This window comes from Streptomyces sp. KR80 (assembly GCF_052245555.1).
Lineage (GTDB): Bacteria > Actinomycetota > Actinomycetes > Streptomycetales > Streptomycetaceae > Streptomyces.
Map to the genome: position 1 here is coordinate 1 of NZ_JBQQCD010000007.1, position 54795 is coordinate 54795.

Sequence of the window (54795 nt, forward strand, 5' to 3'; positions counted from 1 at the left end):
CGAAGGGGCATGGGCGCCGCAGCATCACTTTCGCCGCAGGTCAGCGGCCTGTTAATCGTCCATCGCCAGGGGTCTGTAAATCTGTCGGCTTACGCCTACGCAGGTTCGAACCCTGCACCCGCCACACCGAGGGAACAGCCCCTGACCTACTGCTTGGTCGGGGGCATTTCTCGTTCCTGACGGCGCCCAGGGGCGCCTCGCTCGCACGTGCCGTGGGTGGCACTCATCGGCACGTTCCGGGAGGCCGCCAGGCCGGCGACGGCCCTGACCGGCGGGGGCCTCACAAGTGGTGTTGGCCGGTCCTGGTGATGTGGGTGATCTCGCCTGTGCCGCCCAACTTCGGGGGCTCGATGACGATGTAGTCCAGACGCTCCAGTGAGCGCACGGCCTCTGTCACGTCCGCCTCGGGCAGGCCCGTGGCCCGTACGAGATCGGCCGTGTGGGGAAAGACGGGCGGCTTGGTGTCCAGGAAGTCGGAGATCGCGCGGAGGACCGTACGTTCGTCCCGGGTGATGGGGGCTTCCTTGGGCTCCATGGCTAGACCTGTTCCTCGGGCCAGTCGGCGGGCCCGCCGCCGCGCCATTCGATCAGGTCCGGGTCATCGGCCCGGACGACGTTCTCGTCCAGCCCGGCCACGCGCAGGAACTCGATCACATCCCGCAGCGAGTGCGCCTCGCCGACCGATTGCCCGCGGATCGTCACGCGGCGCGCGCCTTCGAGCTGGGGGCACGCCCCCTGGCTTCGCCGGGGGGACCCCCACCCAGCGGTAGTCCCCCTGGGCCTAACGGCCCGGGAGGTGCCCCCTGGGGGAGGGTGCACGACCACGGGCGGGTCCTGTCCGTCCATGTCCCTAGCCTGGGGCCCGCTCCCGCCGGACGCATCCCGGCTGGAGCGGGCCCGGGCTCAGTGCTTGGCTGCCGCCCGGACCGCTTCCTCCACCGGGACCGTGCCGCCGATCAGCTCCAGCGTGCGCCCGATCGTGGCGGGCTCCTGCAGCAGAGCGGCGATCACGGCCGCGACGTCCTCGCGCGGCACCGGGCCTCTCCCGGTGCGCTCGGCGAGCTGAACCAGGCCCGTGCCGGGTTCGTCCGTCAGCACGCCCGGCCGCAGAATCGTCCAGTCCAGGCCTTCCCGCGACCGTACGTCCTGGTCGGCCGCGCCCTTGGCCCGCAGATAGGCCGCGAAGACCGGATCGGTGTCCGGCGGCGGCTCGCTGTCGGCGCCCATCGTGGAGACCACGATGTAGCGCCGCACACCGGTTCGCTCCGCGGCATCCGCGAAGAGCACGGCGGCGGCCCGGTCCACTGTGTCCTTGCGCGCGGCGCCGCTCCCCGGCCCCGCGCCCGCCGCGAAGACCGCCGCGTCCGCGCCCTGCAGATGGGCCGCCACCTCTTCCACCGAGGCCTGCTCCAGATCGCACAGAACGGGTTCGGCGTCCACCTCACGCAGGTCGGCCGCCTGCTCATGACGGCGAATCAGTCCCGCGACCTCATGCCCGCGCCCGGCGAGCAACCGCTCGAGCCGCAGCGCGATCTGACCGTGACCACCAGCGATGACAATGCGCATGTCTCCGACCGTACGCCGTACGGCCGGGGCGCACCCCGGGAACCACGCCGCACCCCCCGGAACCACGCCTCGTTACGAACCCTCGTCACGAACCGCCCTGCGCCTGCCGGGGAAGATCCAGCGCCGCCACCACCGCCGAGTCGCAGTACTCCCGCACCGCGCTCGTCCGCGCCACCACGCGCCCCTGGTGCACCACGATCCGGCTGTACGCGAGGGACAGCACCCCGGCAAGTCCCTCGCCCCGCACCGCGAGCAGCTCCGCGGGAAAGCCGGCCTCCACCCGTACCTCCGGCAGCCCCATCGCGGCCCGGGCCTGCCCGCTCACCGCCTCGTACGCCACCGACGGTCGATCCCCGCCCAGGGCGGCCAGCAGATACGCCGCCTCCAGCGGATCACCGCGCCCCACCGGATTCGCCGTGTCCCGCAGCGCCCCGCTCCCGGCGGCGACCCGTACCCCCGCTGCCCGCAACAGCCGCACCGGAGCCGTGCCGGGCCCCTGGCTCTCCTCCATCGCACCGCAGTCCCCCTGCGGTAGGCAGACGACCGTGATTCCAGCGGCCGCCAGCTGGTCGGCCGCCCGCCCCGCCACGTCCTGCGGCAGCCGAGCGAGGCCCGCACAGGGTCCGAGGACGACCCCCGGCCGGAGCCTGCCGGCCATGGCCGCGAGCCTGGCGAGCCGCGCCGGGTCGTCACCCTCCGTGTGCAGATCGACGGCGCAGCCGTGCTCGGCGGCGACATCCAGGACCGTCTCGGCGTACCCCGTCGGATCCGGGTCGAGGTCCGGGCAGCCGCCGATGACCGTCGCGCCCATCTTCACCGCGTCCCGCAGCATCGCGAGCCCGTCCGCGCCGGCTGCCCCCGTGAGGATCCGGGGCACCGCGACCGCCGTGAGCTCGGTCAGCCCGCGCAGTGCGCGCCGCGCCTGCAGTACGGCCTCCAGCGCGCTGAGCCCCGGCACGTCTCCGATCCGGACATGGGTGCGCAGCGCGGTCGCCCCGTGGCCGAGCTGCAGCAGCGCGGCCTCGGTGGTACGTCGCTGAACATCCTCGGGTTCGTGCAGGACCGGGCCGCAGGTGTCGGCGGTCAGCGCAGTGTCGCTGTGCGCGTGCGGCTCGGCGGGCGCCGGCAGCAGCAGATAGCCGCTGAGGTCGACGCGCGCGCGTGGCTCGGCGGCAGCCGGGCCGCCCCGGGCGAGGCTCCCGGCCGTACCGACGGCCTCGATGCGCCCGGCACACAGCCGAACGTCCACGGTGCGTCCGTCCGCGAGCCGCGCACCGCACAGGACCAGGGCGCCGGGGTCCGGGACCGCACCGCTACGCCTGGGGGGTTGCTGCGGGTGGCTTTCGGGCATCGCGCTCCTGCAGGGTTTCGGGTCACCGCCGGGCGGTCGCGCCGCCAAGATCACACAGTGCGGAACGAGCCTATGGCGAGGCGGGGACGGCTTCGAGGAGGAGGCGAATAGTCGTACCGGTGTGGTGGGCAACGGGCGGACAAGGGGGGACCGATACGGATTTCACCTTCGGAGGCCGAGCGTGTAATGTCTTCATCGCTCGCCCCAATAGCTCAGTCGGCAGAGCGTCTCCATGGTAAGGAGAAGGTCTACGGTTCGATTCCGTATTGGGGCTCTGATGTGCGAGTGTCCCGTCCGCGGGCGGGGTACGCACACATCGAAGCGGTGTAGCTCAGTCGGTAGAGCAAGCGGCTCATAATCGCTGTGTCACCGGTTCAAGTCCGGTCACCGCTACTGCAAGTAGCCGATTGTGGGGTCGGTCCTTCGATCGGCTACTCTTTCCTGCGTTCATCCACCCATCCCTCGGGCTGGTGCCCTGGGGAGGCCCCACGGTCAAGGAGCACTCACGTGGCTGCCACCGACGTCCGCCCGAAGATCACGCTGGCCTGCGTGGAGTGCAAGGAGCGGAACTACATCACCAAGAAGAACCGGCGCAACGACCCGGACCGTCTTGAGATGAAGAAGCACTGCCCGCGCTGCAACGCGCACACCGCGCACCGCGAGACGCGATAGATCAGGCTGATACGCGAGGCCGCCCCCCACAGCGGGGGCGGCCTCGCGTTGTTCGCCGCCCTCCCCCAGCTAACGCTGGGTGGGGGTACCCCCGGCGTTTGCTGGGGGAGTGCCCCCACCGACCACCACCCCGCATCGAGGCCCTTTGGGCCGCTGCATGTTCCAGGAGAGCAGCCATGGCGCTCGACCCGTCCTTCGTCGGGCGGTCCTACCCGCCCACCCCGCCGTACGAGGTCGGCCGGGAGAAGATCCGCGAGTTCGCAGAGTCGATCGGTGATACCAACCCGGTCTACACCGATCCGGACGCGGCCAGAGGCTACGGTCACCCCGATGTGATCGCGCCGCCCACGTTCGCCTTCGCGATCACCTTCAAGGCCGCCGGCCAGGTCATCGAGGACCCCGCGCTCGGGCTGGACTACAGCCGAGTCGTCCACGGCGACCAGCGGTTCGTCTATTCACGCCCGGTCCATGCCGGCGACCGGCTGTCGGTCACCTCGACCATCGAGTCGATCAAATCAATGGCCGGGAACGATGTGCTGTCCGTCCGGGGCGACGTCCACGACGACAAGGGTGAACACGTGGTCACCGCGCACACGATGCTGGTGGCGCGCCCCGCCGAGGCGGACGCGTCCCCGACGGAGACAAGGGGAGGCTGATCCCGGTGGCAGCGAAGATTTCCTACGACGACGTCGAGGTCGGCACGCACCTGCCGGCCCGGACGTTCCCGGTGACCCGCGCCACCCTCGTTCGCTACGCGGGGGCGTCCGGCGACTTCAACCCCATTCACTGGAACGAGAAGTTCGCCAAGGAGGTCGGTCTCCCCGACGTCATCGCGCACGGCATGTTCACGATGGCCGAGGCGATCCGCGTGGTCACCGACTGGGTCGGCGACCCCGGAGCGGTCGTCGAGTACGGGGTGCGCTTCACCAAGCCGGTCGTGGTCCCCGACGACGAGCGGGGAGCGACCATCGAGGTGAGCGGCAAGATCGCCGCCAAGCTGGACGACCGTACGGTCCGGGTCGACCTCACGGCCGTCAGCGCGGGCCAGAAGGTCCTGGGCATGTCCCGCGCGCTGGTCCGCCTCGCCTGACCGTCACCCGGCTCCAGCGCAGCCCCACCGGCACCCCGCGGAGCGACCGACGCGTCGGACGCCCGTACCCTTGCTCCGTGCAGGAACTCCTCGACGCCCCCCTCGCCCCGCTGACCACCTTCCGCCTGGGCGGCCCCGCGACCCGCCTCGTCACCGCCACCACGGACGACGAGGTGATCGCCGCCGTGCGCGAAGCCGACGCGGCCGACGTCCCGCTTCTGATCATCAGCGGCGGCAGCAACCTCGTCATCGGGGACAAGGGCTTCGACGGCACCGCCCTGCGCATCGCCACCACCGGCTTCGAGCTGGGGTCTGCCACGCAGCGCGCCGAGGGACGGACCCACCTCGAGCTCGCCGCGGGCGAGAACTGGTCAGACGCCGTGGCGCGCACCGTCGAGGCGGGACTCGCGGGCGTCGAATGCCTCGCCGGAATCCCTGGCTCCGCGGGTGCGACCCCCATCCAGAACGTGGGGGCGTACGGCCAGGAAGTCGCCTCGACCGTCACCGAGGTGATCGCCTACGACCGCCGGGTCGGCGAGACCGTCACCATCCCGGGTGCCGACTGCGGCTTCTCCTACCGCCACAGCCGTTTCAAAGCCGACCCCACGCGCTTCGTCGTCCTGCGCGTCCGCTTCGTCCTCGAGGACGCCGGCGGCCTCTCGAGCCCCGTCAAGTACGCCGAGCTGGCCCGCACACTCGGCGTCACGCCGGGCGACCGGGTCCCCGCCGCCGCCGCCCGTGACGCGGTGCTGCGGCTCCGCGCCGGGAAGGGGATGGTCCTGGATCCGGAGGACCACGACACCTGGTCCGCGGGCTCCTTCTTCACCAACCCGATCCTGAACGCGGCCGAGCACGAGGCCTTCCTCGCCCGCGTCGCCGACCGCCTGGGCGCCGATGTGACGCCGCCCGCCTATCCCGCGGGCGACGGTCTGACGAAGACCTCCGCCGCCTGGCTGATCGACAAGGCCGGCTTCACCAAGGGCTACGGCACGGGTCCGGCCCGTATCTCCACCAAGCACACCCTGGCGCTCACCAACCGGGGGACCGCCACCACCGAGGACCTCCTCGCCCTCGCCCGCGAGGTCCGCGACGGCGTGCACGAGGCCTTCGGCGTCACCCTCGTCAACGAGCCGGTGACCGTCGGCGTCAGCCTCTGAGCGGCTGCCGTTCCGGCCGCCGGCCGAGCGCCGATCAGCCGGCCAGCCAGGCGTCGATCCCACCGAGCAGTCGCTCCCGTACGTCCGCGGGCGCCCGGGAGGCACGGACCGACTGACGTGCCAGCTCCGCCAGTTCGGGATCGGCGAAGGCGTGCGCATCCCGGGCGATCTCGTACTGGGCGACCAGGCGGGAGCCGAAGAGCAGCGGGTCGTCCGCACCCAGCGCCATCGGCACCCCGGCCTCGAACAGGGTCCGCAGTGGCACGTCCTCGGGCTTCTCGTAGACCCCCAGCGCCACGTTCGAGGTCGGGCACACCTCGCAGGTCACCCCGCGGTCGGCGAGCATGCGCAGCAGCCGCGGGTCCTCCGCGGCCCGCACCCCGTGGCCGATCCGGCCCGCCGCCAGGTCGTCCAGACAGTCCCGCACACTGCTCGGCCCGGCCAGCTCCCCGCCGTGTGGCGCCGCCAGCAGACCGGCCTCCCGGGCGATCGCGAAGGCCCGGTCGAAGTCGCGGGCGAGGCCGCGCCGCTCGTCGTTCGAGAGCCCGAATCCCACCACGCCCCGGTCCGCGTACCGCACCGCCAGCCGCGCCAACGTCCGCGCGTCCAGCGGATGCTTCGTCCGGTTCGCGGCGACCAGCACGCGCATCCCGAGGCCGGTGTCCCGGGATGCGCTCTCCACCGCGTCGAGGATGATCTCCAGGGCCGGGATCAGCCCGCCGAGACGTGGCGCGTACGAGGTGGGGTCGACCTGGATCTCCAGCCATCCGGATCCGTCCCGCACATCCTCCTCGGCCGCCTCGCGGACCAGCCGCTGGATGTCCTCCGGGGTCCGCAGGCAGGACCGGGCGATGTCGTACAGCCGCTGGAAGCGGAACCAGCCGCGCTCGTCGGTCGCCCGTAGTCTCGGGGGCTCGCCGCCGCTCAGCGCCTCGGGCAGATGGACGCCGTACTTGTCGGCGAGCTCGAGCAGGGTCGTGGCCCGCATGGAACCGGTGAAGTGCAGATGCAGATGGGCCTTCGGCAGCAACCGGACGTCACGAACGCTTTCCATCCCAAGATCTTGCCGTATGCGCCTGCTGCCCCGATAGGCACTTTCCACGATCGGAGGCGTGCCGGAACACGCAAGCGGGCGCCCGGAAACACCGGGCACCCGCTTACGTACAGCAACCATCAATTGAGGAACCCCTACGGCGACCAACCAGCTCCGCGAAAGCGGCGGCGGTTCAGCCGCAAAGTCAGTCCCGCGCCTCGCCGAGCAGCTTCTGGAGCCGCGACACGCCCTCGACCAGGTCCTCGTCGCCCAGCGCGTACGACAGCCGCAGGTAGCCGGGCGTACCGAAGGCCTCGCCGGGCACGACCGCGACCTCGGCGGCCTCCAGGATGACCTCGGCCAGCTCCACACTCGTCTGCGCCCGCTTGCCCCGGATCTCCTTGCCGAGCAGCGCCTTCACGGACGGGTACGCATAGAACGCGCCCTCCGGCTCCGGGCACTCCACGCCGTCGATCTCATTGAGCATCCGTACGATCGTTCGCCGCCGCCGGTCGAACGCCTCGCGCATCTTCGCGACCGCCTCCAGGTCGCCGGAGACGGCGGCGAGCGCGGCGACCTGGGCCACGTTGGAGACATTGGAGGTGGCGTGCGACTGGAGGTTGGTCGCGGCCTTGACCACGTCCTTCGGACCGATGACCCACCCGACGCGCCAGCCGGTCATCGCGTATGTCTTGGCGACGCCGTTGACGACGATGCACTTGTCGCGCAGCTCCGGCACCACGACCGGCAGCGAGGAGAACTCGGCGTCGCCGTAGACCAGGTGTTCGTAGATCTCGTCGGTCAGCACCCACAGGCCGTGCTCGGCGGCCCACCGGCCGATCTCCTCGACCTGGGCGCGCGAGTAGACCGCGCCCGTCGGGTTCGACGGCGACACGAAGAGCAGCACCTTGGTGCGGTCCGTACGGGCCGCCTCCAGCTGTTCGACGGACACCCGGTAGCCGGTCGTCTCGTCGGCGACGACCTCGACGGGGACGCCGCCGGCCAGCCGGATCGACTCCGGGTAGGTGGTCCAGTACGGGGCCGGGACGATGACCTCGTCGCCCGGGTCGAGGATCGCGGCGAAGGCCTCGTAGATCGCCTGCTTGCCGCCGTTGGTCACCAGGACCTGGGCGGGCTCGACCTCGTAGCCGGAGTCGCGCCGGGTCTTCTCGGCGATGGCGGCCTTCAGCTCGGGGAGGCCGCCGGCGGGCGTGTAGCGGTGGTACTTCGGGTTGCGGCAGGCCTCCGCGGCCGCCTCGACGATGTAGTCGGGCGTCGGGAAGTCAGGCTCGCCGGCGCCGAAGCCGATCACGGGCCGGCCGGCCGCCTTAAGCGCCTTGGCCTTGGCGTCCACGGCGAGAGTCGCGGACTCGGAGATCGCGCCGATACGGGCCGATACCCGTCGGTCGGTCGGGGACGTTGCGGGTGGAGTAGCAGCGGTCATGACTGCATCGTCCCAGACCCGGCAGGCGCGGGGCACACAGGTATCGCGGGGTGGGCGAACGCGCCCCGGGCGGCCGCGAAAAGGGGAACCGCAGGTACGTGTTCGACGCCCGGCCGCAGAGCACGTACACTCATGCGTCGTTGGCCCTGACCGGTCGCTCCGCCCTGCGCACTCCGTGCACCCGGGCGGATGCGGTACGTTGGGGGAAACAAAGGGTCGTAGCTCAATTGGTAGAGCACTGGTCTCCAAAACCAGCGGTTGGGGGTTCAAGTCCCTCCGGCCCTGCTCCACACATTCTTCGACGGAATGTGTGCGCAAAGTACGTACAGACATGCACCGCCGTGCGGCTCCACCGGGCGCGGCACGGCCACGACCCGGGATTCAGGTGAGGACGAGTGACGGCAGCCCCTGGCTCCACCGCAACGCCTGAAAGCGGTCGTCCCGACGACGATGACGAGCGCGAGGCGAGGAAGCGCCGTCGCGGCGGCAAGCGCGGCAAGAAGGGCCCGCTGGGCCGACTGGCGCTGTTCTACCGGCAGATCGTGGCCGAGCTGCGGAAGGTCGTCTGGCCGACGCGCAGCCAGTTGTCGACGTACACCACTGTGGTGATTGTCTTCGTTGTGATCATGATCGGTCTTGTGACCGTGATTGACTGGGGATTCACCGAGGCCGTCAAGTACGTCTTCGGCTGATCCCGCGGAGGGCGTCCGCGAGGGTCCCTCCGCCAGTTCCACCCCTTGAAGTCAGGAAGAAGCAGCCACCGTGTCTGACGACCCGAACCTGAACGATGCCACTGAACCCGTCGAGGGCGACGAGGCCGCGGCCGACATCGTCGAGGCGGCCGACGAGGTTGACCAGGCCGAGGCTGCGGACGCCGCCGCGGGCGAGCCGGCAGAGGAAGCCGCCATGCACGTGGAGGACGAGGCCACGGCGGTCACCGAGGTCGCCGAGGACGTGGCTCCCGAGGCGCAGGAACCCGCTGTCGACCCGGTCGAGGCGCTGCGCGCGGAGCTGCGCACCCTCCCCGGTGAGTGGTACGTGATCCACACCTACGCGGGTTACGAGAAGCGCGTGAAGGCCAACCTGGAGCAGCGCGCCGTTTCGCTCAATGTCGAGGACTTCATCTACCAGGCCGAGGTGCCCGAGGAAGAGATCGTCCAGATCAAGAACGGCGAGCGGAAGAACGTACGCCAGAACAAGCTGCCCGGCTATGTGCTGGTGCGCATGGATCTGACGAACGAGTCGTGGGGCGTCGTCCGGAACACCCCGGGTGTCACCGGCTTCGTGGGCAACGCCTACGACCCGTATCCGCTGACGCTCGACGAGATCGTCAAGATGCTCGCCCCGGAGGCCGAGGAGGCCGCCGCGAAGAAGGCCGCGGAGGAGGCCGGTGTTCCGACACCGAGCCGCAAGGTCGAGGTCCAGGTGCTGGACTTCGAGGTCGGCGACTCGGTCACGGTGACCGACGGCCCGTTCGCGACCCTCCAGGCGACGATCAACGAGATCAACGCCGACTCGAAGAAGGTCAAGGGCCTGGTCGAGATCTTCGGCCGCGAGACGCCGGTCGAGTTGAGCTTCGACCAGATCCAGAAGAACTGACGGGTTCTTCGCCCACCATCTCCGACCAGGTCGGACCAGTTCCCCGGGTCCTGCGGGACGTCAGGGGCCGGTCTGACCTGCTCGGTTTTCGGCCGCACAGCCATACCCGTTATCGTTGTGCGGTATGCCTCCATCCGGATGATCCGGATCGGAGGCGAATCACCTCTCACTAGGACCCGGAGAGAGCATGCCTCCCAAGAAGAAGAAGGTCACGGGGCTGATCAAGCTCCAGATCCAGGCCGGTGCGGCCAACCCGGCTCCGCCGGTCGGCCCGGCGCTGGGTCAGCACGGCGTCAACATCATGGAGTTCTGCAAGGCCTACAACGCCGCGACCGAGGCGCAGCGTGGCATGGTCGTGCCGGTGGAGATCACGGTCTACGAGGACCGTTCCTTCACCTTCATCACCAAGACTCCGCCGGCCGCCAAGCTGATCCTCAAGGCCGCGGGCGTGGAGAAGGGCTCCGGCGAGCCGCACAAGACCAAGGTCGCCAAGATCACCCGCGACCAGGTCCGCGAGATCGCCACCACGAAGATGCCCGACCTGAACGCCAACGACCTGGACGCCGCCGAGAAGATCATCGCCGGCACCGCCCGTTCCATGGGCGTCACGGTCGAAGGCTGATCACTTCCCCACCTCCCTCTGTGGCAGGGCCAGGCGCTGGCCCGCACCACGACTCCGATACTCCATAGGAGCAGCAGTGAAGCGCAGCAAGACTTTCCGCGCTGCGGACGCCAAGATCGACCGGGAGCGCCTGTACGCCCCGCTCGAGGCCGTCCGTCTCGCCAAGGACACCTCCTCGACCAAGTTCGACGGCACCGTCGAGGTCGCCTTCCGCCTGGGCGTCGATCCGCGCAAGGCCGACCAGATGGTCCGCGGCACCGTCAACCTTCCGCACGGCACCGGTAAGACCGCCCGGGTCCTGGTCTTCGCGACCGGTGACCGTGCCGAGGCCGCGCGTGCAGCGGGCGCCGACATCGTCGGCGCGGACGAGCTCATCGACGAGGTGTCGAAGGGCCGGCTGGACTTCGACGCCGTCGTCGCCACCCCCGACCTCATGGGCAAGGTCGGCCGCCTGGGCCGGGTGCTCGGCCCCCGTGGTCTGATGCCGAACCCGAAGACCGGTACCGTGACGCCGGACGTGGCCAAGGCCGTGACCGAGATCAAGGGCGGCAAGATCGAGTTCCGCGTCGACAAGCACGCGAACCTCCACTTCATCATCGGCAAGACCTCGTTCGACGAGAGGTCGCTGGTGGAGAACTACGGCGCGGCCCTGGACGAGATCCTCCGTCTGAAGCCGTCCGCCGCCAAGGGCCGGTACATCAAGAAGGCCACCATCACGACCACGATGGGTCCCGGCATCCCGGTGGACGCCAACCGCACCCGCAACCTCCTCGTCGAGGAGGACGCCGCCGCCGTCTGATCCCGACGTCGGTCGCACGTTCACGCGCAAGCCAACCGGTCCCCGCACCTCCGCCAAGGTGCGGGGACCGGTCTTGTACGCCGTCTCATGGACTGTCACAGCCCTGCTACGGCGTCACTGACTGTCACAGGCCTGCGCTACCGTTCGATCGCACTCACACGCGAAGAAGAAACGGGGTGGAGCATGAGCATGTCCGCATGGAAGCGCGTGGGCGTCTCGCTGACGGCCGCGGCCGTCGTGGCCGGTCTGGCCGGCTGTCAGGGCGACGACAAGAACGGTGACGAGAAGGCCGGGGGGCAGCCGAAGGCCCGGACGGTCACGCAGGTCATCACAGCGGCGTACCAGAAGACCGCGGCGGCCAAGTCGGCCAAGGTCCGGATGACCATGTCGATGCCGACGGCGACGAAGGGCGGCGGCGACATGAACATGTCCGGCGTCCTGGGGTGGGATCCGACGGTCATGGATATGACCATGAGCGGCGGCGCGTTCGCGAGCGACCCGGACGCTCCGGAGAAGCTCCGCATGGTCTGGCGCGACAACGTGATGTACATGGACCTGGGCGCGACGGCGTCCAAGGACATGGGCGGCAAGCGGTGGATGAAGCTGGATTTCGCGGAGATCGCCGAGAAGTCCGGGAACGAGCAGCTCATGACGCAGATGACCGCGGGCATGGAGAACATGAATCAGGACCCGGCCCAGCAGCTGGCGATGCTGCTCGACTCGCCCAACCTCAAGCACGTGGGCTCGGAGAAGGTCGAGGGCGTGCAGGCCGAGCACTACAAGGGCACCCTCACCGTCGAAGAGATGCTGGCGTCCAACAAGTCCCTCGACGTGCTCGACGAGAAGCAGCGTAAGGACCTCCTCGCCAACATGAAGAAGTCGGGCATCAAGGCGTACGACACCGAGGTCTGGGTCAACGAGGATGACTACCCCGTGAAGATGGACATCGGCATCGACAGCCCGGAGGGCACGATCAAGATCTCGGCTTCCTACTCGGACTACGGAGCCAAGGCCGACGTACGGGCCCCGTCGGCTGCCGAGACCTTCGACTTCCTCGAGATGTTCAAGGAGCTCGAGCGGCAGGGTGCCGGCAGCGGTCTCTGATCGCGGGATTTGCTCGACGTCGACACGTTCCCGTACTCTTCCACAGAAGCCAAAGACCGCCGGTCGTCGCTGTGCCTCAGCAAAGGGGTGCGGCTGCCGAAGGATCCGCTGACTGCGGACGGCCCGCGTAGGTGACTGTGGAAGAGCTCCCGGAGCGCTGCTGTTCCGGTTGAGTTCCGCCCCGTGCGCCTGCGCCCGGGGCGTTTCGTCGTGTGAGCCCCTTCCGAGCGGTCCGAATCACCCGGAAGGAGGCCGAGGCTCATGGCGAGGCCCGACAAGGTCGCAGCCGTCGAGGAGATGCGGGACAAGTTCCGTAACTCCAACGCCGCTGTCGTGACCGCTTACACCGGTCTCACCGTCGCACAGCTCAAGGAGCTGCGCCGTTCGCTCGGTGAGAACGCTCAGTACCGTGTGGTGAAGAACACGCTGACCAAGATCGCGGCCAACGAGGCCGGGATCACCACGCTCGACGATCTGTTCGCGGGTTCGTCGGCGGTCGCCTTCGTGACCGGTGACCCGGTCGAGGCGGCGAAGGGGCTCCGTGACTTCGCGAAGGAGAACCCCGCTCTCGTCATCAAGGGGGGCGTCCTTGAGGGCAAGGCGCTGTCCGCCGACGAGATCAAGAGGCTCGCGGACCTTGAGTCCCGTGAGGTGCTGCTCGCCAAGCTGGCCGGTGGCATGAAGGCGTCCATGGCCAAGGCCGCGGCGACCTTCCAGGCCCCGCTCTCGAAGTTCGTCCGCACCGCGGACGCGCTGCGCAGCAAGGTCGAGCAGGGCGGTGCCGGCACGCCGGCTCCCGCCGAGGCCGAGTCCGCGGAGTAACCACCATCCATGCCCCTCCCGGGGCGTGGCCGCACGCTCGGTCGCAGCGGGCCCGACGCCCGCCCAACAACAAGCTGTACATCCGGCACCAGCCGACTTAGTGGAAGGACCGCCATCATGGCGAAGCTCAGCCAGGACGAGCTGCTCGCGCAGTTCAGCGAGATGACCCTCATCGAGCTCTCCGAGTTCGTGAAGGCCTTCGAGGAGAAGTTCGACGTCGAGGCTGCCGCCCCGGTCGCCGTGGCCGGCGTCGCGGGCCCGGGCGTCCCGGCCGAGGCCGCCGCCGCGGAGGAGAAAGACGAGTTCGACGTCATCCTCACCGGTGCGGGCGAAAAGAAGATCCAGGTCATCAAGGTCGTGCGCGAGCTGACCTCGCTGGGCCTGAAGGAGGCCAAGGACCTGGTCGACGGCACCCCGAAGCCGGTCCTCGAGAAGGTCAACAAGGAGCAGGCCGACAAGGCCGCCGAGTCCCTCAAGGGCGCCGGCGCCTCCGTCGAGGTCAAGTAAGACCTCTCCTGACGCGTTGAGCCGAGGGCGATCACTCGTACGGGTGATCGCCCTCGGGTGTTCCCGCATGAGGTCCCTGGCCCGGCGCCCGGCGGCAGGTATGGTGATCTTCGTTGCCCGGCCTGCGGGGCCTGGGAAGCCACGCGCCGTCAGGGGCATATCGGCAGGGCTCGAGGGGGTGGGGGCCTTGACGAACGGCACGCAGCGCGCAATTCTCAGGACGCGTCGTCACACCGATCCAGGATCCGAGGCATGGATCGCAGACGAAGAGGGCAGTATCGATATGCGCTTGGCAGCGCGCGGCTTGCCGCAGGCGTTGAAGAACAATGAGGGGATCACCCCTCCAGATGGAGCGGCCTTCCGGGGGATGCCCCTTCTGGAGGGCGAGATCGGAACTGCTGTGCAGTGGCACCCAGCTGTTCCAGGAATGCGCTCTGGACATCAGTGGGCCTTGTGGCTACACTGACCCTTTGCGCTGCCTGTTAGCTGCTCCCTGCCCGTCACCAGGGGCACGCCCACGTTCGATCATTACTGAATGAACTCCCTGACCTGGGATTTCCCTAGGTGTGTGTCGAACTGGACCGGTACGCGCGTAGTGAGTCCGAGCCCTCGGAAGGACCCCCTCTTGGCCGCCTCGCGCAACGCCTCGACTGCCAATACGAACAACGGCGCCAGCACCGCCCCGCTGCGCATCTCTTTTGCGAAGATCAAGGAGCCCCTCGAGGTTCCGAACCTCCTTGCGCTGCAAACCGAGAGCTTCGACTGGCTGCTCGGCAATGTCGCCTGGAAGGCTCGCGTCGAGTCGGCCCTGGAGAGTGGACAGGACGTCCCCACCAAGTCCGGTCTGGAAGAGATCTTCGAAGAGATCTCCCCGATCGAGGACTTCTCCGGGTCGATGTCGCTCACCTTCCGCGACCACCGCTTCGAGCCGCCGAAGAACTCGATCGACGAGTGCAAGGAGCGCGACTTCACGTACGCGGCTCCGCTGTTCGTCACCGCGGAATTCACCAACAACGAGACCGGTGAGATCAAGTCTCAGACCGTCTTCATGGGTGACTTCCCCCTCATGACACCCAAGGGCACCTTCTGCATCAATGGCACCGAGCGTGTCGTGGTGTCGCAGCTGGTCCGCTCGCCCGGTGTCTACTTCGACAGCTCCATCGACAAGACGTCCGACAAGGACATCTTCTCCGCGAAGATCATCCCGTCCCGAGGCGCCTGGCTCGAGATGGAGATCGACAAGCGCGACATGGTCGGTGTCCGCATCGACCGCAAGCGCAAGCAGTCCGTGACCGTTCTCCTCAAGGCGCTCGGCTGGACCACCGAGCAGATCCTCGAGGAGTTCGGCGACTACGAGTCCATGCGCGCCACCCTGGAGAAGGACCACACCCAGGGCCAGGACGACGCGCTGCTCGACATCTACCGCAAGCTGCGTCCGGGCGAGCCGCCGACCCGCGAGGCCGCACAGACGCTGCTCGAGAACCTGTACTTCAACCCGAAGCGCTACGACCTCGCCAAGGTCGGCCGCTACAAGCTCAACAAGAAGCTCGGCGGGGAGCAGCCGCTCGACGCCGGTGTGCTCACCACCGATGACGTCATCGCGACCATCAAGTACCTGGTCAAGCTGCATGCCGGGGAGACCGAGACGGTCGGCGAGAACGACAGCCAGATTGTCGTCGAGACCGACGACATCGACCACTTCGGCAACCGCCGGCTGCGTAACGTCGGCGAGCTGATCCAGAACCAGGTCCGTACCGGCCTGGCCCGGATGGAGCGCGTCGTCCGTGAGCGGATGACCACCCAGGACGTCGAGGCGATCACGCCGCAGACGCTGATCAACATCCGGCCGGTCGTCGCCTCCATCAAGGAGTTCTTCGGCACCAGCCAGCTGTCCCAGTTCATGGACCAGACGAACCCGCTGTCGGGTCTGACCCACAAGCGTCGGCTTTCGGCGCTGGGCCCGGGTGGTCTGTCCCGTGAGCGGGCCGGCTTCGAGGTCCGTGACGTGCACCCGTCGCACTACGGCCGCATGTGCCCGATCGAGACCCCTGAGGGTCCGAACATCGGTCTGATCGGCTCGCTCGCGTCGTACGGCCGGGTCAACGCGTTCGGCTTCGTCGAGACGCCGTACCGCAAGGTCGACGAGAACGGTCTGGTGACCGACCAGGTGGACTTCCTCACCGCCGATGAGGAGGACCGCTTCGTCATCGCGCAGGCCAACGCGCCGCTGACCGACGACAACCACTTCGCCGAGTCCCGGGTGCTGGTCCGCCGCCGTGGCGGCGAGATCGACTACGTCCCGGGCACGGACGTGGACTACATGGACGTCTCGCCGCGCCAGATGGTGTCGGTGGCGACCGCCATGATCCCGTTCCTCGAGCACGACGACGCCAACCGCGCGCTCATGGGATCGAACATGATGCGCCAGGCCGTGCCGCTCATCAGGGCCGAGTCCCCGCTGGTCGGCACCGGCATGGAGTACCGCTGCGCGGTCGACGCCGGTGACGTCATCAAGGCCGAGAAGGCGGGTGTGGTCCAGGAGGTCTCCGCGGACTACGTCACCGTCGCCAACGACGACGGCACGTACACCACGTACCGGGTGGCGAAGTTCTCCCGCTCCAACCAGGGCACGTCCTTCAACCAGAAGGTCGTCGTTGACGAGGGCTCCCGGGTCATCGAGGGCCAGGTCCTCGCCGACGGTCCGTCCACCCAGAAGGGCGAGATGGCGCTCGGCAAGAACCTGCTGGTCGCCTTTATGCCGTGGGAGGGCCACAACTACGAGGACGCGATCATCCTCAGCCAGCGCCTGGTGCAGGACGACGTCCTCTCCTCGATCCACATCGAGGAGCACGAGGTCGACGCCCGTGACACCAAGCTCGGCCCCGAGGAGATCACCCGGGACATCCCGAACGTCTCCGAGGAGGTCCTCGCCGACCTCGACGAGCGCGGCATCATCCGTATCGGTGCCGAGGTCGTTGCCGGCGACATCCTGGTCGGCAAGGTCACCCCGAAGGGTGAGACCGAGCTGACCCCGGAGGAGCGCCTGCTCCGCGCGATCTTCGGTGAGAAAGCCCGTGAGGTCCGTGACACCTCGCTGAAGGTGCCGCACGGCGAGACCGGCAAGGTCATCGGCGTACGCGTCTTCGACCGCGAGGAGGGCGACGAGCTGCCGCCGGGCGTGAACCAGCTGGTCCGCGTCTACGTCGCGCAGAAGCGCAAGATCACCGACGGTGACAAGCTCGCAGGCCGGCACGGCAACAAGGGCGTCATCTCCAAGATCCTGCCGGTTGAGGACATGCCGTTCCTGGAGGACGGCACCCCGGTCGACATCATCCTCAACCCGCTGGGTGTCCCGTCCCGCATGAACCCGGGACAGGTCCTGGAGATCCACCTCGGCTGGCTCGCCAGCCAGGGCTGGAAGGTCGACGGTGACACGGACTGGATGAAGCGTCTCAAGGCCATCGGCGCCGACGAGGTCGCCCCGGGCACCAACGTCGCCACCCCGGTGTTCGACGGCGCCCGTGAGGACGAGATCGCCGGTCTCTTCGAGGCCACGGTCCCGAACCGCGACGGCGACCGGCTCGTCCTGCCCTCCGGCAAGGCGCGCCTGTTCGACGGCCGCTCCGGTGAGCCGTTCCCGGACCCGATCTCGGTCGGGTACATGTACATCCTCAAGCTGCACCACCTGGTCGACGACAAGCTGCACGCCCGGTCGACCGGTCCGTACTCGATGATCACCCAGCAGCCGCTGGGTGGTAAGGCCCAGTTCGGTGGCCAGCGCTTCGGCGAGATGGAGGTGTGGGCCCTCGAGGCCTACGGCGCCGCCTACGCCCTTCAGGAGCTGCTGACCATCAAGTCCGACGACGTCACCGGCCGCGTGAAGGTCTACGAGGCCATCGTCAAGGGCGAGAACATCCCTGAGCCCGGCATCCCCGAGTCCTTCAAGGTGCTCATCAAGGAGATGCAGTCCCTGTGCCTCAACGTGGAGGTGCTGTCCTCGGACGGCATGTCCATCGAGATGCGCGACACCGACGAGGACGTCTTCCGCGCTGCGGAGGAGCTCGGTATCGACCTGTCCAGGCGCGAGCCGAGCAGCGTCGAAGAGGTCTGACGGGTCTGGCCGGGGCTCTCACGCAGAGCCCCGGCTAACCCCGGACCCGCCCCCTACGCCCTGCGGGCGTGGTGGGACCCCCAAGTCAGACCCGAAGACACGACCCCGAAAGAGGGATTGACGACAAGTGCTCGACGTCAACTTCTTCGACGAGCTGCGGATCGGCCTGGCCACTGCTGACGACATCCGTCAGTGGTCCCACGGCGAGGTCAAGAAGCCGGAGACCATCAACTACCGCACCCTCAAGCCCGAAAAGGACGGACTCTTCTGCGAGAAGATCTTCGGTCCGACCCGGGACTGGGAGTGCTACTGCGGAAAGTACAAGCGCGTCCGCTTCAAGGGCATCATCTGTGAGCGGTGCGGCGTCGAGGTCACTCGCGCCAAGGTGCGCCGTGAGCGGATGGGCCACATTGAACTGGCCGCTCCCGTCACCCACATCTGGTACTTCAAGGGCGTTCCGTCGCGCCTGGGCTACCTGCTCGACCTCGCCCCGAAGGACCTCGAGAAGGTCATCTACTTCGCCGCCTACATGATCACGTGGGTGGATGAGGAGCGCCGTACGCGCGACCTGCCCTCCCTGGAGGCCCATGTCTCCGTGGAGCGCCAGCAGGTCGAGCAGCGCCGCGACGCCGACCTCGAGGCCCGTGCCAAGAAGCTCGAGACCGACCTGGCCGAGCTCGAGGCCGAGGGCGCCAAGGCCGATGTGCGCCGCAAGGTGCGCGAGGGCGCCGAGCGCGAGATGAAGCAGCTGCGCGACCGTGCCCAGCGCGAGATCGACCGTCTCGACGAGGTGTGGAACCGCTTCAAGAACCTCAAGGTCCAGGACCTGGAGGGCGACGAGCTGCTCTACCGCGAGCTGCGGGATCGCTTCGGCACGTACTTCGACGGCTCCATGGGTGCCGCCGCCCTGCAGAAGCGCCTGGAGACCTTCAACCTCGAGGAGGAGGCCGAGCGCCTCCGCGAGATCATCCGGACCGGCAAGGGTCAGAAGAAGACCCGTGCGCTCAAGCGCCTCAAGGTCGTCTCCGCCTTCCTGCAGACCAGCAACAGCCCCAAGGGCATGGTGCTGGACTGCGTCCCGGTGATCCCGCCGGACCTGCGTCCGATGGTGCAGCTGGACGGTGGCCGGTTCGCGACCTCCGACCTGAACGACCTGTACCGCCGGGTCATCAACCGGAACAACCGACTGAAGCGTCTGCTCGACCTCGGCGCCCCCGAGATCATCGTGAACAACGAGAAGCGGATGCTGCAGGAGGCCGTCGACGCGCTGTTCGACAACGGCCGCCGCGGCCGGCCGGTGACCGGCCCGGGCAACCGCCCGCTGAAGTCGCTGTCCGACATGCTCAAGGGCAAGCAGGGCCGGTTCCGTCAGAACCTCCTCGGCAAGCGCGTCGACTACTCGGCCCGCTCGGTGATCGTCGTCGGCCCGCAGCTCAAGCTGCACCAGTGCGGTCTGCCGAAGGCCATGGCGCTGGAGCTCTTCAAGCCGTTCGTGATGAAGCGCCTGGTGGACCTCAACCACGCGCAGAACATCAAGTCGGCGAAGCGCATGGTCGAGCGCGGCCGTACGGTCGTGTACGACGTGCTGGAAGAGGTCATCGCCGAGCACCCGGTGCTGCTGAACCGTGCGCCGACCCTGCACCGTCTGGGCATCCAGGCCTTCGAGCCGCAGCTGGTCGAAGGCAAGGCCATTCAGATCCACCCGCTCGTCTGCACCGCGTTCAACGCGGACTTCGACGGTGACCAGATGGCCGTGCACCTGCCGCTCTCCGCGGAGGCCCAGGCCGAGGCCCGCATCCTGATGCTGTCCTCGAACAACATCCTCAAGCCGGCCGACGGCCGTCCGGTCACCATGCCGACCCAGGACATGGTGCTGGGCCTGTTCTTCCTCACCACGGACGAGGCGGAGCGCGAGGTACGTGGCGCGGGCCGCGCCTTCAACTCCACCGCCGAGGCGATCATGGCCTTCGACGCCCGCGAGCTCTCGCTCCAGGCGAAGGTCGACATCCGCTTCCCGATCGGCACCGTCCCGCCCCGCGGCTGGACCCCGCCGGCCGCCGAAGCGGGTGAGCCCGAGTGGCAGCCTGGTGACAGCTTCCGGCTGCGGACCACCCTGGGCCGTGCGCTCTTCAACGAGCTGCTGCCCGAGGACTACCCGTTCGTCGACTACTCGGTGGGCAAGAAGCAGCTCTCCGAGATCGTCAACGACCTCGCCGAGCGCTACCCGAAGGTCATCGTGGCGGCGACGCTCGACAACCTGAAGGCGGCGGGCTTCTACTGGGCCACCCGCTCCGGCGTCACCGTCGCGATCTCCGACGTCGTCGTCCCCGAAGCCAAGAAGAGCATCATCGAGGGCTACGAGGCGCAGGACGAGAAGGTCCAGAAGCAGTACGAGCGCGGTCTGATCACCAAGGACGAGCGCACGCAGGAGCTCATCGCGATCTGGACCAAGGCGACCAACGAGGTCGCCGAGGCCATGTCCGAGAACTTCCCGAAGACCAACCCGATCTTCATGATGGTCAACTCGGGTTCTCGCGGAAACATGATGCAGATGCGTCAGATCGCGGGCATGCGCGGCCTGGTGTCCAACGCGAAGAACGAGACCATCCCGCGGCCCATCAAGGCGTCGTTCCGTGAGGGTCTCTCCGTGCTGGAGTACTTCATCTCCACCCACGGTGCCCGTAAGGGTCTCGCGGACACCGCCCTGCGTACCGCCGACTCCGGTTACCTGACCCGACGTCTGGTGGACGTCTCGCAGGACGTGATCATCCGCGAGGAGGACTGCGGCACCGAGCGCGGCCTCAAGCTGTCGATCGCGCTCAAGGGCGCCGACGGCACCCTGCGCAAGGCGGACGACGTCGAGACCAGCGTGTACGCGCGCTGCCTCGCGGAGGACATCGTCGTCGACGGCAAGGTGCTGGCCCCGGCCGGCACCGACCTGGGCGACGTCCTCATCGAGGAGCTCGTGCGCCACGGCGTCGAGGCGGTCAAGACCCGGTCGGTCCTGACCTGCGAGTCGGCGGTCGGCACCTGCGCGATGTGCTACGGCCGTTCGCTGGCCACCGGCAAGCTGGTCGACATCGGTGAGGCGGTCGGCATCATCGCCGCCCAGTCGATCGGTGAGCCCGGCACTCAGCTGACGATGCGTACCTTCCACACCGGTGGTGTGGCGGGTGACGACATCACCCAGGGTCTGCCGCGTGTCGTCGAGCTCTTCGAGGCCCGTACGCCCAAGGGCGTCGCGCCGATCTCGGAGGCCGCCGGCCGTGTGCGGATCGAGGAGACCGAGAAGACCAAGAAGCTTGTCGTCACTCCGGACGACGGCTCCGACGAGACCTCGTACGGCGTCTCGAAGCGAGCCCGGCTCCTGGTGGGCGAGGGCGACCACGTCGAGGTCGGCCAGCCGCTGACCGTCGGTGCGGTCAACCCGCACGACGTGCTGCGCATCCTCGGCCAGCGGGCCGTCCAGGTCCACCTGGTCGGCGAGGTCCAGAAGGTCTACAACTCGCAGGGTGTGTCGATCCACGACAAGCACATCGAGATCATCATCCGGCAGATGCTGCGCCGCGTGACGATCATCGAGTCCGGCGACGCGGAGCTGCTGCCGGGCGAGCTCGTGGAGCGCACGCGCTTCGAGGGTGAGAACCGTCGTGTGGTCCAGGAAGGCGGCCACCCGGCCTCCGGCCGTCCGCAGCTGATGGGCATCACCAAGGCCTCGCTGGCGACCGAGTCCTGGCTGTCGGCGGCGTCCTTCCAGGAGACGACCAGGGTCCTGACCGACGCGGCGATCAACGCCAAGTCGGACTCCCTGATCGGCCTCAAGGAGAACGTGATCATCGGTAAGCTCATCCCGGCCGGTACGGGCCTGTCCCGCTACCGCAACATCCGGGTCGAGCCGACCGAGGAGGCGAAGGCCGCGATGTACTCGGCCGTCGGTTACGACGACATCGACTACTCGCCCTTCGGCACGGGCTCCGGCCAGGCGGTCCCGCTGGAGGACTACGACTACGGCCCGTACAACCAGTAAGTCCGGCCCACGTGAACAGGGCGGTCACCCTCGGGTGGCCGCCCTGTCGCGCTCCCCGCTCCGCGGGGCCGAGCGAACTGCGCCCCGGTGTGTCCTGCCCAGGTGCTTTTGTTTTGACCGGAGCCGGTGCTATAGGTACGCTCTGACCTTGTGCCTGGGGTGTGCCCGGGTCCTTGTGCGTGCACTCCCCTGGGGTACCTCCCGGACCGTAAGGCCCAGGAGGACTTCGGCGGGGAGATGCCCTGAGCACGGGATGCCGAGGCCGAGACGCCGACCAAATATGCACTTTCCGTTTCGCGGAAAACGTATGGGGTCTGCGACACACCCGACCGCGTGGGTCGGGGGAACCCCAGGTTAGTTTTACTGAGACTGGCACACAGAAACCGGAGAAGTAGTGCCTACGATCCAGCAGCTGGTCCGGAAGGGCCGGCAGGACAAGGTCGAAAAGAACAAGACACCCGCACTCGAGGGCTCCCCTCAGCGCCGTGGTGTCTGCACGCGCGTGTTCACGACCACCCCGAAGAAGCCGAACTCGGCCCTGCGTAAGGTCGCGCGTGTGCGTCTGACCAGCGGGATCGAGGTCACGGCGTACATTCCGGGTGAGGGACACAACCTGCAGGAGCACTCCATCGTGCTCGTGCGCGGTGGCCGTGTGAAGGACCTGCCGGGTGTTCGCTACAAGATCATCCGTGGTTCGCTCGACACCCAAGGTGTCAAGAACCGCAAGCAGGCCCGCAGCCGTTACGGCGCCAAGAAGGAGAAGTAAGCATGCCTCGTAAGGGCCCCGCCCCGAAGCGCCCGGTCATCATCGACCCGGTCTACGGCTCTCCTCTGGTCACCTCGCTCATCAACAAGGTTCTGCTGCACGGCAAGCGCTCCACCGCCGAGCGCATCGTGTACGGCGCCATGGAGGGCCTGCGCGACAAGACCGGCAACGACCCGGTCATCACGCTCAAGCGCGCCCTGGAGAACGTGAAGCCGACCCTCGAGGTCCGCTCCCGTCGTGTCGGTGGCGCCACCTACCAGGTGCCGGTCGAGGTTCGCCCCGGCCGCTCCTCCACCCTCGCACTGCGCTGGCTCGTGGGTTACTCGCGTGCCCGTCGCGAGAAGACCATGACCGAGCGCCTGATGAACGAACTGCTGGACGCCAGCAACGGTCTGGGCGCCTCCGTCAAGCGTCGCGAGGACACCCACAAGATGGCCGAGTCCAACAAGGCCTTCGCGCACTACCGCTGGTAGTCGCTACCCCCATCGAGATCCGAGAGAAGACTGAGCCAAATGGCCACCACTTCGCTTGACCTGGCCAGGGTCCGCAACATTGGGATCATGGCCCACATCGACGCGGGCAAGACGACCACCACCGAGCGGATCCTGTTCTACACCGGCGTGAGCTACAAGATCGGTGAAGTCCACGACGGCGCTGCCACGATGGACTGGATGGAGCAGGAGCAGGAGCGCGGCATCACGATCACATCGGCCGCGACGACCTGTCACTGGTCGCTGGACAACGTCGACCACACCATCAACATCATCGACACCCCGGGCCACGTCGACTTCACCGTCGAGGTGGAGCGTTCGCTGCGCGTGCTCGACGGTGCCGTGACGGTGTTCGACGGCGTCGCCGGCGTTGAGCCGCAGTCCGAGACCGTGTGGCGTCAGGCGGACCGCTACGGCGTTCCGCGCATCTGCTTCGTCAACAAGCTCGACCGCACCGGTGCCGAGTTCCACCGCTGCGTCGACATGATCGTGGACCGCCTCGGTGCGGTGCCGCTGGTCATGCAGCTGCCGATCGGCACCGAAGCCGACTTCAAGGGCGTGGTCGACCTCGTCCAGATGAAGGCTCTGGTCTGGTCAGCCGAGGCGACCAAGGGCGAGATGTACGACACCGTCGACATCCCGAACACCCACATCGAGGCCGCCGAGGAGTGGCGCGGCAAGTTGCTCGAGGCCGTCGCCGAGAACGACGAGGAGATGATGGAGCTGTACCTGGAGGGCCAGGAGCCCACCCAGGAGCAGCTGGTCGCGGCCATCCGCCGGATCACCATCGCCTCCACCGGCCGCGGCACCACCACGGTCACCCCGGTGTTCTGCGGTACCGCGTTCAAGAACAAGGGCGTCCAGCCCCTGCTCGACGCGGTCGTGCGCTACCTTCCGTCGCCGCTGGACGTCGAGGCCGTCGAGGGCCACTCGGTGAAGGACCCCGAAGAGGTCCTGAAGCGCAAGCCGTCCGACGACGAGCCGTTCGCGGGCCTCGCCTTCAAGATCATGAGCGACCCGCACCTCGGCAAGCTCACCTTCGTCCGGGTCTACTCGGGCCGCATGGAGACCGGCACCCAGGTGCAGAACTCCGTGAAGGGCAAGAAGGAGCGGATCGGCAAGATCTACCGGATGCACGCGAACAAGCGTGAGGAGATCGACAGCGTGGGTGCCGGCGACATCGTCGCCGTCATGGGTCTCAAGCAGACCACCACGGGCGAGACCCTCTGCGACGCGTCGAACCCGGTGATCCTCGAGTCCATGGAGTTCCCGGCCCCGGTGATCGAGGTCGCCATCGAGCCGAAGTCCAAGGGCGACCAGGAGAAGCTGGGTGTGGCCATCCAGCGGCTGGCCGAGGAGGACCCGTCCTTCCAGGTCAAGACCGACGAGGAGACCGGCCAGACCATCATCGCGGGTATGGGCGAGCTGCACCTCGACGTGCTGGTCGACCGTATGAAGCGTGAGTTCAGGGTCGAGGCCAACGTCGGCAAGCCGCAGGTCGCTTACCGCGAGACGCTGCGCAAGCCGGTCGAGCGGGTCGATTACACGCACAAGAAGCAGACTGGTGGTTCCGGCCAGTTCGCGAAGGTGCAGATCGCGATCGAGCCCCTCGAGGGCGACGGCTACGAGTTCGAGAACAAGGTCACCGGTGGCCGTATCCCGCGGGAGTACATCCCGTCCGTGGACGCGGGCTGCCAGGAGGCCATGGAGTTCGGCGTGCTGGCCGGCTACCCGCTGACCGGCGTGAAGGTGACGCTGCTCGACGGCGCCTACCACGACGTCGACTCCTCCGAGCTCGCGTTCAAGATCGCCGGTTCCATGGCCTTCAAGGAGGCGGCGCGCAAGGCCAGCCCGGCCCTGCTCGAGCCGATGATGAAGGTCGAGGTCACCACGCCCGAGGACTACATGGGCGATGTGATCGGCGACATCAACTCCCGCCGTGGACAGATCCAGTCCATGGAGGACCGGTCCGGTGCCAAGTTGGTCACCGGCCTGGTTCCGCTGTCGGAGATGTTCGGTTACGTCGGCGACCTGCGCAGCAAGACGTCCGGCCGTGCCAGCTACTCCATGCAGTTCGACTCCTACGCCGAGGTTCCGAAGAACGTGGCGGAGGAGATCATCGCGAAGGCCAAGGGCGAGTAGCAGCTCGTTGCTCACCGATTAGGCTGGAGCAAAGGCATCGGGGCTTTTCCGTCGCAGACCGCAGAAGCGCGGTCTGCGACGGGCCCCGCAGCCGGCCCCCAAGCGAATACGGCCAAGGGCATCCCCTCGGGGTCCTGGTCGATTCGGTAAGACCACCTGAACCCATTCGCAAAGCGCGGATGGAGTACAGCACCAGTCCACAGGAGGACCCCAGTGGCGAAGGCGAAGTTCGAGCGGACTAAGCCGCACGTCAACATCGGCACCATCGGTCACATCGACCACGGTAAGACCACCCTTACCGCGGCGATTACGAAGGTGCTGCACGACGCGTACCCGGACCTGAACGAGGCGTCGGCCTTCGAGCAGATCGACAAGGCTCCCGAGGAGCGTCAGCGCGGTATCACCATCTCCATCGCGCACGTCGAGTACCAGACCGAGTCGCGTCACTACGCCCACGTTGACTGCCCGGGTCACGCGGACTACATCAAGAACATGATCACCGGTGCGGCGCAGATGGACGGCGCCATCCTCGTGGTCGCCGCCACCGACGGCCCGATGCCGCAGACCAAGGAGCACGTGCTCCTGGCCCGCCAGGTCGGCGTTCCGTACATCGTGGTCGCCCTGAACAAGGCCGACATGGTGGACGACGAGGAGATCCTGGAGCTCGTCGAGCTCGAGGTCCGTGAGCTGCTCTCCGAGTACGAGTTCCCGGGCGACGACGTTCCGGTCGTCAAGGTCTCCGCTCTGAAGGCCCTCGAGGGCGACAAGGAGTGGGGCGAGTCCGTCCTCAACCTGATGAAGGCTGTGGACGAGTCCATCCCGGAGCCCGAGCGTGACGTCGACAAGCCGTTCCTGATGCCGATCGAGGACGTCTTCACCATCACCGGTCGCGGTACGGTCGTCACCGGCCGTATCGAGCGCGGTGTGCTCAAGGTGAACGAGGAAGTCGAGATCATCGGCATCAAGGAAGAGAAGACCAAGACCACGGTCACCGGCATCGAGATGTTCCGCAAGCTGCTCGACGAGGGCCGGGCCGGTGAGAACGTCGGTCTGCTCCTCCGTGGCATCAAGCGCGAGGACGTCGAGCGCGGCCAGGTCATCATCAAGCCGGGCACGGTGACCCCGCACACCGAGTTCGAGGCCCAGGCCTACATCCTGTCGAAGGACGAGGGCGGCCGCCACACCCCGTTCTTCAACAACTACCGTCCGCAGTTCTACTTCCGTACCACGGACGTGACGGGTGTGGTGACCCTCCCCGAGGGCACCGAGATGGTCATGCCGGGCGACAACACTCAGATGTCGGTCCAGCTGATCCAGCCGGTCGCCATGGAAGAGGGCCTGAAGTTCGCCATCCGCGAGGGTGGCCGGACCGTCGGCGCCGGCCAGGTCACCAAGATCGTCAAGTGACCCGCCGCGCCTAGGCGCGCCTGCGCGAGGGCCCCGTACGCCTGCCGTACGGGGCCCTCGCCATTGCGGAACGGACGCATGCGGGGATCGGCTCCCCGCAGCGCCCTTAAGCGGGGGCTCCGCCTGCACCCCATGGGACTGCGCCCTGGGCGGGCATCGCCCCGGGTCCACTGTGACCCGGGCTCCGGCGGCACCGGGTCGTCTGAGGTGACGTCCCTGCCTGCGGCGGGGCTCATGCTGGGCTGCCGGTCGGGTCGGTCCCGACGGGCTTGCGGCCGGGGTCGTCCGGGGCCGCCTCTCACCGGAGCGTCAGAGGATGACGGTTCGGTGGTCCCGTCGGGCGGTCGGCTTCACGGCCTTTGGGGAGCCGGGCCCCGGAACTCGGTCGAGCCCGATGACGAGCGGCCGTGGTGCCGGGGTGAATGTGCGCGGTGGGGTTTCGGCGGCCGCGGGTCCGGGGGCGGCGGTCCCCGCGCCGGGTCGCCGGGTCAATGGGGCACGGAGGCATCCCCGGGCGTGGAAGGGACTCTTCGGAGGCCGCCAGCGGTACGTACCGGGGGCCGGTCGACGGCCGACCGCGGTTTCTCGCGGCGGCGCGGACCTGCGGTTGGCTCGGCCATCGCGGCGCCGCGCCCGGTGGGACGGGGCCCGTGATGGCGAGGGCAAAACGGTGATTGACCCCGATTGGCGCGAGCCAATCGGGGTGTGGCACACTAGCCAGGTTGCTCGGTTGAGTGCCGATGCTGCACGTCTCCCGCCGGGAGGACTGGAAGCGAGTCCCGCAGTACTCGTCGCCCCTCATCAGGGACGGAAGTACGGGAATCTTCCGGGAAGTGTCAGCGGGGCACCGGCCAGGCGCCCGGTGGGTCTCCTTCCCCCGGACCCGCGGTTCGCGCCGCACCCCTTGGCAGGGAATCCCTCGTGGGACATCTGTCTGGTGGGACTGCGACACGCCCGACCGCGTGGGTCGAGGAAAAGGGCCTCCGGGTCCCAGAGCGTTACGAGAGACAGGACTACGAAGTAGCCATGGCGGGACAGAAGATCCGCATCCGGCTCAAGGCCTACGACCACGAGGTCATCGACTCCTCGGCGAAGAAGATCGTCGAGACGGTGACCCGCACTGGTGCGTCGGTCGCGGGCCCGGTGCCGCTGCCCACTGAGAAGAACGTGTACTGCGTCATCAAGTCGCCGCACAAGTACAAGGACTCGCGCGAGCACTTCGAGATGCGTACGCACAAGCGCCTCATCGACATCCTCGACCCCACGCCGAAGACCGTCGACTCGCTGATGCGTCTCGACCTGCCGGCCGGCGTCGACATCGAGATCAAGCTCTGAGGTGACGCGCGAGATGGTTAAGCAGATCAAGGGCGTCCTGGGCGAGAAGCTCGGCATGACGCAGGTGTGGGACGAGAACAACCGCGTCGTCCCGGTCACCGTCGTCAAGGCCGGTCCCTGCGTCGTGACCCAGGTCCGCACCAATGACGTGGACGGCTACGACGCCGTCCAGATCGCCTTCGGCGAGATCGACCCGCGCAAGGTGAACAAGCCCCTCAAGGGCCACTTCGCCAAGGCCGACGTCACCCCGCGCCGCCACCTGGTGGAGCTGCGTACCGTCGACGCCGGCGAGTACACGCTCGGCCAGGAGATCACCGCCGAGGTGTTCGAGGCGGGCGTCAAGGTCGACGTGACCGGCAAGAGCAAGGGCAAGGGCACCGCCGGTGTCATGAAGCGTCACGGCTTCCACGGCCTCGGCGCCGGACACGGCACCCAGCGCAAGCACCGCTCGCCCGGCTCCATCGGTGGCTGCGCCACCCCGGGCCGCGTGTTCAAGGGCCTGCGCATGGCCGGCCGCATGGGCAACGAGCGGGTCACCACCCAGAACCTGACCGTCCACGCCGTTGATGCGGAGAAGGGCCTGCTGCTCATCAAGGGCGCGGTTCCTGGTCCGAACGGCGGCCTCGTCCTGGTCCGTACCGCGGCCAAGGGGGCCTGAGGTAAATGAGCACCATTGACATCCTTTCGCCGGCAGGCGACAAGGCCGGGACCGTCGAGCTCCCCGCGGAGATCTTCGACACGCAGGTCAGCGTTCCGCTGATCCACCAGGTCGTCGTCGCCCAGCTGGCCGCTGCCCGTCAGGGCACGCACAAGACGAAGACCCGCGGCGAGGTCCGCGGCGGTGGCAGGAAGCCGTACCGCCAGAAGGGCACCGGTCGGGCGCGCCAGGGTTCGACTCGCGCTCCGCAGTTCGCCGGCGGTGGCGTCGTGCACGGTCCCGTGCCCCGCGACTACTCGCAGCGCACCCCGAAGAAGATGAAGGCCGCCGCGCTGCGCGGTGCCCTCTCCGACCGGGCGCGCCACAACCGAATCCACGTCGTGTCCGGCGTGGTCGAGGGCGAGATCTCGACCAAGGCCGCCAAGAACCTGCTCGGCAAGATCAGCGAGCGCAAGAACCTGCTCCTGGTCGTCGAGCGGTCCGACGAGGTCGCGTGGCTGTCCGCCCGCAACCTGCCCCAGGTGCACATCCTGGAGCCGGGCCAGCTGAACACGTACGACGTGCTCGTCTCCGACGACGTGGTCTTCACCAAGGCCGCCTTCGACAGCTTCGTGGCTGGTCCCAAGGCCGCCCAGCTCGAAGGGAGCAACGCCTGATGGCTGAGACCGCTGTCACCAGCAAGACCTTCACGGACCCGCGGGACATTCTGTTCAAGCCGGTGGTCTCCGAGAAGAGCTACGCGCTGCTGGACGAGAACAAGTACACCTTCATCGTCGACCCGCGCGCCAACAAGACCCAGATCAAGCAGGCCGTCGAGGCGGTCTTCTCGGTCAAGGTCACCGGGGTCAACACGATCAACCGGCAGGGCAAGCGCAAGCGCACTCGCACCGGCTACGGCAAGCGCGCCGACACCAAGCGCGCCATCGTGACCCTCGCCGAGGGCGACCGTATCGACATCTTCGGCGGCCCGGTCTCCTAACGGAGTCCGAGTCGTCCGATATCGGACGAGGACTGAGAAATGGGTATCCGCAAGTACAAGCCGACGACCCCGGGCCGTCGTGGCTCCAGCGTCGCCGACTTCGTCGAGGTCACGCGGTCCACGCCGGAGAAGTCGCTGGTCCGCCCTCTGCACAGCAAGGGCGGCCGTAACAACGCCGGTCGTGTGACCGTTCGCCACCAGGGCGGTGGCCACAAGCGCGCCTACCGCGTGATCGACTTCCGTCGTCACGACAAGGACGGCGTGCCGGCCAAGGTCGCGCACATCGAGTACGACCCGAACCGCACCGCACGCATCGCGCTGCTGCACTACGCGGACGGCGAGAAGCGCTACATCCTCGCCCCGGCTCGGCTGAGCCAGGGCGACCGGGTTGAGAACGGCCCCGGGGCCGACATCAAGCCGGGCAACAACCTCCCGCTGCGCAACATCCCGGTGGGTACGGTCCTCCACGCCATCGAGCTGCGGCCCGGTGGCGGCGCGAAGATCGCCCGCTCCGCCGGTTCCTCCGTGCAGCTGATGGCGAAGGAGGGCACCTACGCCCACCTGCGCATGCCCTCGGGCGAGGTCCGGCTGGTCGACATCCGCTGCCGCGCCACCGTCGGTGAGGTCGGCAATGCCGAGCAGTCGAACATCAACTGGGGCAAGGCCGGCCGTATGCGCTGGAAGGGCGTCCGCCCGACCGTCCGCGGTGTCGCCATGAACCCCGTCGACCACCCGCACGGTGGTGGTGAGGGCAAGACCTCCGGTGGTCGCCACCCGGTCTCGCCCTGGGGTCAGAAGGAAGGACGTACGCGCCGGCCGAAGAAGGCCAGCAACAAGCTCATCGTCCGCCGCCGCAAGACCACCAAGAAGCGCTAGGAGCAGGTCAGATGCCGCGCAGTCTCAAGAAGGGGCCCTTCGTCGACGACCACCTCACCAAGAAGGTGGATGCACAGAACGACGCGGGAACCAAGAACGTCATCAAGACCTGGTCCCGCCGCTCGATGATCGTGCCGGCCATGCTCGGCCACACGATCGCGGTGCACGACGGCCGCAAGCACGTCCCGGTGTTCGTCACCGAGTCGATGGTCGGCCACAAGCTCGGCGAGTTCGCTCCGACCCGTACGTTCCGCGGCCACGAGAAGGACGACCGCAAGTCGCGTCGTCGCTGATCGGCGGAGTGCGAAGACTATGACTGACACCGAAGGGACAACCATGGAAGCCAGGGCTCAGGCGCGGTACATCCGCGTCACGCCCATGAAGGCCCGCCGCGTGGTGGACCTCATCCGTGGCATGGATGCCGCGGAGGCCCAGGCGGTCCTGCGTTTCGCCCCGCAGGCCGCGAGCGTGCCGGTCGGCAAGGTGCTCGACAGCGCCATTGCCAACGCCGCGCATAACTACGACCACACCGACGTCGACAGCCTCTTCATCTCCGAGGCGTACGTCGACGAGGGCCCGACCCTGAAGCGGTTCCGTCCGCGTGCCCAGGGCCGTGCCTACCGGATCCGCAAGCGGACCAGCCACATCACCGTGGTCGTCAGCAGCAAGGAAGGAACCCGGTAATGGGCCAGAAGGTAAACCCGCACGGGTTCCGGCTCGGCATCACCACGGACTTCAAGTCCCGCTGGTACGCCGACAAGCTGTACAAGGACTACGTCAAGGAAGACGTCGCCATCCGCCGGATGATGACGAAGGGCATGGAGCGCGCCGGTATCTCCAAGGTGGAGATCGAGCGCACCCGTGACCGCGTCCGCGTCGACATCCACACCGCCCGGCCGGGCATCGTCATCGGCCGCCGCGGCGCGGAGGCCGACCGTATCCGCGGCGAGCTGGAGAAGCTCACCGGCAAGCAGGTCCAGCTGAACATCCTCGAGGTCAAGAACCCCGAGACCGACGCTCAGCTGGTCGCCCAGGCCGTCGCCGAGCAGCTGTCCTCCCGCGTCTCCTTCCGCCGTGCGATGCGCAAGAGCATGCAGAGCACGATGAAGGCCGGCGCCAAGGGCATCAAGATCCAGTGTGGTGGCCGTCTCGGCGGTGCCGAGATGTCGCGCTCGGAGTTCTACCGCGAGGGCCGGGTGCCCCTGCACACGCTCCGCGCCAACGTCGACTACGGCTTCTTCGAGGCCAAGACCACCTTCGGCCGCATCGGCGTGAAGGTCTGGATCTACAAGGGCGACGTTAAGAACATCGCCGAGGTGCGCGCCGAGAACGCCGCCGCCCGTGCCGGGTCCCGCCCGTCGCGTGGTGCCGGTGAGCGCCCGGCCCGTGGTGGCCGTGGTGGCGAGCGGGGCCGCGGCCGCAAGCCGCAGCAGCAGTCGGCTCCGGCTTCCGAGGCCCCCAAGGCCGAGGCTCCGGCCGCTGCCGCTCCGGCTGAGACCACCGGAACGGAGGCCTGACCGACATGCTGATCCCCCGCAGGGTCAAGCACCGCAAGCAGCACCACCCGAAGCGCAGTGGTATGGCCAAGGGCGGCACCGAGCTTGCGTTCGGCGAGTACGGCATCCAGGCGGTGACCCCGGCGTATGTGACGAACCGGCAGATCGAAGCGGCTCGTATCGCCATGACCCGCCACATCAAGCGTGGCGGCAAGGTCTGGATCAACATCTACCCGGACCGTCCGCTCACGAAGAAGCCGGCCGAGACCCGGATGGGTTCCGGTAAGGGCTCTCCGGAGTGGTGGGTCGCGAACGTCAAGCCCGGTCGGGTGATGTTCGAGCTGTCCTACCCGAACGAGAAGACTGCTCGCGAGGCGCTCACCCGCGCCGCGCACAAGCTTCCGATGAAGTGCCGGATCGTTCGGCGCGAGGCAGGTGAGTCGTGATGGCGGCCGGAACCACGGCGTCCGAGCTGCGCGAGCTGAACAACGAGGATCTCGTTGCCAAGCTGCGTGAGGCCAAGGAGGAGCTGTTCAACCTCCGCTTCCAGGCGGCGACCGGACAGCTCGAGAATCACGGCCGGCTGAAGGCCGTCCGCAAGGACATCGCCCGGATCTACACCCTGATGCGCGAGCGCGAGCTCGGCATCGAGACGGTGGAGAGCGCCTGATGAGCGAGAAGAATGTGACTGAAACGAAGCAGGAGCGCGGTTTCCGCAAGACCCGTGAGGGTCTGGTCGTCAGCGACAAGATGGACAAGACCGTCGTCGTCGCCGTCGAGGACCGCGTCAAGCACGCGCTGTACGGCAAGGTCATCCGCCGTACGAACAAGCTCAAGGCGCACGACGAGCAGAACGCCGCGGGTATCGGCGACCGCGTCCTCCTCATGGAGACCCGGCCGCTGTCCGCGACCAAGCGCTGGCGCGTCGTCGAGATCCTCGAGAAGGCCAAGTAGGCAATTCCCGCAAGGGGATTCCAGAGAAAACAGCCTGAAGGCATTCGCCTTCTGGACAGTTCCGCCAGGCTCGGCGGGGGACCTCCCCGGAGGCCCCCCGCCGGGAACCGGCAGACGATCAGGAGATAGACGTGATCCAGCAGGAGTCGCGACTGCGCGTCGCCGACAACACGGGGGCGAAGGAAATCCTTTGCATCCGTGTTCTCGGCGGTTCCGGTCGCCGCTACGCGGGCATCGGTGACGTCATCGTCGCCACCGTCAAGGACGCGATCCCCGGTGGCAACGTGAAGAAGGGTGACGTCGTCAAGGCGGTCATCGTGCGAACCGTGAAGGAGCGCCGCCGCCCGGACGGCTCGTACATCCGCTTCGATGAGAACGCGGCCGTCATCCTCAAGAGCGATGGCGACCCCCGCGGCACCCGCATCTTCGGCCCCGTGGGCCGTGAGCTGCGCGAGAAGAGGTTTATGAAGATCATCTCGCTCGCGCCGGAGGTGCTGTAACCGATGAAGATCAAGAAGGGCGACCTGGTCCAGGTCATCACCGGTAAGGACAAGGGCAAGCAGGGCAAGGTCATCCAGGCCTACCCGCGCGAGGACCGCGTCCTGGTCGAGGGTGTCAACCGGGTCAAGAAGCACACGAAGGCCGGCCAGACCGCTCGTGGTTCGAAGACCGGCGGCATCGTGACGACCGAGGCCCCGATCCATGTGAGCAACGTTCAGCTCGTCGTGGAGAAGGACGGCAAGAAGGTCGTCACCCGCGTCGGGTACCGCCGCGACGACGAGGGCAACAAGATCCGCGTTGCCAAGCGGACCGGTGAGGACATCTGATGACTGCCACCACCACCACCATCGCACCGCGCCTCAAGACGCGGTACCGCGAAGAGATCCAGGCCAAGCTGCGTGACGAGTTCGGCTACCAGAACGTCATGCAGATCCCGGGCCTGACCAAGATCGTGGTCAACATGGGTGTGGGCGACGCCGCCCGCGACTCCAAGCTGATCGAGGGCGCCATCCGCGACCTCGCCACGATCACCGGCCAGAAGCCGGCCGTCACCAAGGCCCGTAAGTCCATCGCGCAGTTCAAGCTGCGCGAGGGCCAGCCCATCGGCGCCCACGTCACCCTCCGGGGTGACCGCATGTGGGAGTTCCTGGACCGCCTGCTGTCGCTCGCGCTGCCGCGCATCCGCGACTTCCGGGGTCTGTCGCCGAAGCAGTTCGACGGTCGCGGCAACTACACCTTCGGTCTCACGGAGCAGGTCATGTTCCACGAGATCGACCAGGACAAGATCGACCGGGTCCGAGGCATGGACATCACCGTGGTCACCACGGCGTCCAACGACGAGGAGGGCCGCGCCCTGCTGCGCCACCTCGGCTTCCCGTTCAAGGAGAACTGACCGTGGCGAAGAAGGCTCTGATCGCTAAGGCCGCCCGCAAGCCGAAGTTCGGTGTGCGCGCGTACACCCGCTGCCAGCGCTGCGGCCGGCCGCACTCCGTCTACCGCAAGTTCGGCCTCTGCCGCGTGTGCCTTCGTGAGATGGCTCACCGTGGCGAGCTGCCGGGCGTGACCAAGAGCTCCTGGTGACCAGCCCGTCCGTCGCCCGCCAGTGCCCCGCGCGGGCGCCCCGGCGGGCGACAGGACGGATGCTGGTACCGGGTGCTCGGTAAGCACATGGATGGCGGGCGCCCGCTCCGTACGGCCCTGACGCTCACGTAGAGTGGAGGGGTTGGGCACCCGCCGCCCATGGTCGCCTGCGGGCGAAGCCCGCTGTTGATACCGACTACGCCGTAGGTCCCCGCGCCGCACCTGTCCCGACACCGATCGGGGAGAAGGATGGCGCAGATAGGAAACCCCGGCGAGAGAGGCCGAAGGCCATCATGACCATGACCGATCCGATCGCAGACATGCTGACCCGTCTGCGAAACGCGAATTCGGCGTACCACGACACCGTGTCGATGCCGCACAGCAAGATCAAGTCGCATATCGCGGAGATCCTCCAGCAGGAGGGTTTCATCACCGGCTGGAAGACCGAGGACGCCGAGGTCGGCAAGAACCTCGTCCTCGAGCTTAAGTACGGCCCCAACCGCGAGCGCTCGATCGCCGGCATCAAGCGGATTTCGAAGCCGGGTCTGCGGGTCTACGCAAAGTCCACCAACCTGCCGAAGGTGCTCGGCGGCCTGGGCGTGGCGATCATCTCCACGTCTCACGGACTGCTCACCGACAAGCAGGCCAGCAAGAAGGGTGTGGGCGGGGAAGTCCTCGCCTACGTCTGGTAATCGGGAACGGAGGAAAAGCAATGTCGCGCATCGGCAAGCTCCCCATCCCGGTTCCCACCGGCGTGGACGTCACCATCGATGGCCGGACGGTCTCGGTGAAGGGCCCCAAGGGTTCCCTCTCCCACACCGTCGCCGCGCCGATCGAGATCGCCAAGGGCGAGGACGGCACCATCAAGGTGACCCGCCCGAACGACGAGCGTCAGAACAAGGCCCTGCACGGCCTGTCCCGCACGCTGGTGGCGAACATGGTCACCGGTGTGACCCAGGGATACGTCAAGAAGCTCGAGATCAGCGGTGTCGGTTACCGCGTCGCGGCGAAGGGCTCCAATCTGGAGTTCTCGCTGGGCTTCAGCCACCCGATCCTTGTCGAGGCCCCCGAGGGCATCTCCTTCAAGGTGGAGTCCCCGACCAAGTTCAGCGTCGAGGGCATCGACAAGCAGAAGGTCGGCGAGGTCGCCGCGAACATCCGCAAGCTGCGCAAGCCCGACCCGTACAAGGCCAAGGGCGTCAAGTACGAGGGCGAAGTCATCCGCCGCAAGGTCGGAAAGGCTGGTAAGTAAGCCATGGCATACGGTGTGAAGATCGCCAAGGGCAAGGCCTACAAGGGCGCTGCTCTCAAGCGTCGCCACATCCGCGTCCGCAAGCGGGTTTCCGGTACGCCGGAGCGTCCGCGCCTGGTCGTGACGCGGTCCAACCGCCACATGGTCGCCCAGGTGATCGACGACATCGCGGGCCACACGCTGGCCTCGGCGTCGACCCTGGACGCGTCCATCCGCGGCGGCGAGGGTGACAAGAGTGCCCAGGCCCAGAGGGTGGGCGCTCTGGTCGCCGAGCGCGCCAAGGCCGCCGGCATCGAGGCCGTCGTGTTCGACCGCGGTGGCAACAAGTACGCCGGGCGGATCGCCGCTCTGGCCGACGCCGCCCGCGAAGCCGGGCTCAAGTTCTGAGCCGGTTCCGTAGCTAGCGGACAAACGAGAGAGGTAAATCCAATGGCTGGACCCCAGCGCCGCGGTGGCGGCGCCGGTGGCGGCGAGCGGCGGGACCGGAAGGACCGGCGGGACGGCGGCGCTGCCGCCGAGAAGACCGCTTACGTCGAGCGTGTCGTCCACATCAATCGCGTCGCCAAGGTTGTGAAGGGTGGTCGTCGCTTCAGCTTCACCGCGCTGGTCGTGGTGGGTGACGGTGACGGCACCGTGGGTGTCGGATACGGCAAGGCCAAGGAGGTGCCGGCCGCCATCGCCAAGGGTGTGGAGGAGGCCAAGAAGCACTTCTTCAAGGTCCCCCGGATCCAGGGCACCATCCCGCACCCGATCCAGGGCGAGAAGGCTGCGGGCGTCGTCCTGCTCAAGCCGGCTTCCCCCGGTACCGGTGTGATCGCCGGTGGCCCGGTGCGCGCCGTTCTGGAGTGCGCCGGTATCCACGACGTGCTCAGCAAGTCGCTCGGCTCGTCGAACCCGATCAACATCGTGCATGCCACGGTGGAGGCGCTCCAGGGGCTGCAGCGTCCCGAGGAGATCGCCGCCCGTCGTGGCCTGCCGCTGGAGGACGTCGCCCCCGCCGCTCTGCTGCGGGCGCGTGCCGGAGTGGGTGCGTAATGGCCCGCCTCAAGATCACGCAGAAGAAGTCCTACATCGGCAGCAAGCAGAACCACCGCGAGACCCTTCGTTCGCTCGGCCTGAAGCGCGTGAACGACGTGGTTGTCAAGGAGGACCGTCCGGAGATCCGCGGCATGGCGAACACCGTGCGGCACCTCGTGACGGTTGAGGAGGTCGACTGACATGGCGGAGCAGAACCCGCTGAAGGTCCACAACCTCCGGCCCGCCCCTGGCGCCAAGACCGCGAAGACCCGGGTCGGTCGTGGTGAGGCGTCCAAGGGCAAGACCGCTGGTCGTGGCACCAAGGGCACCAAGGCCCGCTACCAGGTTCCGGAGCGCTTCGAGGGTGGGCAGATGCCCCTCCACATGCGCCTTCCGAAGCTGCGGGGCTTCAAGAACCCGTTCCGCACCGAGTACCAGGTCGTGAACCTGGACAAGCTGGCCGCGCTCTACCCGCAGGGTGGCGAGGTCACAGTGGCCGACCTGGTCGCCAAGGGTGCGGTGCGCAAGAACCAGCTCGTCAAGGTGCTGGGCAACGGCGAGATCTCCGTGGCGCTGCAGGTGACGGTCGACGCCGTCTCCGCCTCCGCCAAGGAGAAGATCACTGCCGCTGGCGGCACCGTCACCGAGCTTGTTTGAGCCCGATGACTGCATCGGCCGGGGATGTCCTTACCAGGGGCATCCCCGGTCGGTCGTTCCAAGGGGGGCACGTCCGCCGGTATGGTGGCGTGCATTGTTGCTGTAATTACCTGGGACCGTGACAGCTGCGGCTGTCGCCGCGGGCCCCGGGGGACCCGGCCGCGCGGTCTGCCGCGGGGCTTTTGCTTGACCTGACCTGTAAACGCCGATTTCTCGACCGTCACCTCTCGCGCAGATACGCGGGGGTCGCAGGAGGCACCGTGCTCACCGCGTTCGCCCGGGCGTTCAAGACGCCCGACCTGCGCAAGAAGCTGCTGTTCACGCTGGGCATCATCGTGCTCTTCCGCTTCGGAGCGCACATTCCGATCCCCGGGGTCGACTATCAGACCGTCAACTTCTGTGTGGACCAGACCAAGGGACAGGCGGGTGATCTCTTCGGGCTGGTCAACATGTTCAGCGGTGGAGCCCTGCTGCAGCTGACGATCTTCGCGCTGGGGATCATGCCGTACATCACGGCGAGCATCATCCTGCAGCTGCTCACCGTGGTGATTCCGCGTCTTGAGGCCCTCAAGAAGGAAGGCCAGGCCGGCCAGGCCAAGATCACGCAGTACACCCGATACCTGACCGTCGCGCTCGCCGTCCTGCAGGGCACCGGTCTGGTGGCCACGGCCCGCAGCGGCTCGTTGTTCCCGAACTGCGAGAAGGCCGGGGAGATCATTCCCGACCAGTCGATCTTCGTCACCGTCACCATGGTCATCTGCATGACTGCGGGCACGGCGCTGATCATGTGGCTCGGTGAGCTGATCACCGACCGCGGCATCGGCAACGGTATGTCGATCCTGATGTTCATCTCGATCGCCGCCGGCTTCCCCGGTGCGCTCTGGGCGATCAAGCAGCAGGGCAAGATCATGAACGGCTGGCTCGAGTTCGGCGTGGTCATGCTGGTCGGCTTCGCGATGGTGGGCCTGGTCGTCTTCGTCGAGCAGGCGCAGCGCCGCATCCCGGTGCAGTACGCGAAGCGCATGATCGGCCGCAGGTCCTACGGAGGTACGTCCACGTACATCCCCTTGAAGGTGAATCAGGCAGGTGTGATTCCTGTCATCTTCGCCTCGTCGCTGCTCTACATTCCGGCCTTGATCGTTCAGTTCAGTGGATCGAAGGCGGGATGGGCCACCTGGATCGACCGGCATCTCGTCCGGGGCGACCACCCGTACTACATGGTCACGTACTTCGTGCTCATCGTTTTCTTCGCCTTCTTCTACGTGGCCATCTCGTTCAACCCCGAGGAAGTCGCCGACAACATGAAGAAGTATGGTGGCTTCATCCCGGGCATCCGGGCTGGTCGACCCACTGCTGAGTACCTGAGCTACGTGCTCAACCGGATCACCTGGCCGGGGTCGCTGTATCTGGGCTTGATCGCGCTTGTGCCAACGACGGCGTTGGCAGGCTTCGGAGCGAATCAGAACTTCCCGTTCGGCGGGACGAGCATCCTGATCATCGTGGGTGTGGGTCTGGAGACCGTTAAGCAGATCGAGAGCCAGCTTCAGCAGCGTAACTACGAAGGGTTCCTCCGCTGATGCGAATCGTCCTCGTCGGGCCGCCTGGGGCCGGCAAGGGTACGCAGGCTGCGTACCTCGCCAAGAACCTCTCGATCCCGCACATCTCCACGGGCGACCTCTTCCGCGCGAACATCAGCCAGGGGACGCCCCTGGGTAAGCAGGCGCAGGAGTACATGAACGCCGGCGAGCTGGTACCGGATGAGGTCACCATCGGGATGGCGAAGGAGCGGCTCGAGAAGCCCGACGCCGCGGACGGTTTCCTGCTGGACGGCTTTCCGCGGAACCTCGCCCAGGCGGAGGCGCTCGACGAGATCCTCGTCGAGAAGGGCATCGCCCTCGACGGCGTGCTCGACCTGGAGGTTCCGGAGGCCGAGGTCGTGAAGCGGATCGCGGGGCGTCGCACCTGTCGCAGCGACAGTGCGCACACCTTTCACGTCGAGTACAAGAAGCCCAGGGTCGAGGGCGTCTGCGACGAATGCGGCGGCGAGCTGTACCAGCGCGGGGACGACAGCGAGGAGACCGTCCGCAAGCGGCTCGAGGTCTACCACCGCGAGACCGAGCCGATCATCGACTACTACAAGGCTCAGGGCCTGGTCGTGACGATCTCGGCGCTCGGCAAGGTCGCCGAGGTCACGCAGCGGGCGATGGAAGCGCTCCGGCAGAAGGCCGCCTAGCGCTGCCTTGCGGCTAAACCGCCGCAGCTCTCGCGGGGGTAGTTGCTCGCTGTCGGGGTTCCTCAATTGATGGTTGCAGTCAAGACGGCCGCGGTGCCCGCTGAGGCATCGCGGCCGTACGGTTGTGACCAGACATGTCATAGAAGTGCGGAAGGCAAGTGATGGTGGAGATCAAGACCCCGGAGCAGATCGCGAAGATGCGTGCCGCGGGGCTGGTCGTGGCGAAGATCCACGAGGCGTGCCGCGCGGTCGCCGTCCCGGGGGCATCCACCAAGGATCTCGACGACGCGGCCAGGAAGGTGCTCGCCGAGCACGGCGCCAAGTCGAACTTCCTCGGCTACGGCGGTTTCCCCGCGACCATCTGCACGTCGGTGAACGACGTCGTGGTACACGGCATCCCGGACACCGAGACCGTCCTCCAGGACGGCGACATCATCTCCATCGACGCCGGTGCCATCGTTGACGGCTGGCACGGCGACGCGGCCTTCACCGCGTTCGTGGGCGGCGGTCACGCTCCGCAGCTGCACGAGCTCAGCCGGGTCACGGAGGAGTCGATGTGGGCCGGTATCGCCGCCGTGAAGAACGGCAACCGACTGATCGACATCTCCCGGGCGATCGAGGGGTACATCCGCCGACAGCCGCGCCCGGCGTCCGGCAAGTACGGAATCATCGAGGACTACGGCGGCCACGGCATCGGCTCCCAGATGCACATGGACCCGCACCTGCTGAACTACGTCGAACGCAAGCGCGGCCGCGGACCCCGCCTGGTGCCCGGCTTCTGCATCGCGATCGAGCCGATGGTGAGCCTGGGCACCCCGAAGACCCACGTCCTCGAGGACGACTGGACGGTCAAGACCGACGACGGGACCTGGTCCTCGCACTGGGAGCACTCGGTCGCGCTGACGGAGAAAGGCCCCCTGGTCCTCACCGCCGTCGACGGTGGCAAGGCGAAACTCGCCGAGCTCGGTGTTACAGCTGCCCCAGACCCCATGGGTTAACGATCTCGCCTCGTGGGCACCCTTACTCGATTCGTCTTTCCGGATGCGCTGACGTAGACTGATGCGTCGGCTCTCGTGCACTCGTATGTCCGCATGCCTGCATGAGCGCTGATCAAGGTAGCCGATTCGAAGGGCGAAGCGTGGCCAAGAAGCAAGGTGCCATCGAAATTGAGGGCACCGTGATCGAGTCTCTCCCGAACGCCATGTTCAAGGTGGAGCTCCAGAACGGTCACAAGGTCCTCGCGCACATCAGCGGCAAGATGCGGATGCACTACATCCGTATCCTCCCCGATGACCGGGTCGTGGTGGAGCTTTCCCCGTACGACCTGACGCGCGGCCGGATCGTCTACCGCTACAAGTAGATCTTGCCTTCGCCCCGCTCCCGTGGGGTGACGGCACTGACCCGGAGAACCTCACATCCCATGAAGGTCAAGCCGAGCGTCAAGAAGATCTGCGACAAGTGCAAGGTGATCCGCCGCCACGGCCGGGTCATGGTCATCTGCGACAACCTGCGCCACAAGCAGCGCCAGGGCTGACGCACGACCCGCACCTCGCAGTTCTTCGCGCGACGCACAGCACTACGTACATTCGCAGTCACCCGACCCCCAGCAGCTGGGGGCCGACACCCTCGGTCGGAGGCCGGGGACCCGGAATCGCTCCTCGTAGAGGCAGGCGGTCCGGGAGCGGTGCTGCGGAAGACCTCCGCTAGCCAACAGGAGCCACATCAATGGCACGCCTCGCAGGCGTTGACCTTCCGCGCGAGAAGCGCGTGGAGGTCGCCCTCACCTACGTCTTCGGCATTGGTCGCACCCGTGCCCAGGAGACCCTGAAGAACACCGGTGTGAACCCGGACACCCGCGTACGCGACCTGGCCGAAGAGGACCTGGTCAAGCTCAACAAGTACGTGGACGCCAACTACAAGACCGAGGGTGACCTCCGTCGCGAGGTTCAGGCCGACATCCGCCGCAAGGTCGAGATCGGCTGCTACCAGGGCCTGCGCCACCGCCGTGGCCTGCCGGTCCACGGTCAGCGCACTCACACCAACGCCCGCACCCGCAAGGGCCCGCGTCGCGCCATCGCCGGCAAGAAGAAGCCGGGCAAGAAGTAGTCCTCACCGGACGCTCATCAGCGGTCCGAGCTGTAGGACCGACCACCTCCACGGGAGAAGATTCACAGAATGCCTCCGAAGAGCCGTACGGCCGGCGCCAAGAAGGTGCGCCGCAAGGAGAAGAAGAACGTCGCCCACGGGCACGCTCACATCAAGAGCACGTTCAACAACACGATCGTCTCGATCACCGACCCGACCGGGAACGTGATCTCTTGGGCCTCGGCCGGCCACGTCGGCTTCAAGGGCTCGCGCAAGTCCACCCCCTTCGCCGCGCAGATGGCCGCCGAGTCGGCCGCCCGCCGCGCGCAGGAGCACGGCATGCGCAAGGTGGACGTCTTCGTCAAGGGTCCCGGCTCCGGCCGTGAGACCGCGATCCGCTCGCTGCAGGCCACCGGCCTCGAGGTGGGTTCGATCCAGGACGTGACGCCCACTCCGCACAATGGCTGCCGCCCGCCGAAGCGGCGTCGAGTCTGACCCGCTGACGTAGGAGACAGAAGACAATATGGCGCGTTACACCGGGGCCGACTGCAAGCGTTGCCGTCGGGAGAAGCAGAAGCTCTTCCTCAAGGGGAGCAAGTGCGAGAGCGCGAAGTGCCCGATCGAGATCCGTCCTTACCCCCCGGGTGAGCACGGGCGCGGGCGCACCAAGGACAGCGAGTACCTGCTGCAGATGCGTGAGAAGCAGAAGGCCGCTCGTATCTACGGTGTCCTTGAGAAGCAGTTCCGTGGTTACTTCCAGGAGGCCAACAGGCGGTCCGGCAAGACCGGCGAGAACCTGCTGCGCATCCTGGAGACCCGGCTCGACAATGTGGTCTACCGGGCGGGCTTCGCCAAGTCCCGGGACCACGCCCGTCAGCTGGTCCGCCACGGCCACATCAACGTGAACGGCCGCAAGACCGACATCCCGTCGGCCCGCGTAGCCGTGAACGACATCATCGAGGTGCGCGAGTCCTCCCGTAACCTGACCCCCTTCCAGGTGGCTCAGGCGGAGGCCGGCGAGAAGACCGTCCCGGCCTGGCTGGAGGCGATCCCGTCGAAGCTGCGGATTCTCGTGCACTCGCTGCCCGAGCGCCCGGTGATCGACACCCAGGTGCAGGAGCAGCTGATCGTCGAGCTCTACTCGAAGTAAAGGGTTCAGCGGTCGCGGGCGGTACGGTCCCGGTCGGGTCGTACCGCCCGTATCCTTGCAGTACCCGGCACCGGACCCCCGTCCGGTGGCAGCTCAGCTGGCATCAAATAGCGGGTGCCAAGACTGGAGGCAATTCCTCATGCTGATCGCTCAGCGTCCCTCGTTGACCGAAGAGGTCGTCGACGAATACCGCTCCCGGTTCGTGATCGAGCCGCTGGAGCCGGGCTTCGGCTACACCCTCGGCAACTCCCTGCGCCGTACGCTCCTCTCCTCGATCCCCGGTGCTGCTGTCACCAGCATCCGGATCGACGGCGTCCTGCACGAGTTCACCACCGTGCCGGGCGTCAAGGAGGACGTCACCGACCTCATCCTCAACATCAAGCAGCTGGTCGTCTCCTCGGAGCACGACGAGCCGGTCGTCATGTACCTGCGCAAGCAGGGCCCCGGTCTGGTCGCCGCTGCCGACATCGCTCCGCCGGCCGGCGTCGAGGTGCACAACCCCGACCTGGTGCTCGCCACCCTGAACGGCAAGGGCAAGCTCGAGATGGAGCTGACCGTCGAGCGCGGTCGCGGCTATGTCTCGGCCGTGCAGAACAAGCAGGTGGGCCAGGAGATCGGCCGGATCCCGGTCGACTCCATCTACAGCCCGGTGCTCAAGGTCACGTACAAGGTCGAGGCGACCCGTGTCGAGCAGCGCACCGACTTCGACAAGCTGATCGTCGACGTCGAGACCAAGCAGGCCATGCGGCCGCGCGACGCTATGGCGTCGGCCGGTAAGACCCTGGTCGAGCTGTTCGGCCTGGCCCGCGAGCTCAACATCGACGCCGAGGGCATCGACATGGGCCCGTCCCCGACGGACGCCGCCCTGGCCGCTGACCTGGCGCTGCCGATCGAGGAGCTCGAGCTCACCGTCCGGTCGTACAACTGCCTCAAGCGCGAGGGCATCCACTCCGTGGGCGAGCTCGTGGCGCGTTCCGAGGCCGACCTGCTCGACATCCGCAACTTCGGCGCGAAGTCGATCGACGAGGTCAAGGCGAAGCTGGCCGGCATGGGCCTGGCCCTCAAGGACAGCCCGCCCGGCTTCGACCCGACCGCCGCCGCCGACGCCTTCGGGGCGGACGACGAGGGCGACACGGGATTCGTCGAGACCGAGCAGTACTGAAGTCGCCTCCCGGCGGGGGCTGGGGGAGCAGAGGCGCGGTGCGCCCTTGCGGCCCCCCGGTCCCGGCCGGGGCACGCTTCGCGGCCCGGCGGGACCGGGGAACAGGGGCGGTGTGCCGCCTCCGGGGCCCGGCTTCGGTCGGGCTGCGGGCCGCGTCTCCGGGCGCGACCACGACTTCCGGTGGGCAAGAGCCTGCCGGTAACTGACACCGGTACCTGATACGGCCGGTGCAGACATCAAGGAGAAGAACCATGCCGAAGCCCGCCAAGGGCGCCCGTCTGGGCGGCAGCGCTGCGCACGAGCGGCTCATGCTGGCGAACCTCGCCACCGCGCTGTTCGAGCACGGCCGCATCACGACCACCGAGGCCAAGGCCCGCCGCCTGCGTCCGGTGGCCGAGCGTCTGATCACCAAGGCGAAGAAGGGCGACCTTCACAACCGCCGTCTGGTGCTCCAGACGATCCGCGACAAGGGTGTCGTCCACACCCTCTTCACGGAGATCGGCCCGCGCTACGAGAACCGTCCGGGTGGCTACACCCGGATCACCAAGATCGGCAACCGTCGGGGCGACAACGCCCCCATGGCGGTCATCGAGCTGGTCGAGGCCCTGACCGTGCAGCAGGAGGCGGTGGGTGAGGCCGAGGCCGCCACCAAGCGCTCCGCCAAGGAGGCTGCCGGTGACCAGGCTGTCGCGGACCTGAAGAAGGACGCGGCCGCCGAGGCCGAGGCGAAGGACGAGGCCGCCGAGGCCCCGGCCGAGGAGTCCGAGTCCAAGGACGCCTGACGCTCGCAGAGCGTGGTACGTAGGGACGGGCCCGCCCCCAGGCTGCTGGGGGCGGGCCCGTTCCGCTTGCCGCTTGAGAGGATCTTCTGGTGAGTGACGACGTGGAGCCCGGTCACGTACGGGTGCGGCTGGACCTTTCGTACGACGGGAGGGACTTCTCCGGCTGGGCCCGGCAGCGGGAGCGCCGTACGGTCCAGGGCGAGCTGGAGAGCGCGCTGCAGACGGTGATGAGACTGCCGGACCCGGTGGAGCTGACCGTGGCCGGACGTACGGACGCGGGTGTGCACGCCCGCGGGCAGGTCGCGCACGTCGACCTGCCCGAGGACGTCTGGGGCGCGCATGCGGACAAGCTTCTGCGGCGACTCGCGGGCCGACTTCCGCACGATGTCCGGGTGTGGCGGATCAGCGAGGCCCCGACGGGCTTCAACGCGCGGTTCTCCGCGATCTGGCGGCGGTACGCGTACCGGGTCGGCGACCACCGCGGCGGCGTCGACCCGCTGCGCCGCGGCCACGTCCTGTGGCACGACTGGCCGCTCGACGTCGACCTGATGAACCAGGCCGCGAAGCGGCTGCTCGGCGAGCACGACTTCGCCGCCTACTGCAAGAAGCGCGAGGGCGCGACGACGATCCGCAAGCTGCTCGATCTGCACTGGGAGCGACCGGACCAGGGGCAGGCGGACGCCGGCCTGGCGGTCGCGACCGTTCGTGCCGACGCCTTCTGCCACAACATGGTCCGCGCCCTGGTGGGCGCGCTGCTCCTGGTCGGCGACGGCCACCGCCCGGTCGACTTCCCGCGGGCGGTCCTCGCCGGCCGCGTCCGCCACTCGGCGGTCAACGTCGTACGGCCGCACGGCCTGACGCTCGAGGAGGTCGGCTACCCGCCGGACGACCAGCTCGCGGCCCGCAATCGCGCGGCCCGCAACAAGCGGTCGCTGCCGAGTGCGGCGGCCGGTGCGGGAGTCCGGGCCGGAGCGGGCGGCTGCTGCTGAGGGGCCGGCCCCTCCGAGGTCGACTCAGCCCGGACTGAGATGGAGTTCGGGCACTGCCGGGTTCCCGGTGCGGACGGTGTCAGGGCGCGGGGCGGTGCGGGGGGAGGCCCGCGGCAGCGGCCAGGGAGAGGTCCAGGCTTTCGCGGCGGATGCGCAGGTCCACGTAGAGCAGGGCCGTGACGATGTGGCCGAACGGGATGGTGAGCGCCGTGCCGAGCAGGGCGCCCAGAAGGGCGAGGCCCATGACGCCGCCCAAGACGGCGAAGCTCGGCCCCTCAGGTCCGACGTCGGCCAAGGGCACGGAGAACATGCCGGCCATGGCGAACGGCATCTGCACGAATTGGGAAACCGCCGAGGCGATCAGGCTGGCCAGCACCGTGATGCCGAACACCCGCCACCACGAGCCCGCGACCAGTCCCCAGGAGCGGCGCAGTGCGGCCACCGGTGACTGCTTCTCGAGCGCCGCGGCCGTCGGTGCCAGGGAGAGCCGTATGTACACGAACATCCCGAGGGGGACGGTCAGGAAGAAGATGGCCATGATCGTGACCATCGCGATGAGCGGCTCGGCCACAACAGGCATCAGCATCACGGGGAGGACCATCAGCAGCATCACCGGGGCGAGGAACAGGCCGGTCAGCAGCTGCGCGCCCAGCACCGACAACAGCCTCGGACGTGCTTGCCGCCAGGTCTCACCGATCGTGATGGGCCGGCCAAGCACCGCCTGGGACACGATGGCGGGGTACGCGGCCTGGAGCGCGGACATCGCCAGCAGCCCGGCCAGCGCCCAGACCGGCAGAACGACGCCGAACGCCGTGAGAACCGCGATGAGTTGGGAACGGCTGGGCTCGACCGGGTCGGCCGATGGGGTGAGCGGGTCCAGGACGACGCTCAGGGTGTCGGCGACACTGGCGTACGCGGCCGCGCCGACCGCCGCGACCACCAGGGCGAGGAGGCCGAGGATGGCGGCGGTGAAGCCGAAGACCGGTGCCCAGTAGCGGCCCAGGACGCTGAAGGCGCCGTTCAGCAGATCGCCGAGGGACAGCGGGCGGAGCGGGATCACGCCTGGTTCGGGTGCGGGCGGCGGCCCGCCCCATACGCCCGGCCCGGGCCCGTTCGTCGGCCCAGGACCGCCCCACCCCACGTTGTCCGCCACAGCAACCCCCGTACTCGTATTCGATCAATGGCGGGGACTGTAGCGAATCACGCGCAGACATCGGGGTCTTTTCGGCGACGAATCGGTATCGGCGAAAGGGTTGTACGGTCCTGGATGACCAGCTCGTCAACGGCCCGGGCCGGGCCGCGGGCGACGATGCGGCCGCCCGCCCCACGACTGCTGTCAGCGCTGCCGTTCGTGCAAAGGTGATCAAGAGTGGTAGCTTTCCGGTCGCGCCGATCGGCGCATGACCAGCAATCGTTCTGATCAGGGGGATGTGTGAGCGTGAAGTTCCGTCAGGCTGCCGTGGCAGCGGTTGTGGCAGCCGGTCTGGCGCTGTCGCTGGGATCGGGGACGGCGTCGGCGTCGAGCGCCTACAAGTTCCGGGGCGGCAAGGCCTGGTTCCAGTCCAAGGGCGAGATCCTCAAGGTCTACGACACGAAGGCCGGCAGGACCGGCATCTACGTCATCGTCGAGGACACGTCCGCGAAGAACCCGACGTACGACGACTGCGCCGTGAAGGGCAAGGGCAAGGTCAAGACCTGCAACATGTCCTTCAAGAACGGACACAAGCTGCAGTTTACGGTCTTCTCGTACCGGAAGCTCAGCGACCACAGCACCCGGAAGTACATCACCAGCTACACCGACAGGGCGTAGCCGGGCATGGCGAAGGGCCCGGATCAAGCACGGGATCCGGTCCCTCCGCCATGCCCGCCCTCCGGCGGGCTCAGTTCGCGTTGGGGGAGGCGGTGGCGACGGCGGCGTTGGCCGCGGCGCGGCCGCGCTCGTAGATGCGATCGAAGGTGGCGCGTGCCACGTCGGCGGCGGCCTGCTTGGCCTCGGTGTCGCTCGCGGTGATGGGCTTGTTGCTCTTCAGCCCGGAGATGGTGAAGTAGGCGTACCGGCCGATCGAGTTGGCGGTCATGCGGCAGGTGACGGCACGACAGAAGTCCGCGATGCCACCGCCGTTGAGGGGCCGGATGTACTGGGCCGTGTTCTTGGCCTTGTCGGCCTGGGCCTTGCTGTCGAAGACAGCCACACCGATGGTGACGGCCACGTCGCCGCCTGCGTAGGTGGCCCGGAAGACCTGGTTGCAGCCGTTGCTCGCGAGCGCGGAGGACAGGGTGCTCGCGGCGGCGGACGAACAGCTGGTGGTGCGGGCGGTGTTGGTGCGGACGTACGTACGGCCCGGTTTGGTCAGCTTCTTGTTCGGGAAGAGCTTGGCCGCGCTCAGCGGCGCGGTGTCCTTCTCCTTGCTGGAGATGAACTCCCGCGGGTCGGGCGGGGGCGGCACGGAGACGTCGGAGAACGTGGGGTCGGGCTGCTGCGGTTCGGCCGGCAGGCTCTCGGCGGACGGCAGCGACTGTGGATCGTCGTCCGAGGTGTTGGCGTTGACCACCGCCGCCGCGACGACCGCCGCCACCCCCGCGGTCGCCACCGCCCCGCCGGCGATCAGCCACATCCGGCGGCGCCGGTTGCGGGCGGCGGTACGGTCCGCCATCGCGCCCCAGTCCGGCGTCGAAGGATTCGATCCCTCCGGGCCGAAAGGCCCCCCTTGCCCAAAGCTCATGGCGGGCATCTTACGGAACGCGAAGCGGTTGGTCTGCGGGCGGTCGGCCCTTGAGATTCCGGGCGTCGGACATGTCGAGGCGATACACCTGGAGTACGTCCTTCCGCACGGGCGGGTGCTCCGGCCGACGGGCCGTTCCACGTCGGGGAGGGCCCCTGCGGAGGCCCGGAAGGGCCCGGCGGTGGCTGGGAGCGGTGGCCGCGCTCGACAGCCGCCCTCGCACGGCCCCGGGAAGCGAGGCGTCACCCGGAACGGTGCGTGGCGGCGGCGTGACGCATCCATTCGGGGCCTGTTTTGACCCGTCCGGGCCCAGGCCGGTATTCTGCCAGTTCGTTATGCGTATTGGCTTGCTCGTTCTCACGTGAGAGGCCGCTACGCCGGTCCACCGGGCCGATGACCAGCGACAGGCATACGGGTTGCGTCCCCGTGTGCCTCAAAGGCTGTCGTGATCGTCCGGGTGGCCTTGTCAGGACCGTCCCCTATGCCCTTGCGGGCTTGGGGAGACCCATCACTGAAGAAGCGAAGGCTACGACCGTGCGTACGTACAGCCCTAAGCCCGGCGACGTGACGCGTCAGTGGCACGTCATCGATGCCACCGACGTTGTTCTGGGCCGTCTGGCCTCCCAGGCCGCCACCCTTCTCCGGGGCAAGCACAAGCCGGTGTACGCGCCGCATGTCGACACTGGTGACTTCGTCATCATCATCAACGCCGACAAGGTGCACCTCTCCGGCAACAAGCGGACCCAGAAGCTGGCCTACCGCCACTCCGGCTACCCGGGTGGTCTGCGGTCCGTCCGCTACGACGAGCTGCTGGACAAGAACCCCGAGAAGGCCATCGAGAAGGCCATCAAGGGCATGCTTCCCAAGAACACCCTGGGCCGCCAGATGCTCTCGAAGCTGAAGGTCTACCGCGGCGCCGAGCACCCGCACGCCGCTCAGCAGCCGGTTCCGTTCGAGATCACCCAGGTCGCGCAGTAGTCCGGCCACTAAGACGAAGAGAATCTGAGGAGAATCGTGGCCGAGACCACCGCTGAGACCCCCATCGAGGACGTCGAGGAGTACACCACCGAGAGCGCCGAGTCGGAGTACACCTCCGAGTCGCTCGCCTCCCGCTTCGGCGAGCCGCAGCCGGCCGCCGGCACCGGGCGCCGCAAGAACGCCGTGGCCCGGGTCCGCATCGTGCCGGGCAGCGGCCAGTGGAAGATCAACGGTCGCACCCTGGAGGAGTACTTCCCCAACAAGGTGCACCAGCAGGAAGTCAACGAGCCCTTCAAGGTGCTCGAGCTGGACGACCGCTACGACGTGATCGCCCGTATCGCCGGCGGCGGCGTGTCGGGCCAGGCCGGTGCCCTGCGCCTGGGCATCGCCCGTGCGCTGAACGAGGCGGACGTGGACAACAACCGCGCCCCGCTGAAGAAGGCCGGCTTCCTGACCCGCGACGACCGCGCCACCGAGCGCAAGAAGGCGGGTCTGAAGAAGGCCCGTAAGGCGCCGCAGTACAGCAAGCGCTGATCGACCGCATCGCGTACGCGTTCGCGTTCGATAGACCGCCCCGGCGGCACACCCGTGCTGCCGGGGCGTTCGTCTATGGACAGCCAGGGCTTATAAAGATCACGTATACAGATCACGTATAGCGGTCACAAGAAGCTCAAGGGCTGGCAATCTCGAAGCAACTCGGAGGACACCAGTGGGACGACTCTTCGGCACGGACGGTGTGCGCGGCGTCGCCAATGCCGACCTGACGGCGGAGCTCGCGCTCGGCCTGTCGGTCGCGGCGGCGCATGTGCTCGCCGAGGCGGGCACGTTCGAAGGCCATCGGCCGACGGCGGTGGTGGGGCGTGATCCGCGCGCGTCCGGAGAGTTCCTGGAGGCCGCCGTCGTGGCGGGCCTCGCGAGCGCGGGCGTGGACGTGTTGCGCGTCGGTGTGCTGCCCACCCCGGCGGTTGCGTATCTCACCGGAGCGCTCGGTGCCGACCTCGGCGTGATGCTGTCCGCCAGCCACAACCCGATGCCGGACAACGGGATCAAGTTCTTCGCCCGCGGCGGGCACAAGCTCGCGGACGAGCTGGAGGACCGCATCGAGGCGGTCTACGAAGAGCACAAGGCGGGCGAGCCGTGGGACCGCCCGACGGGTGCGGGCGTGGGACGCGTACGGACGTACGGCGAGGGCTTCGACAACTACGTCGCCCACCTCGTCGGCGTCCTGCCGAACCGGCTCGACGGCCTGAAGATCGTCCTCGACGAGGCGCACGGCGCGGCCTCCCGGGTCTCGCCGGAGGCCTTCGCGCGGGCCGGTGCCGAGGTCGTCACCATCGGTGCCGACCCCGACGGCCTCAACATCAACGACGGCTGCGGCTCCACCCACCTCGACCTCCTGAAGGCCGCGGTCGTCGAGCACGGCGCGGACCTGGGCGTCGCACACGACGGGGACGCGGACCGCTGCCTGGCGGTCGACGCGTCGGGGAACGAGGTCGACGGCGACCAGATCCTGGCGGTGCTGGCGCTGGCGATGCGCGAGACCGGCACCTTGCGGAAGAACACCGTCGTGACCACGGTGATGTCGAATCTCGGCTTCAAGCTGGCGATGGAGCGCGAGGGCGTCGAGCTGGTGCAGACGGCGGTCGGCGACCGGTACGTCCTGGAGTCGATGAAGAGCGAGGGCTACGCGCTCGGCGGCGAGCAGTCCGGCCATGTGATCGTCCTGGATCACGCGACGACCGGTGACGGCACGCTGACCGGCCTGATGCTGGCCGCGCGGATGGCGGCCACCGGACGCAGCCTGGCCGAGCTGGCGAGCGTCATGGAGCGGCTGCCGCAGGTGCTGATCAACGTTCCGGACGTGGACAAGTCGCAGGTCGGCACGTCGGCGGAGCTGGCGGCCGCGGTGGCCGACGCGGAGCGCGAGCTGGGCACCACCGGGCGGGTACTGCTGCGCCAGTCCGGCACGGAGCCGCTGGTACGGGTGATGGTCGAGGCCGCGGACAGCGATCAGGCGCGGTCGGTGGCGGCGCGGCTGGCCGACGTGGTGAAGTCCGCGCTCGGCTGAGCGGGCCGCCGGGCTGGTCTGCCGGGGCGGGGGGCCAGGGCCTCCGGGGCGGGGTTTCAGGAACGCATATTTACGGGCCCTGCGGGCCCACGAGTGTGAGCCCCTGCGGCGACAGCGCCTCAGCCCGCGGGCCCCAGCCTCCCGGCCTCACTCGCTCGGAGCGTGCGCTCGCGCTGCTTCGCCCAGAGGTACTTCTGGGTGAGCAGCGTGAGTGTGCCCGCGGTGATGATCCCGACGAGGTTGAGCAGCAGCTGCTCGCTGGAGCCCCACGCCTTGGCGTAGTCGTGGTAGCTCACCGCCACGGCGGCGTTGGCGGCGGCCGGAACGGTGGTCACGGAGATGGCCACGCCCACCAGCGCCCCGGACTTCGCGGACGTGAGGGAGAGCGTGCCGGCGATTCCGGCGAGCACCGCTACCACGAAGGAGAATGGGTCGGGGTTCCAGATGAAGTCCGTGTTCGGGCGCGGTCTTTCCAGTTTGGCCTCGGTGAACAGTCCGAAGACGTCCATGATCAGGCTGAAGCCGACGGTCAGCACCATGGCTGCGGCGAATCCGACGAGCAGCGCGATCAGCGACCGTGCAGCGAGCCGGGGCGCTCGCTGCACCAGGGCCGTGCAGATGCCGGCGAGTGGACCGAACTCCGGTCCGACGGCCATCGCGCCGACGATCAGGATCGCGTTGTCGAGCACCACACCGCAGGCGGCGATCATCGTCGCGACGGAGAGGAACGCCAGATACGTGACCGAGAGCGTCGACTCCTCGTGCGTGGCGTCCGTGAGGTGCTCCCACAGGACGGCGTCGGCTCCCTCGCCGGGGGCCTCCTCCTCCGCCTTGTCGGCCCGCTTCGACAGCGTCAGCGCGATGTCCTCGACGGCGACGCAGCCGTCCTCCTCGAGGCCGAGTCTGCTCAGCTCGCCCAGCAGCTCGTCGGCGGCCTCGCGCGCCACGTCGCACAGCACGACGTCGCCCTCGGGGTCACGGGCCGCCCCGGGCAGCACCGCGAGGTGCGTGGTCCCCACCGTCTTCTCCAGGAGCGACACCACCTGGCCGGTGCGGTCCGCTGGGACGATCATCCGCAAATGGAGCATGGGTGCACGGTAGCGGTTCGCTAGAGCTTGCGAAGACTGAGCCGCTGGACCATGTGGTCCGGGCCCTTGCGCAGGACCAGCGTGGCCCGGCCACGGGTTGGTGCCACGTTCTGCTCCAGGTTCGGCCGGTTGACGGTGCGCCAGATCATCCGGGCGTAGTCCAGCGCCTCATCCTCGGAGACCTGGGTGTACTTGCGGAAGTACGAGAAGGGGTTCTGGAAGGCAGTCTCGCGCAACTTGCGGAACCGGCCGAGGTACCAGCGTTCGATGTCCTCGGTACGGGCGTCCACATACACGCTGAAGTCGAAGAAGTCGGCGAGGCCGAGCCGCGTACGGCCGTCCTTGCCCGGGAGGGCGGGCTGCAGGACGTTGAGCCCCTCAACGATGAGGATGTCCGGGCGGCGGACGGTCAGCCGCTCGCCGGGCACGATGTCGTAGATGAGGTGCGAGTAGACGGGCGCCGACACTTCGTCCTTGCCGGACTTCACGTCGGCGACGAAGCGGGTCAGGGCCCGCCGGTCGTAGGACTCGGGGAAGCCCTTGCGGGACATCAGCCCGCGCCGGTGCAGCTCGGCGTTGGGGAGCAGGAAGCCGTCGGTCGTGACCAGCTCCACGCGCGGGTGCTCGGGCCACCGGGCCAGCAGGGCCTGGAGGAGGCGGGCCGTCGTCGACTTGCCGACGGCGACGCTGCCGGCGACGCCGATGACGAAGGGGGTGCCGGGCTGTGAGCCGTGGCCGCCCGCACCGTCGCCCAGGAAGGTATTGAGCGCGCCGCGCAGACTGCTGCTGGCGCCGACGTAGAGGTTGAGCAGCCGGGACAGCGGGAGGTAGACGTCGCGCACCTCGTCGAGGTCGATGACGTCGCCGAGCCCGCGCAGCCGCTCCACCTCCTGGGCGGTCAGCGGCAGCGGGGTCCGCTCCCGCAGGGCGCTCCACTCGGCGCGGGTGAGGTCCACGTACGGGCTCGTCTCGGCCCGCCGCTGGGTGCCGCTGCGCCGGGTGGTGCCGCGCTCGGGACAGGCCACTGGTGAGGGGATCACGGGCCCAATTGTCGGCTCTCGGGGGGCGGCGCGGGGCGTGGCGTCGCTCACTCCCGTCGCTCGTGGAGGTCGCCCTTGTCCATAGGCGAGCGGAATGTCAGTGGCATACCTCACAGTTGTGGGAAGGGTGGGCGCCGACCGGACGTCCGCGGATGCAAGGGGAATTCCATGACGTACGCGATTCAGGCGGAAGGCCTGGCCAAACGCTTCAGGGAGACCCAGGCGCTGGCCGGCGTGGACCTTGCTGCACGCACGGGCACGGTGCTCGGGCTGCTGGGTCCCAACGGCGCGGGGAAGACCACCGCGGTCCGGATCTTCGCCACTTTGATCAGGCCCGACGGCGGGAGAGCGATGGTCGCTGGCCACGACGTGGTGCGGGACCCCGGCCTGGTGCGCGCCGTCGTCGGGCTCACGGGGCAGTACGCGGCGGTGGACGAGAATCTGACGGGGACCGAGAATCTGCTGCTCATCGGCCGGCTTCTCGGGATACCGAGACGCGAGGCGAGAGCGCGGGCCGCCGAGCTGCTGGACTACTTTCAGCTGAGCGAGGCGGCCGGGCGCGCGGTGAAGACCTTCTCGGGCGGTATGCGCAGGCGCCTCGACCTGGCGGCGAGCCTGGTCGGCCGACCGCAGATCCTCTTCCTCGACGAGCCGACCACCGGTCTCGATCCGCACAGCCGCGGTGAGGTGTGGGAGATGCTGCGCGGCCTCGTGGCCGAAGGCGTCACGGCGCTGCTGACCACCCAGTACCTGGACGAGGCTGACCGGCTCGCCGACGACATCGTGGTGATCGACAAGGGCCGGGTGATCGCCGACGGCACACCGGACCAGCTGAAGGCGACGGTGGGTGGCCAGGTGCTCCAGCTGCGGCCGGTCGACATCGCGGATCTGGCCAAGGCCCATGCGCTGGTGGCGGAGGCGGCGGGCCCGCAGACCCAGATCGAGGGCGAGACGATCACCGCTCCGGTGAAGGACCCGGCTC

At 68.0% G+C, this 54795-nt stretch carries 64 protein-coding genes and 3 tRNA genes (1 of these 67 only partly in view); 57 read left to right on the plus strand and 10 right to left on the minus strand.

Translation table 11 applies throughout. The features are described 5' to 3' along the window. Positions 1–280 precede the first annotated feature (280 nt). The 4 genes from ACTWQI_RS12535 to ACTWQI_RS12550 all read right to left on the minus strand — a co-directional run bounded on the left by ACTWQI_RS12535 (position 281) and on the right by ACTWQI_RS12550 (position 2917). On the minus strand, positions 281–535 hold the full coding sequence (locus ACTWQI_RS12535) for a hypothetical protein (RefSeq protein WP_443269932.1): 255 nt from the start codon (positions 533–535) through the stop codon (positions 281–283). A gap of 2 nt (positions 536–537) precedes the next feature. Further along, positions 538–702, minus strand: a complete 165-nt coding sequence (locus ACTWQI_RS12540; protein ID WP_443269933.1) for a hypothetical protein — start codon at positions 700–702, stop codon at positions 538–540. Positions 703–903: 201 nt separating this feature from the next. Next, positions 904–1566: an NAD(P)H-binding protein gene (locus ACTWQI_RS12545; protein ID WP_443269934.1), complete on the minus strand. Its 663-nt coding sequence runs from the start codon at positions 1564–1566 to the stop codon at positions 904–906. An 85-nt stretch (positions 1567–1651) separates the two neighbouring features. Next, positions 1652–2917, minus strand: coding sequence for a hydrolase (locus ACTWQI_RS12550; RefSeq protein WP_443269935.1), 1266 nt, complete (start codon positions 2915–2917; stop codon positions 1652–1654). A gap of 201 nt (positions 2918–3118) precedes the next feature. Here ACTWQI_RS12550 and ACTWQI_RS12555 point away from each other — a divergent pair. From ACTWQI_RS12555 to ACTWQI_RS12580, 6 genes are all read left to right on the plus strand, one after another. Then, positions 3119–3191 (plus strand) — tRNA-Thr (locus ACTWQI_RS12555). 46 nt (positions 3192–3237) lie between these two features. Beyond that, a tRNA-Met gene (locus ACTWQI_RS12560) sits at positions 3238–3310 on the plus strand. A gap of 114 nt (positions 3311–3424) precedes the next feature. Continuing rightward, complete coding sequence (rpmG, locus tag ACTWQI_RS12565; protein ID WP_004571794.1) at positions 3425–3589, plus strand: 50S ribosomal protein L33; 165 nt, start codon at positions 3425–3427, stop codon at positions 3587–3589. Positions 3590–3765: 176 nt separating this feature from the next. Then, entirely contained in the window at positions 3766–4245 is a 480-nt protein-coding gene (locus ACTWQI_RS12570) for an FAS1-like dehydratase domain-containing protein (RefSeq protein WP_443269936.1), read from the plus strand. 5 nt (positions 4246–4250) lie between these two features. After that, on the plus strand, positions 4251–4679 hold the full coding sequence (locus ACTWQI_RS12575) for a MaoC family dehydratase (RefSeq protein WP_443269938.1): 429 nt from the start codon (positions 4251–4253) through the stop codon (positions 4677–4679). A gap of 77 nt (positions 4680–4756) precedes the next feature. Further along, positions 4757–5836: a UDP-N-acetylmuramate dehydrogenase gene (locus ACTWQI_RS12580; protein WP_443269940.1), complete on the plus strand. Its 1080-nt coding sequence runs from the start codon at positions 4757–4759 to the stop codon at positions 5834–5836. A 34-nt stretch (positions 5837–5870) separates the two neighbouring features. Here ACTWQI_RS12580 and ACTWQI_RS12585 read toward each other — a convergent pair whose 3' ends face one another. Together ACTWQI_RS12585 and ACTWQI_RS12590 are read right to left on the minus strand one after the other, a co-directional pair. After that, entirely contained in the window at positions 5871–6890 is a 1020-nt protein-coding gene (locus tag ACTWQI_RS12585; RefSeq protein ID WP_443269942.1) for an adenosine deaminase, read from the minus strand. A gap of 184 nt (positions 6891–7074) precedes the next feature. Beyond that, positions 7075–8313 (minus strand): pyridoxal phosphate-dependent aminotransferase, encoded by a 1239-nt coding sequence (locus ACTWQI_RS12590; RefSeq protein ID WP_443269944.1) that lies wholly within the window; start codon positions 8311–8313, stop codon positions 7075–7077. A gap of 212 nt (positions 8314–8525) precedes the next feature. On the opposite strand from ACTWQI_RS12590, the gene ACTWQI_RS12595 reads away from it, so the two are divergent. From ACTWQI_RS12595 to truA, 46 genes are all read left to right on the plus strand, one after another. Beyond that, positions 8526–8598 (plus strand) — tRNA-Trp (locus ACTWQI_RS12595). 110 nt (positions 8599–8708) lie between these two features. Then, positions 8709–9005 carry a preprotein translocase subunit SecE gene (secE, locus tag ACTWQI_RS12600; protein WP_443269946.1) on the plus strand — a complete coding sequence of 99 codons (297 nt, stop codon included), beginning with the start codon at positions 8709–8711 and terminating at the stop codon, positions 9003–9005. A gap of 70 nt (positions 9006–9075) precedes the next feature. Further along, the gene (nusG, locus tag ACTWQI_RS12605; protein ID WP_443269949.1) at positions 9076–9912 is read left to right on the plus strand and encodes a transcription termination/antitermination protein NusG; all 837 of its coding nucleotides are present in this window, start codon (positions 9076–9078) and stop codon (positions 9910–9912) included. A 187-nt stretch (positions 9913–10099) separates the two neighbouring features. Beyond that, positions 10100–10534, plus strand: a complete 435-nt coding sequence (gene rplK, locus ACTWQI_RS12610) for a 50S ribosomal protein L11 (protein ID WP_443269951.1) — start codon at positions 10100–10102, stop codon at positions 10532–10534. Between the two features lie 76 nt (positions 10535–10610). Continuing rightward, the gene (gene rplA / locus ACTWQI_RS12615) at positions 10611–11333 is read left to right on the plus strand and encodes a 50S ribosomal protein L1 (protein ID WP_443269953.1); all 723 of its coding nucleotides are present in this window, start codon (positions 10611–10613) and stop codon (positions 11331–11333) included. A 183-nt stretch (positions 11334–11516) separates the two neighbouring features. Beyond that, the gene (locus ACTWQI_RS12620; RefSeq protein ID WP_443269955.1) at positions 11517–12437 is read left to right on the plus strand and encodes a hypothetical protein; all 921 of its coding nucleotides are present in this window, start codon (positions 11517–11519) and stop codon (positions 12435–12437) included. A 261-nt stretch (positions 12438–12698) separates the two neighbouring features. Next, complete coding sequence (gene rplJ, locus ACTWQI_RS12625) at positions 12699–13259, plus strand: 50S ribosomal protein L10 (protein ID WP_443269956.1); 561 nt, start codon at positions 12699–12701, stop codon at positions 13257–13259. 117 nt (positions 13260–13376) lie between these two features. Beyond that, positions 13377–13766: a 50S ribosomal protein L7/L12 gene (gene rplL, locus ACTWQI_RS12630; RefSeq protein WP_443269957.1), complete on the plus strand. Its 390-nt coding sequence runs from the start codon at positions 13377–13379 to the stop codon at positions 13764–13766. Between the two features lie 625 nt (positions 13767–14391). Next, on the plus strand, positions 14392–17877 hold the full coding sequence (rpoB, locus tag ACTWQI_RS12635) for a DNA-directed RNA polymerase subunit beta (protein WP_443269959.1): 3486 nt from the start codon (positions 14392–14394) through the stop codon (positions 17875–17877). 127 nt (positions 17878–18004) lie between these two features. After that, positions 18005–21904, plus strand: coding sequence for a DNA-directed RNA polymerase subunit beta' (locus ACTWQI_RS12640; protein WP_443269960.1), 3900 nt, complete (start codon positions 18005–18007; stop codon positions 21902–21904). Positions 21905–22298: 394 nt separating this feature from the next. Further along, entirely contained in the window at positions 22299–22670 is a 372-nt protein-coding gene (rpsL, locus tag ACTWQI_RS12645) for a 30S ribosomal protein S12 (RefSeq protein ID WP_003948652.1), read from the plus strand. 2 nt (positions 22671–22672) lie between these two features. Then, entirely contained in the window at positions 22673–23143 is a 471-nt protein-coding gene (rpsG, locus tag ACTWQI_RS12650; RefSeq protein WP_443269963.1) for a 30S ribosomal protein S7, read from the plus strand. Positions 23144–23182: 39 nt separating this feature from the next. Beyond that, positions 23183–25303 carry an elongation factor G gene (fusA, locus tag ACTWQI_RS12655; protein WP_443269965.1) on the plus strand — a complete coding sequence of 707 codons (2121 nt, stop codon included), beginning with the start codon at positions 23183–23185 and terminating at the stop codon, positions 25301–25303. Positions 25304–25516: 213 nt separating this feature from the next. Further along, the gene (gene tuf / locus ACTWQI_RS12660) at positions 25517–26710 is read left to right on the plus strand and encodes an elongation factor Tu (RefSeq protein WP_443269966.1); all 1194 of its coding nucleotides are present in this window, start codon (positions 25517–25519) and stop codon (positions 26708–26710) included. 1026 nt (positions 26711–27736) lie between these two features. Next, a complete protein-coding gene (rpsJ, locus tag ACTWQI_RS12665; RefSeq protein WP_003948644.1) occupies positions 27737–28045 on the plus strand; it encodes a 30S ribosomal protein S10 in 309 nt (102 codons plus the stop codon). 13 nt (positions 28046–28058) lie between these two features. Next, the gene (rplC, locus tag ACTWQI_RS12670; protein WP_443269969.1) at positions 28059–28703 is read left to right on the plus strand and encodes a 50S ribosomal protein L3; all 645 of its coding nucleotides are present in this window, start codon (positions 28059–28061) and stop codon (positions 28701–28703) included. Positions 28704–28708: 5 nt separating this feature from the next. Further along, positions 28709–29359 (plus strand): 50S ribosomal protein L4, encoded by a 651-nt coding sequence (gene rplD / locus ACTWQI_RS12675; RefSeq protein WP_443269970.1) that lies wholly within the window; start codon positions 28709–28711, stop codon positions 29357–29359. Further along, a complete protein-coding gene (rplW, locus tag ACTWQI_RS12680; RefSeq protein WP_443269971.1) occupies positions 29359–29682 on the plus strand; it encodes a 50S ribosomal protein L23 in 324 nt (107 codons plus the stop codon). Before rplD ends, rplW begins: the two co-directional genes overlap by 1 nt. A gap of 39 nt (positions 29683–29721) precedes the next feature. Then, a complete protein-coding gene (gene rplB / locus ACTWQI_RS12685) occupies positions 29722–30558 on the plus strand; it encodes a 50S ribosomal protein L2 (RefSeq protein ID WP_443269973.1) in 837 nt (278 codons plus the stop codon). Between the two features lie 11 nt (positions 30559–30569). Continuing rightward, the gene (rpsS, locus tag ACTWQI_RS12690) at positions 30570–30851 is read left to right on the plus strand and encodes a 30S ribosomal protein S19 (protein ID WP_443269975.1); all 282 of its coding nucleotides are present in this window, start codon (positions 30570–30572) and stop codon (positions 30849–30851) included. A 43-nt stretch (positions 30852–30894) separates the two neighbouring features. Continuing rightward, entirely contained in the window at positions 30895–31242 is a 348-nt protein-coding gene (gene rplV, locus ACTWQI_RS12695) for a 50S ribosomal protein L22 (RefSeq protein ID WP_030420835.1), read from the plus strand. Then, positions 31242–32075 (plus strand): 30S ribosomal protein S3, encoded by an 834-nt coding sequence (gene rpsC / locus ACTWQI_RS12700; protein WP_443269977.1) that lies wholly within the window; start codon positions 31242–31244, stop codon positions 32073–32075. The genes rplV and rpsC overlap by 1 nt, the downstream gene beginning before the upstream one ends. Before the next feature lie 5 nt (positions 32076–32080). After that, positions 32081–32500, plus strand: coding sequence for a 50S ribosomal protein L16 (rplP, locus tag ACTWQI_RS12705; RefSeq protein WP_009715875.1), 420 nt, complete (start codon positions 32081–32083; stop codon positions 32498–32500). After that, positions 32500–32724, plus strand: a complete 225-nt coding sequence (gene rpmC / locus ACTWQI_RS12710) for a 50S ribosomal protein L29 (RefSeq protein ID WP_443269979.1) — start codon at positions 32500–32502, stop codon at positions 32722–32724. The genes rplP and rpmC overlap by 1 nt, the downstream gene beginning before the upstream one ends. Beyond that, positions 32724–33008 carry a 30S ribosomal protein S17 gene (rpsQ, locus tag ACTWQI_RS12715; RefSeq protein WP_443269981.1) on the plus strand — a complete coding sequence of 95 codons (285 nt, stop codon included), beginning with the start codon at positions 32724–32726 and terminating at the stop codon, positions 33006–33008. The genes rpmC and rpsQ overlap by 1 nt, the downstream gene beginning before the upstream one ends. A 131-nt stretch (positions 33009–33139) precedes the next feature. Next, positions 33140–33508, plus strand: coding sequence for a 50S ribosomal protein L14 (gene rplN / locus ACTWQI_RS12720; protein ID WP_443269983.1), 369 nt, complete (start codon positions 33140–33142; stop codon positions 33506–33508). A 3-nt stretch (positions 33509–33511) separates the two neighbouring features. Beyond that, on the plus strand, positions 33512–33835 hold the full coding sequence (gene rplX, locus ACTWQI_RS12725; RefSeq protein ID WP_443269985.1) for a 50S ribosomal protein L24: 324 nt from the start codon (positions 33512–33514) through the stop codon (positions 33833–33835). Further along, complete coding sequence (rplE, locus tag ACTWQI_RS12730) at positions 33835–34401, plus strand: 50S ribosomal protein L5 (RefSeq protein WP_443269987.1); 567 nt, start codon at positions 33835–33837, stop codon at positions 34399–34401. The genes rplX and rplE overlap by 1 nt, the downstream gene beginning before the upstream one ends. A gap of 2 nt (positions 34402–34403) precedes the next feature. Beyond that, entirely contained in the window at positions 34404–34589 is a 186-nt protein-coding gene (locus ACTWQI_RS12735; protein WP_003956452.1) for a type Z 30S ribosomal protein S14, read from the plus strand. A 293-nt stretch (positions 34590–34882) separates the two neighbouring features. Then, a complete protein-coding gene (gene rpsH, locus ACTWQI_RS12740; RefSeq protein ID WP_443269989.1) occupies positions 34883–35281 on the plus strand; it encodes a 30S ribosomal protein S8 in 399 nt (132 codons plus the stop codon). 20 nt (positions 35282–35301) lie between these two features. Next, positions 35302–35841: a 50S ribosomal protein L6 gene (rplF, locus tag ACTWQI_RS12745; RefSeq protein WP_443269990.1), complete on the plus strand. Its 540-nt coding sequence runs from the start codon at positions 35302–35304 to the stop codon at positions 35839–35841. Between the two features lie 3 nt (positions 35842–35844). Continuing rightward, positions 35845–36228 carry a 50S ribosomal protein L18 gene (gene rplR, locus ACTWQI_RS12750; RefSeq protein ID WP_443269991.1) on the plus strand — a complete coding sequence of 128 codons (384 nt, stop codon included), beginning with the start codon at positions 35845–35847 and terminating at the stop codon, positions 36226–36228. A gap of 42 nt (positions 36229–36270) precedes the next feature. Continuing rightward, positions 36271–36876 (plus strand): 30S ribosomal protein S5, encoded by a 606-nt coding sequence (gene rpsE / locus ACTWQI_RS12755; RefSeq protein WP_443269992.1) that lies wholly within the window; start codon positions 36271–36273, stop codon positions 36874–36876. Next, positions 36876–37058: a 50S ribosomal protein L30 gene (rpmD, locus tag ACTWQI_RS12760; RefSeq protein WP_443269993.1), complete on the plus strand. Its 183-nt coding sequence runs from the start codon at positions 36876–36878 to the stop codon at positions 37056–37058. The genes rpsE and rpmD overlap by 1 nt, the downstream gene beginning before the upstream one ends. A gap of 1 nt (position 37059) precedes the next feature. Further along, on the plus strand, positions 37060–37515 hold the full coding sequence (rplO, locus tag ACTWQI_RS12765; RefSeq protein ID WP_443269994.1) for a 50S ribosomal protein L15: 456 nt from the start codon (positions 37060–37062) through the stop codon (positions 37513–37515). 260 nt (positions 37516–37775) lie between these two features. Continuing rightward, positions 37776–39092, plus strand: coding sequence for a preprotein translocase subunit SecY (gene secY, locus ACTWQI_RS12770; protein WP_443269995.1), 1317 nt, complete (start codon positions 37776–37778; stop codon positions 39090–39092). Further along, positions 39092–39748, plus strand: a complete 657-nt coding sequence (locus ACTWQI_RS12775; protein ID WP_443269997.1) for an adenylate kinase — start codon at positions 39092–39094, stop codon at positions 39746–39748. Before secY ends, ACTWQI_RS12775 begins: the two co-directional genes overlap by 1 nt. Positions 39749–39909: 161 nt before the next feature. Continuing rightward, positions 39910–40746 carry a type I methionyl aminopeptidase gene (gene map, locus ACTWQI_RS12780; protein ID WP_443270000.1) on the plus strand — a complete coding sequence of 279 codons (837 nt, stop codon included), beginning with the start codon at positions 39910–39912 and terminating at the stop codon, positions 40744–40746. A 140-nt stretch (positions 40747–40886) separates the two neighbouring features. Further along, complete coding sequence (gene infA / locus ACTWQI_RS12785; protein WP_003956442.1) at positions 40887–41108, plus strand: translation initiation factor IF-1; 222 nt, start codon at positions 40887–40889, stop codon at positions 41106–41108. A gap of 60 nt (positions 41109–41168) precedes the next feature. Continuing rightward, positions 41169–41282, plus strand: coding sequence for a 50S ribosomal protein L36 (rpmJ, locus tag ACTWQI_RS12790; protein ID WP_003956441.1), 114 nt, complete (start codon positions 41169–41171; stop codon positions 41280–41282). Between the two features lie 191 nt (positions 41283–41473). Further along, positions 41474–41854, plus strand: a complete 381-nt coding sequence (gene rpsM / locus ACTWQI_RS12795; protein WP_443270003.1) for a 30S ribosomal protein S13 — start codon at positions 41474–41476, stop codon at positions 41852–41854. Positions 41855–41923: 69 nt separating this feature from the next. Next, positions 41924–42328 carry a 30S ribosomal protein S11 gene (rpsK, locus tag ACTWQI_RS12800; protein WP_009715860.1) on the plus strand — a complete coding sequence of 135 codons (405 nt, stop codon included), beginning with the start codon at positions 41924–41926 and terminating at the stop codon, positions 42326–42328. A gap of 28 nt (positions 42329–42356) precedes the next feature. Next, on the plus strand, positions 42357–42983 hold the full coding sequence (gene rpsD / locus ACTWQI_RS12805; protein WP_443270005.1) for a 30S ribosomal protein S4: 627 nt from the start codon (positions 42357–42359) through the stop codon (positions 42981–42983). Between the two features lie 139 nt (positions 42984–43122). Beyond that, positions 43123–44145, plus strand: coding sequence for a DNA-directed RNA polymerase subunit alpha (locus tag ACTWQI_RS12810; RefSeq protein ID WP_443270007.1), 1023 nt, complete (start codon positions 43123–43125; stop codon positions 44143–44145). A 251-nt stretch (positions 44146–44396) separates the two neighbouring features. After that, positions 44397–44927, plus strand: coding sequence for a 50S ribosomal protein L17 (gene rplQ, locus ACTWQI_RS12815; RefSeq protein WP_443270009.1), 531 nt, complete (start codon positions 44397–44399; stop codon positions 44925–44927). Between the two features lie 89 nt (positions 44928–45016). Further along, complete coding sequence (truA, locus tag ACTWQI_RS12820; protein WP_443270011.1) at positions 45017–45916, plus strand: tRNA pseudouridine(38-40) synthase TruA; 900 nt, start codon at positions 45017–45019, stop codon at positions 45914–45916. A gap of 79 nt (positions 45917–45995) precedes the next feature. Here truA and ACTWQI_RS12825 read toward each other — a convergent pair whose 3' ends face one another. Continuing rightward, positions 45996–46976 carry a hypothetical protein gene (locus tag ACTWQI_RS12825; protein ID WP_443270012.1) on the minus strand — a complete coding sequence of 327 codons (981 nt, stop codon included), beginning with the start codon at positions 46974–46976 and terminating at the stop codon, positions 45996–45998. Positions 46977–47354: 378 nt separating this feature from the next. Here ACTWQI_RS12825 and ACTWQI_RS12830 point away from each other — a divergent pair, with 378 nt between their 5' ends. After that, positions 47355–47726 (plus strand): hypothetical protein, encoded by a 372-nt coding sequence (locus tag ACTWQI_RS12830; protein ID WP_443270013.1) that lies wholly within the window; start codon positions 47355–47357, stop codon positions 47724–47726. A 70-nt stretch (positions 47727–47796) separates the two neighbouring features. Here ACTWQI_RS12830 and ACTWQI_RS12835 read toward each other — a convergent pair whose 3' ends face one another. Beyond that, positions 47797–48570 carry a hypothetical protein gene (locus ACTWQI_RS12835; RefSeq protein WP_443270015.1) on the minus strand — a complete coding sequence of 258 codons (774 nt, stop codon included), beginning with the start codon at positions 48568–48570 and terminating at the stop codon, positions 47797–47799. Between the two features lie 603 nt (positions 48571–49173). Between ACTWQI_RS12835 and rplM the strand changes: the two genes are divergently transcribed. The 3 genes from rplM (at position 49174) to glmM (ending at position 51685) form a co-directional block, all read left to right on the plus strand. Continuing rightward, the gene (gene rplM, locus ACTWQI_RS12840) at positions 49174–49617 is read left to right on the plus strand and encodes a 50S ribosomal protein L13 (protein ID WP_443270017.1); all 444 of its coding nucleotides are present in this window, start codon (positions 49174–49176) and stop codon (positions 49615–49617) included. Positions 49618–49653: 36 nt separating this feature from the next. Continuing rightward, positions 49654–50151 (plus strand): 30S ribosomal protein S9, encoded by a 498-nt coding sequence (gene rpsI, locus ACTWQI_RS12845; protein ID WP_443270019.1) that lies wholly within the window; start codon positions 49654–49656, stop codon positions 50149–50151. Between the two features lie 175 nt (positions 50152–50326). Then, the gene (glmM, locus tag ACTWQI_RS12850; protein WP_443270020.1) at positions 50327–51685 is read left to right on the plus strand and encodes a phosphoglucosamine mutase; all 1359 of its coding nucleotides are present in this window, start codon (positions 50327–50329) and stop codon (positions 51683–51685) included. Positions 51686–51804: 119 nt separating this feature from the next. Here glmM and ACTWQI_RS12855 read toward each other — a convergent pair whose 3' ends face one another. Both ACTWQI_RS12855 and coaA read right to left on the minus strand, forming a co-directional pair. Next, positions 51805–52773, minus strand: coding sequence for a DUF389 domain-containing protein (locus ACTWQI_RS12855; RefSeq protein ID WP_443270021.1), 969 nt, complete (start codon positions 52771–52773; stop codon positions 51805–51807). A 20-nt stretch (positions 52774–52793) separates the two neighbouring features. Then, the gene (coaA, locus tag ACTWQI_RS12860) at positions 52794–53813 is read right to left on the minus strand and encodes a type I pantothenate kinase (protein WP_443270022.1); all 1020 of its coding nucleotides are present in this window, start codon (positions 53811–53813) and stop codon (positions 52794–52796) included. A gap of 168 nt (positions 53814–53981) precedes the next feature. Between coaA and ACTWQI_RS12865 the strand changes: the two genes are divergently transcribed. Then, on the plus strand, positions 53982–54795 hold the 5' portion of the coding sequence (locus ACTWQI_RS12865) for an ATP-binding cassette domain-containing protein (protein WP_443270024.1). 188 nt of this gene lie beyond the right edge of the window; only the first 814 of its 1002 coding nucleotides appear in the window; it begins with the start codon at positions 53982–53984; its stop codon lies beyond the right edge, outside the window.

Excerpts from the sequence above, each read along its gene's own strand:
- rpsS (WP_443269975.1), top strand. The coding sequence starts at position 30,570 with ATGCCGCGCAGTCTCAAGAAGGGGCCCTTCGTCGACGACCACCTCACC.
- rpmD (WP_443269993.1), top strand. The coding sequence starts at position 36,876 with ATGGCCCGCCTCAAGATCACGCAGAAGAAGTCCTACATCGGCAGCAAG.
- fusA (WP_443269965.1), top strand. The coding sequence starts at position 23,183 with ATGGCCACCACTTCGCTTGACCTGGCCAGGGTCCGCAACATTGGGATC.
- rplV (WP_030420835.1), top strand. The coding sequence starts at position 30,895 with ATGGAAGCCAGGGCTCAGGCGCGGTACATCCGCGTCACGCCCATGAAG.
- ACTWQI_RS12545 (WP_443269934.1), bottom strand. The coding sequence starts at position 1,566 with ATGCGCATTGTCATCGCTGGTGGTCACGGTCAGATCGCGCTGCGGCTC.
- ACTWQI_RS12810 (WP_443270007.1), top strand. The coding sequence starts at position 43,123 with ATGCTGATCGCTCAGCGTCCCTCGTTGACCGAAGAGGTCGTCGACGAA.
- ACTWQI_RS12570 (WP_443269936.1), top strand. The coding sequence starts at position 3,766 with ATGGCGCTCGACCCGTCCTTCGTCGGGCGGTCCTACCCGCCCACCCCG.
- rpsQ (WP_443269981.1), top strand. The coding sequence starts at position 32,724 with ATGAGCGAGAAGAATGTGACTGAAACGAAGCAGGAGCGCGGTTTCCGC.
- rplB (WP_443269973.1), top strand. The coding sequence starts at position 29,722 with ATGGGTATCCGCAAGTACAAGCCGACGACCCCGGGCCGTCGTGGCTCC.
- ACTWQI_RS12585 (WP_443269942.1), bottom strand. The coding sequence starts at position 6,890 with ATGGAAAGCGTTCGTGACGTCCGGTTGCTGCCGAAGGCCCATCTGCAT.
- rpsM (WP_443270003.1), top strand. The coding sequence starts at position 41,474 with ATGGCACGCCTCGCAGGCGTTGACCTTCCGCGCGAGAAGCGCGTGGAG.
- rplE (WP_443269987.1), top strand. The coding sequence starts at position 33,835 with ATGACTGCCACCACCACCACCATCGCACCGCGCCTCAAGACGCGGTAC.
- rpsE (WP_443269992.1), top strand. The coding sequence starts at position 36,271 with ATGGCTGGACCCCAGCGCCGCGGTGGCGGCGCCGGTGGCGGCGAGCGG.
- rpsK (WP_009715860.1), top strand. The coding sequence starts at position 41,924 with ATGCCTCCGAAGAGCCGTACGGCCGGCGCCAAGAAGGTGCGCCGCAAG.
- rplP (WP_009715875.1), top strand. The coding sequence starts at position 32,081 with ATGCTGATCCCCCGCAGGGTCAAGCACCGCAAGCAGCACCACCCGAAG.
- rplQ (WP_443270009.1), top strand. The coding sequence starts at position 44,397 with ATGCCGAAGCCCGCCAAGGGCGCCCGTCTGGGCGGCAGCGCTGCGCAC.
- ACTWQI_RS12620 (WP_443269955.1), top strand. The coding sequence starts at position 11,517 with ATGAGCATGTCCGCATGGAAGCGCGTGGGCGTCTCGCTGACGGCCGCG.
- rplR (WP_443269991.1), top strand. The coding sequence starts at position 35,845 with ATGGCATACGGTGTGAAGATCGCCAAGGGCAAGGCCTACAAGGGCGCT.
- ACTWQI_RS12590 (WP_443269944.1), bottom strand. The coding sequence starts at position 8,313 with ATGACCGCTGCTACTCCACCCGCAACGTCCCCGACCGACCGACGGGTA.
- rpsJ (WP_003948644.1), top strand. The coding sequence starts at position 27,737 with ATGGCGGGACAGAAGATCCGCATCCGGCTCAAGGCCTACGACCACGAG.
- rpsH (WP_443269989.1), top strand. The coding sequence starts at position 34,883 with ATGACCATGACCGATCCGATCGCAGACATGCTGACCCGTCTGCGAAAC.
- rpmJ (WP_003956441.1), top strand. The coding sequence starts at position 41,169 with ATGAAGGTCAAGCCGAGCGTCAAGAAGATCTGCGACAAGTGCAAGGTG.
- rplO (WP_443269994.1), top strand. The coding sequence starts at position 37,060 with ATGGCGGAGCAGAACCCGCTGAAGGTCCACAACCTCCGGCCCGCCCCT.
- rplW (WP_443269971.1), top strand. The coding sequence starts at position 29,359 with ATGGCTGAGACCGCTGTCACCAGCAAGACCTTCACGGACCCGCGGGAC.
- rplJ (WP_443269956.1), top strand. The coding sequence starts at position 12,699 with ATGGCGAGGCCCGACAAGGTCGCAGCCGTCGAGGAGATGCGGGACAAG.
- ACTWQI_RS12835 (WP_443270015.1), bottom strand. The coding sequence starts at position 48,570 with ATGGCGGACCGTACCGCCGCCCGCAACCGGCGCCGCCGGATGTGGCTG.
- rpmC (WP_443269979.1), top strand. The coding sequence starts at position 32,500 with ATGGCGGCCGGAACCACGGCGTCCGAGCTGCGCGAGCTGAACAACGAG.
- ACTWQI_RS12550 (WP_443269935.1), bottom strand. The coding sequence starts at position 2,917 with ATGCCCGAAAGCCACCCGCAGCAACCCCCCAGGCGTAGCGGTGCGGTC.
- rplC (WP_443269969.1), top strand. The coding sequence starts at position 28,059 with ATGGTTAAGCAGATCAAGGGCGTCCTGGGCGAGAAGCTCGGCATGACG.
- rplK (WP_443269951.1), top strand. The coding sequence starts at position 10,100 with ATGCCTCCCAAGAAGAAGAAGGTCACGGGGCTGATCAAGCTCCAGATC.
- ACTWQI_RS12775 (WP_443269997.1), top strand. The coding sequence starts at position 39,092 with ATGCGAATCGTCCTCGTCGGGCCGCCTGGGGCCGGCAAGGGTACGCAG.
- ACTWQI_RS12535 (WP_443269932.1), bottom strand. The coding sequence starts at position 535 with ATGGAGCCCAAGGAAGCCCCCATCACCCGGGACGAACGTACGGTCCTC.
- rplX (WP_443269985.1), top strand. The coding sequence starts at position 33,512 with ATGAAGATCAAGAAGGGCGACCTGGTCCAGGTCATCACCGGTAAGGAC.
- map (WP_443270000.1), top strand. The coding sequence starts at position 39,910 with ATGGTGGAGATCAAGACCCCGGAGCAGATCGCGAAGATGCGTGCCGCG.
- rplF (WP_443269990.1), top strand. The coding sequence starts at position 35,302 with ATGTCGCGCATCGGCAAGCTCCCCATCCCGGTTCCCACCGGCGTGGAC.
- rplL (WP_443269957.1), top strand. The coding sequence starts at position 13,377 with ATGGCGAAGCTCAGCCAGGACGAGCTGCTCGCGCAGTTCAGCGAGATG.
- rpsG (WP_443269963.1), top strand. The coding sequence starts at position 22,673 with ATGCCTCGTAAGGGCCCCGCCCCGAAGCGCCCGGTCATCATCGACCCG.
- rpsD (WP_443270005.1), top strand. The coding sequence starts at position 42,357 with ATGGCGCGTTACACCGGGGCCGACTGCAAGCGTTGCCGTCGGGAGAAG.
- ACTWQI_RS12855 (WP_443270021.1), bottom strand. The coding sequence starts at position 52,773 with ATGCTCCATTTGCGGATGATCGTCCCAGCGGACCGCACCGGCCAGGTG.
- rplD (WP_443269970.1), top strand. The coding sequence starts at position 28,709 with ATGAGCACCATTGACATCCTTTCGCCGGCAGGCGACAAGGCCGGGACC.
- rpsC (WP_443269977.1), top strand. The coding sequence starts at position 31,242 with ATGGGCCAGAAGGTAAACCCGCACGGGTTCCGGCTCGGCATCACCACG.